Source organism: Burkholderia sp. BCC1985, from assembly GCF_905339915.1.
Taxonomy (GTDB): domain Bacteria; phylum Pseudomonadota; class Gammaproteobacteria; order Burkholderiales; family Burkholderiaceae; genus Burkholderia.
This window is the reverse complement of record NZ_CAJPGY010000013.1, coordinates 1-55720: the sequence shown is the minus strand read 5'-3', so window position 1 is coordinate 55720 and position 55720 is coordinate 1. Positions and strand designations below refer to the sequence as shown.

Sequence of the window (55720 nt, the reverse complement as noted above, 5' to 3'; positions counted from 1 at the left end):
CGCCGCGGATGGAAATGGAGGCGGCCCAGTGTGCCACCAATCCCCGGACGCTGCAGCGCGCGCAAGCGGCGCGCCGGCCGGGTATGCGCGGCTCGAACCCGCGTGCCGAACCCGCTTCTCGCGCAGCGATCGTTTCGATCTCGATTATTCATTTTTCGGCGGCGGGCGGCTTCGATAGAGTCGAAGTGTCGGCCTTTACAAAGCGCTTTCGCGCATCGCCCCCGAAGGATTCGCCATGCCAGCCCGTACATTTTCCACCCCGTTTTCCGAACGCTTCGGCCTGCGCCTGCCGCTCGTGCAGGCGCCGATGGTCGGCGCGACCACGGCCGCGATGGTCGCGGGCGCGTCCAACGCCGGCGCGCTCGGCAGTCTCGGCGCCGGCGCGTTCGAGCCGGACCGTCTCGCGACCGAAGTCGCCGCGATTCGCGCGGCGACGTCGCGTCCGTTCGCCGTGAACCTGTTCGTGTTGCCCGACGCCGCGCCCGACGCGGCGACCGTCGCTCGCGCGCTCGCCGCGATCGATCCGTTGAACGCGACGCTCGGGCTGCCGCCGGGCAGCACGCCCGCGCGTTACGCGCCCGACTTCCGCGCGCAGCTCGACGCGCTCGTCGCGCTGCGCGTGCCGGTCGCGAGTTTCACGTTCGGCGTGCTCGACGCGGCCGACGTCGCGCGCCTGAAGGCCGCCGGCACTTACGTGATCGGCACCGCGACGCACGTCGCCGAGGGGCTCGCGTGGCGGGCGGCCGGCGCCGACGCGCTGTCCGCGCAGGGCGCCGAAGCCGGCGGCCATCGCGGTACCTTCATCGGCCCGGCCGACGATGCGCTGATCGGCACGCTCGCGCTGGTGCCGCAGCTCGTCGATGCGACCGGGCTGCCCGTGCTCGCCGCGGGCGGCATCATGGACGGCCGCGGGATCGCCGCCGCGCTCGCGCTCGGCGCGCAGGGCGCGCAGCTCGGCACCGCGTTCCTGACGTGTGCGGAAAGCGCGATCGCGGCGGACTGGAAGGCGCGGCTGCTCGCGAGCGCCGATACGTCGACGCAGGTCACGCGAGCGATCACCGGCCGCCATGCGCGTGGCTTGAGCAATGCGCTGATGATGCGGCTCGGCGAACGCGTGGCCGATGCCGCGCCGTATCCGGTGCAGAACGCGCTGACCCAGCCGCTGCGCCAGGCCGCCGCGCGCGCGAATGACGGCGACTACCTGTCGCTGTGGGCCGGGCAGGGCGCGCCGCTCGCCAGGCGGCGCGACGCCGCGCTGACGACGTCGCAGCTCGTCGACGCGCTCGACGCCGAATGGCGCGCGGTGCCTGCGTAAACGATTCGACGGCCGCCGGAGCGGCTCGCGTCGGCACACGAAACGCGCGCGTTGTCACGCGCGTTTCATTCAATGATCCCGCGCACAAAATACCGAATCGAAATGACACGGGAATGCTTTAAATCAACCTTTCGCCAGGCCGCGTGGAACTAGCGGAAACCCTTATCCGGCGGGGCTTGCGGCGACATTCGAGCAGTCATTCCAAAGCGCCCGTATCGGTAGTGTTACCACTACCCCAAAAAAGTCCCACAAATTAATTTGATCACCTACACTTGCGCGCAAGTACGGGCGGGCGGCTGCTAAAAGCGGTTGCTTCCCACGTGCTTGAGGCCAAGTGCATGAACGATGCAACCGGCGAATCGTCCAGTGAATGCAAACACAGGGATGGCAGCGGGGCACCGGGCGATGGCGTTTATTGGGACCGAAACTGGAGACTTACATGAATATCAAGATGCAAAAGCTGTTGCCTATCACCGCAGCGGCGATGCTGTGCGTTGCAGCGGCAAGCAACGCGGCCGCCGATCAAGTCGTCAAGATCGGCCACGTCGCGCCCTTGACGGGCGGTATTGCACACCTGGGCAAGGACAACGAAAACGGTGCACGTCTCGCAGTCGAGGAGATCAACGCCAAGGGTCTCACGATCGGCGGCCAGAAAATCACGCTGCAACTCGACGCGCAGGATGACGCGGCCGACCCGCGCCAGGCCACGCAGGTTGCGCAGAAGCTCGTCGACGACAAGGTCGTCGCGGTGGTCGGCCACCTGAACTCGGGCACGTCGATCCCGGCCTCGAAGATCTACAGCGATTCGGGCATCGTGCAGATCTCGCCGTCGGCGACCAACCCGGCGTACACGCAGCAAGGCTTCAAGACCACGTATCGCGTGGTGGCGACCGATGCGCAGCAAGGCCCGGCACTCGCGAACTACGCGCACTCGAAGGGCATCAAGAGCGTCGCGGTGGTCGACGATTCGACCGCCTACGGCCAGGGTCTCGCGAACGAGTTCGAGAAGAAGGCGAAGGCGCTCGGCCTGAAGGTGATGTCGCACGACGCGACCAACGACAAGGCGGTCGACTTCCGCGCGATTCTGACCAAGATCAAGGGCGAGAACCCGGACGCGATCATGTACGGCGGCATGGACGCCACCGGCGGCCCGTTCGCGAAACAGGCGAAGCAGCTCGGCCTGCGCGCGAAGATCCTCGCGGGCGACGGCGTGTGCACGGAGAAGCTGGCCGACCTGGCCGGCGACGCGACCGACAACGTCGTGTGCTCGGAAGCCGGTGCTTCGCTCGAGAAGATGGCGGGCGGCGCGGCGTTCAAGGCGAAGTACGAGAAGCGCTTCGGCCAGCCGATCCAGATCTACGCACCGTTCACGTACGACGCCGTGTACATCATCGTCGATGCGATGAAGCGCTCGAACTCGACGGATCCGGCGAAGATTCTCGCTGCGATGCCGGCGACGAACTACTCGGGCGTGATCGGCACGACGACCTTCGACTCGAAGGGCGACCTGCAGCACGGCGTGATCTCGCTGTACAACTACAAGAGCGGCAAGAAGACGCTGCTCGACGAAGTGAAGATGTAAGCTGAACAGCGGTCGACAGAAGGGGTGAAAGCGCGCCTGCGGCAACGCAGGCGCGCTTTCTTTTTGGCGCGCCCGCCGCGCGGTCAGATCTTCAGGTGTGCGAGGACCTTCGGTGCGACGGCCGCGACGAGCGCCGCGCACAGCGCGACGACCGCCAGCCCGATGGTCAGGTTCGCCGTCTGCGCGACCGCGCCAATCACGACCGGACCGAACAGCAGTCCGAAATACGCGAGCCCGGCCACGTGCGCGAGGCCTTCGGCCGCGTGGATGCCTTTCACGCGCGCGGCGGCGGCGAACAGCACGGGCATCATGTTCGCGAGGCCGAGACCCATCAGCGTGAAGCCCGTCAGCACGGCGATCGGGTTCGGCAGCAGCAGTGCGCCGATCATCCCTGCGCACGCGAGCGACGCGCTCGCGAACACGAGCTGCGGCGCGCCGAAGCGCGCGCGCACCGCGTCGCCGGCGAAACGCGCGACCGCCATCCCGCCGGAGAACGCCGCATACGCGGCGCTCGCGAGCGCGGGGCTCGCCGCGACGACGTCGCGCATGTAGACGGTCGCCCAGTCGTACATCGCGCCTTCGGCGATCAGCGCGATCAACGCGATGCCGCCGAGCATCCACAGCGCGGGCGAGCGCCAGCGGTTGCCGCCGCCGTGCGCGTGTTCGTGATGCGGCACGTGCGGCAGCACGGCCGGGCTCGCGGCGAGCAGCACCGCGGCGCTGACGGCCGCCGCGAGCGCGAGATGCACGGCCGGCGCCATGCCGGCCGACAGCAGCGCGCCGCCGGCCGCCGCCCCCGACATCCCGCCGATGCTGAACATCCCGTGCAGCGACGACATGATCGGCTTGCCGAGCGCGATCTCGACCGCGCTCGCCTCGGCATTCATCGCGACGTCGAGCGTCGCCATCGAGAAGCCGAACAGCGCGAGCACGACGAGCAGCATCCAGTAATCGGGGACCACGAGGATCAGCGCCGCGCAGGCGGACATCACGAGCCCGCCCGCGAGGCACGCGGTGCGCGAGCCGACGCGCGCGATCCAGCGCGCGATCGTCAGCATCGCGGCGATGGAGCCGCCCGCGACCGCGAACAGCGCGATCGACAGCAGCCCCGGGCTCAACGCGAACTTGTCGCGCACGGTCGGCACGTGCACGCCCCACGACGCGTACATCATGCCGGCGACGAAGAACAGCGCCATCGTGGCCGTGCGTGCGCGCTGGCGGACCGGCAACGCCAGCACGCGATGCGCGTCGGGCGGCGCGGAAAAGTCGGACGAGGATCGGGAGGAGGATTCGGACACGGAGCGCTCTTGAATGGACGATGCGCGGGCGCGTCGCGCCCGTCGGATTCGTCCGATTCTATCGAACCGTTTACGGTCTTGCCGGCGCGCTGGCCGTGCGGCCGGTCGTGATAGGCGCGCACTTCGCCTTCACGCGGCGCGTCGGCCATCCGGCCGATGCCCGGCAAGCCGCCGCCGCGGGTAACATCGATGCGCAGGCGGCGTGCCCGACGCGTTCCGGCGCGGCCCGCCTTCGCCACCCTTGCCATCAGGCCTTCCGAACGCAGGAGTCACCGTGAACATCGATCCCGTCCTTGCCTTGCACCTGCTGCATCGCTGCGCGCTCGGCACGCTCGCGACCCACGCGCGCGACCCGCAAGGCTTTCCCTATCCGACGGTCGTGCCGTTCGCACCCGATGCGGATCATCGGCCCGTGATTCTCGTGAGCGGCCTCGCCGAGCACACACGCAACCTCGCCGCCGATCCGCGCGCGGGCTTCCTGGTCGTCGACGCGCCGGACGGCGACGTGCTGAACGCCGAGCGCGCGACGCTGCTCGGCCGCTTCGTGCCGCTCGGCGACGCGCCGCATGTCGCCGCGCGCTACCTGCGCTACGAACCCGACGCCGCGCGCTATCTCGCGCTCGGCGATTTCACGTTCTGGGCGCTCGAGATCGAGCGGCTGCGCTATATCGGTGGATTCGGCCGGATGGGCTGGGTGGACGGCACCGGCCTCGATGCGCTGCCGCCGCTCGGGTTCGACGACGAACGGGCGCTGTGGGACGCATACGACTCGAGCGCTGCGCGCCGCGCCGGGCTCGACCTGCTCGGCGTCGACCGCCACGGCGCCGACTGGCGCTGCGACGGCCGCCGTGTGCGCACGCCGTTCGACCCGGTGCCCGGCGATGCCGGCGCGCTGCGCGAGCGGTTGATGGCCTGCGCGCGGGATGTGACGTGAGGCCGCGGATTCAGCTTTGTCTGTTTAGCGTCACGCGCCGTACGATTTTCGCAAACATGTCGCCGGATGAAAGCTTTGATTTTTCCGAATGCGGGTAATTGCGTATGTTGATAGACCTATTTCCGGATCGGTAATGTCCTAATCTCTATGCAAGCGCGTAAAAATTTGAGAAAAGGCCGTGGCCGGTCAAAATGACATGCGTGAATTACAATTGGTCTCGGGATTTTCATGAATCCTGCTTCTATCAAATCTTTTTTGTGCTAATCTCTGCCTTCAAAATCCGAGGCACAAATATTTCATGAATGGTGAGCCGGCAGCAGATCGGCGCCATTGGTCATATCGAAAGGGAAACTATGTCTTCTTACAAGGACCTGCTGGCCCAGCGGGAGAAGCTGGAGAAGCAAATCGAAGAAGCGAAGTCGCGCGAATACGCCGAAGTGCTGAATGACGTGAAGCAGAAAATTGCCGACTACGGCTTTTCGCTCGCCGAACTCGGCCTCAGCCGCGCGAAGGCAGGCAAGGTCGGTCGTCCGCGCGCAGGCGTGGCAGCGAAGTACCGCGATCCGGAAACGGGCGCGACGTGGTCGGGCCGTGGCAAGCCGCCGCGCTGGATCGCCGGCAAGGACCGCGAACAGTTCTCGATTTAAACGACTGTTTAAATCATTGCCTCGAAAAGAGCCGCGTATCCGTGCAGGAGCGCGGCTTTTTTGTATCGTGGGATCGGAATGTATGCGTTCTGTCATGGAAATGTCAGAAACGGCGCGTGAATGAAAATGCGACCCGTTCGCATAAGCGATTGATTTAAATGGAAAATTTGGGGTTATCGGAATGCCCCGCGAGGGTCGTTTGGTAGAATTACGTATCCCAACCGATATCTCGTATTTCATGTCCACGTTTTCCGACGACGCACAAAGCGCAGATAAGCACGCGGTCGCGCGCAAGAGCACCCTCGTCAGTATCGTGCTGAATGTGGTGCTTGCGACGTTTCAGATCGTCGTCGGCGTGGTTGCGCATTCGCAGGCATTGATTGCCGATGGTATCCATTCGATTTCCGATTTGATCTCGGATTTTGTCGTACTGGTTGCGAATCGCCATAGTGGCGCATCGCCGGATGCCGATCACAATTACGGACACAGCCGCTACGAGACCGTCGCGTCGCTGTTTCTCGGCGCGATCCTGATCGCGGTCGGCATCGGCATGCTCTGGCGCGCCGGCAACCGTCTCGTGAATCTCGAAAACATCCCGGCCGTCCATTTTTCCGCGCTGATCGTCGCGCTCACGGTGCTCGTGTCGAAAGAGGCGCTGTTCCGCTACATGCTGCGCGAGGCGCGGCGCGTGCGTTCGGCGATGCTCGTCGCGAACGCATGGCATGCGCGCTCGGATGCCGCATCGTCGCTCGTCGTCGCGATCGGCATCGTCGGCAGTCTCGCCGGCGTGCGGCTGCTCGACCCGATCGCCGCCGCGATCGTTGGCTTCATGGTCGCGCGCATGGGCTGGACGTTCGGCTATGACGCGCTGCAGGACCTGTCGGATCGCGCACTCGACACCACCGACACGGCCGAGATCCGCGCGCTGCTCGCCGCGACGCCGGGCGTGCGCGACGTGCACGACCTGCGCACGCGCAAGATGGGCGATGCGGCGCTCGTCGACGCGCACATCCTCGTCGATCCGATGATCTCCGTCTCCGAAGGGCATTACATCGCGGAAACCGCACGAGCGCGCGTGCTGCGTGACCCGCGCGTGCTCGACGCACTGATCCACGTCGACCCCGAGAACGATGTGGCGCGCCGTCCGGCGCTCGCGCTGCCGCCGCGCGCCGAGATCGCGGCGCGGCTCGAGGCCGCGCTCGCGCAGCGCGGGCTGCATCCGGCCGCGATCAACCTGCACTACCTGAGTACGGGGCTCGAGATCGACGTGACGCTCGACGCCGGCGCGGGCGATACCGACGCGGCACTGGCCGGCCGGCTCGATGTCGACGCGCTGAAGCGCCAGTTCGGCGCGCGCCGGATCGGCTTCACGCGCGGGCTGCCGGCGCAGGCGTGAGCGGCGCCCGCGACCGCGGGCCGCGCGTTACAGCGGCAGTTGCGTGTCGAACTTGATTTCGCGCAGCACGACGCTCGTGCGCACCTGCGACACGGCCGGGATCTTGAAGATCCGTTCGTGCAGGAAGACGTCGTAGGCCTTGATGTCGGGGGCGACGATCTTGAGGATGTAATCGGCTTCGCCCGTCGTGCTGTAGCACTCGGTGACTTCCGGGCAGGTCGCGATCTCGCGCTCGAACTGTTCGACGCCGCCTTCGTTGTGGCGGGTCAGGTGCACGTGCGCGAGCGCGCAGACGTGCAGGCCGAGCTTCTCGCGATCGAGCAGCGCGGTGTAGCGCTGGATCACGCCGGACTGTTCCATGTCCTTGATGCGGCGCCAGCACGGCGTACTCGACAGGCCGACCTGGTCGGAGATTTCCTGCACGGAACGGCGCGCGTCGAGCTGCAACAGGCGAAGGATTTTTTGCGAAAAGGAATCGAGCGTCACCTGCGCCTCCATGCGGCAGCTACAACACGCTGAATGTTAGAGGCCCGGGAAAGGAAAGGCAATCTGGCGGCGCGCCGTTGAGCGAGATTCGCTAATTTGCCCGCGGATCCGTTGGGTTTTGTCCTGCTCCCGCCTGTTCCGACCGGTCGGTGTCGGCCACCGCGAGGCCCGCGAGCGCGGCTTGCTGGCGGCGCAGGTCGGCGAGCATGTTGCAGAACAGCGCGCCTTGCTCGATCGCGTCGTCGAGCGCGACGTGCGTGTGCGGATGATCGTCGAACCAGTGCTTCGGAAAGCGCGGCTTGATCGCCTTGCGGTACGGCAGGCCCGTCATCGCGAACGCGAGCGTCTTGATGTCGAGCGCCGACCACGAGAACGGGCAGCGTCCGGCGAAGTGCATCATGTACCAGAACATGAACGTGAAATCGAAGCCGGCCGGCATCGCGACGAACACCGGCTTGCCGGGCAGCGCCTCGACCCATTCGACGTACGCGACGAGCGCGGCCGCCGGCGCCTGCAGGTCGCGCCGGCACGCGGCCCACGCTTGCGGCTCCGTCTTCCACCACGCTTCCTGCACCGGATGGGCCTGCGCGCCGGGCAGCGTCTCGAGGTTCGCGGAGAACGTCGCGATCAGCTGCTTGTCCTCCGTATAGGCGGCCGACGCGAAGCTCAGCATCGAGTGCGGGCCAGGAATCGGCCCGTCGGCCTCGACGTCGGTGCTGACGTAGATTTCGGGGATGGCGGTCTGGTTCATCCGAACACCTTGTCGGACACGAACGGATTCGTGCGGCGCTCGTCGCCGAAGGTCGACACCGGGCCGTGGCCCGGCACGAACGTGACGTCGTCGCCGAGCGGCCACAGCTTCTCCTTGATCGAGCGCACGAGGTCCGCGTGGTTGCCGCGCGGGAAATCGGTGCGGCCGATCGAGCCGGCGAACAGCACGTCGCCGACGATCGCGACGCGATGCGCGCGGCTGAAGAACACGACGTGGCCGGGCGTGTGGCCGGGGCAGTGATAGACCTCGAGCGTCTCGTCGCCGAACTGCACGGTGTCGCCGTCGTTCAGCCAGTGGTCCGGCTCGAACGTTTCGGCGGCCGGGAAGCCGAAGCGCTGGCTCTGCATCGGCAGTTGCTCGATCCAGAAGCGCTCGTCTTCCTGCGGTCCCACGATCGGCACGCCGTAGTGCGTCGCGAGTGCCTTCGCGCCCGCGCAGTGATCGACGTGGCCGTGCGTGAGCAGCACCTTCTCGACCTGCACGTTCTGCCGCGCGATCTCCTGTTCGATCCGTTCGAGATCGCCGCCCGGATCGACGACGGCGGCGCGGCCGGTCTTTTCGCAGACGAGCAGCGAGCAGTTCTGCTGGAACGGCGTGACCGGAATGAGCGTGACTTTCATGGAGGCACCGCGGCGGCTAAAAGGAGCGATTGTACCGGTCGCGCGCGCGGCATGCCGGCCCTGCGGTGCGGTGTCGGACGCCGCTCGTGCGGGCAATCCCGGAGCATCCCGATTGTTACAGCCATAGCGAGAATCAATGGTCCGGACGGGGGCCTTTTCGAGACAGGCTTTTGGTTTATGTATAATGCGCCCCATTGCGCGTGAATTTCACGCAATTCGCTGGTGTTTCGACCCCGTTAAACGGGGTGTCGGATTCACCGTCAAGCATCGACCGCCGGGGAGTCCGGCGGTGTATCCAGCACCGAGCATTCGGTGCTCACGTCTTGTCCGGCCGGGTGCTGCGCGCCCGTCTGCGGCCCTGCTGCCGCGCCGCCGGATGAGGCCTGTGCCGCCGTTCCTGTGCGTTGGCTGTACGCGACGCGCGCGAACGTGAAAGCCATGTTCGATGGCGGCATGTGGGGTCTGGTCAGGCTGCCGGGGACAGGTTGCGCCAGACGTGAAAACTAATCAGGACGGTTGCGGCACAGACGAAAGCCGCGCCCATGCTAGCCGCCTGCTCGCATAGCCGAGCGGGGCGTGCACGCATTTGCCGTCCGGGCCGCATATCTGCGTTGTTGAGCAGCGTTGTACTGGTGCGGCCCGAACCAGAAGGCGACACGTCGATGAATTTTCGATTTCCGACTCGATTCGGGACCATTGCTTTATTTTTTGCGCTGACGGGCTGTGCGGTGCCACCCAGCCAGACCACCGGCAGCGACAACCAGAAGAACGCGGCCAACAAGACGGCCGCGGCCGCGAAAGCGGATGACGACAAGCAGCAACTGAATTTCGATTCCGCGCTGGCATCGATGCCGGCTGCCGACAGCAAGGACGCGAAGAAGTCGTCGCTGGCGGACGCCGAGCCGATCGACGGCAAGGATGTGTCCGACTTCCGCCAGACGGGCCGGGCATCGTGGTATGGCCGGGATTTCCACGGCCGCCGCACCGCGAACGGCGAGCGCTTCAACATGAACGCGCTGACCGCCGCGCACCGCACGCTGCCGCTGTCGTCGTACATCAGGGTGACGAACGCGTCGACCGGCAAGTGGGTCGTCGTGAAGGTCAACGATCGCGGGCCGTACAAGCGCGGCCGCGTGCTCGACCTGTCGTATGCCGCTGCCCGGATGATCGGCCTCGTGCACGCCGGCACGGGCCGCGTGAAGATCGAAGGGCTGTCGCCGCAGGAAGCGCGCGAGGCACGCGACGAAATGTTGGCGTCGGTCTCGGCGAGGTAACGCGGCGGTTCGTCCGCCTACGCAAAAGGGCTGCCTTCGGGCAGCCCTTTTGCATTTCCGCGTGCCGGGCGGCGGAGGCCGTCCGTGCTCGCGCGTCAGCCTTCCTTCAGCACCAGCGCGCGCGCATACAGCGCGTTGCGCGACGCGCCCGTCAGCGCGGCCGCGAGCTTCGCCGCGCTCTTCACCGGCACTTCTTCCAGCAGCAGCTTGAGCAGCGCGTCGTGCGCGGTGTCGTCGGCTTCGCCGCCGTCGGCCGGCGCGCCTTCCACGACCAGCACGAACTCGCCGCGCTGCCGGTTCGCATCGCCGTCGAGCCAGCTCTGTCCTTCGGCCAGGGTGCCCTGGAACAGCTGCTCGTGTAGCTTGGTGAGCTCGCGCGCAATCAGCAGCCGGCGCGCGGGGCCGAACACGTCGGCGAGGGCGGCGACGGTGTCCGCGATCCGGTGCGGCGCTTCGTAGAAGACTAGCGCGTACGGGTGCTGCACGAGCGCCTGCAGCGCGCTCGCACGCTGCTTCGCCTTCGGCGGCAGGAAGCCCGCGAACGTGAACGTGCCGGCCCAGTCGCCCGCCACGCTCAGCGCGGTCACGGCCGCGCTCGCGCCCGGCAGCGGAATCACCGCGAAGCCGGCCGCGCGCACGGCGTCGACGAGCCGCGCGCCGGGGTCCGAAATGCCGGGCGTGCCGGCGTCCGACACGTACGCGACGCGTTCGCCGGCGCGCAGCAGCTCGATCACGCGTAGCGCGGCTTCGCGTTCGTTGTGCTCGTGCACGGCGACGAGCGGCTTCGAGATCCCGTAGCGGGCCAGCAGCTGGCCCGTGTTGCGCGTGTCTTCGGCCGCGATGCGGTCGGCGAGGCCGAGCACGTGCAGCGCGCGCAGCGTGATGTCGGCGGTGTTGCCGATCGGCGTCGCGACCACGTAGAGCGCGGCGTCCGGGTAGTGCTGTGTTTGCGCGAGTTCGAGGAGGGCAGTCATGGCAGGCAATGCGCGCAATCGCGGCGCAAGCGGAACAAGGACGGCATTGTGCCACGCGGCGCCGGCCGCGCCGGGCGGCGAGCGCGGTTTGCCGCGCGGCGGCGGCAACTTTTCCGGCGCGGCGCGATCCAGGTCGGTTGGCGCGACGTTCGAGCAGCGCGCGCGGCAGTTCCTGGAGCGCCGCGGTCTCGCGTTCGTCGCGGCGAACGTGGCGATGCGCGGCGGCGAACTCGACCTCGTGATGCGCACGCCCGACGGCACGCTCGTGTTCGTCGAGGTGCGCGCGCGGCGCAGCACGCGGCACGGCGGCGCGGCCGCGAGCATCGGCTGGCGCAAGCGGCGGCGTCTGGTCGCGGCCGCGCTTCATTTCTGGGTACGGCATGGCGCGGGTGCCGCGTGCCGTTTCGACGTCGTCGCGTTCGAGGCCGGCCGGCTCGAGTGGCTGCGCGATGCATTTCGTGCCGACGATGCGTAGCCGCGAGCTGTGACGAGATGTAAAGAGTTCTCGTCATACCCCCGGAGAGGGTGCCGGAGTGCGGTAAACTCGCCGCACCCATGACGTTGCGCGCGGTGTGCCCACGCGCCCAGTTCACCAGGAATCGATGTCAGTCGAACGTATTCAGCAACATTTCCGTGACAGCGCCGCGCTACACGCCGAAGCGGCCGACGCGCTGTCGCTGCCGATCGCAGCCGCGGTCGATGCGATGTTCGCCGCGCTGGCGAACGGCAACAAGATCGTCGCGTGCGGCGACGGCCCGTCGGCCGCTGCCGCGCACTACCTCGCCGTGTCGCTCGTCGGCGGCTTCGAGCGCGAGCGTCCGGGCCTGCCCGCGATCGCGCTGGCCACCGATGCGTCGCAGGGCGGCCTCATGGGGGCATCCGCCGTCGACCAGCTGTTCGCGCAGCAGGTGCGCGTGCTCGGGCAGACCGGCGACATCCTGCTGGTGCTCGACGCGAGCGGTGCGTCGCCGCGCGTGCTGGCTGCGATCGACGAGGCGCACGAGCGCGAGATGACCGTCGTCGCGCTGACGGGTGGCGACGGCCAAGCCGTCGCGGCCGCGCTGTCCGATACCGATATTCCGATCAGCGTGCCCGCCTCGCGCGCGGCGCGCGTCCATGAAGTCCATCTGCTGACCATCCACTGCCTGTGCGACGGCATCGACGCGATGCTGCTGGGTGAGGATTGAACGAAGGAGAGCCGTCGATGAACCAAAGCCGCGTCAAACAGACGCTCGTCAGAACCACGTTGCTCGCCGCGCTCACGGCGGGCCTCGCGATGTCGCTGCAGGGTTGCGTGCTCGGCGTGCTGGGTGCGGCGGCCGGCGGCGGCGCGCTGATCGCGACCGATCGCCGCACGCTCGGCGCGCAGACCGAGGATCGCGAGATCCAGGTCAAGTCGCTCACGCAGATCAACAACGGGCTGCCGGACCAGTCGCACGTGAACGTGACGGTGTTCAACCGCCGCGTGCTGCTGACGGGCGAAGTGCCGAACGACGCATCGAAGCAGCGCGCCGAGGAAATCGTGCGCGGCATCAACAACGTGAACGGCATCGTCAACGAGCTGTCGGTCGAGCCGGCATCGTCGCTGTCGTCGCGCGCGAACGACTCGTATCTCGAAGGACGCGTGAAGTCCGAGTTCATCGCGACGAAGGGGCTGTCGGCGAACTACTACAAGGTCGTCAGCGAGCGCGGCAACATCTACCTGCTGGGTCTCGTGACGGTCGACGAAGGCAATCGCGGCGCGGATGCGGCGAGCCAGGTGCCGGGCGTCGAGAAGGTCGTGAAGGTGTTCCAGTACATCCAGCCGCAGGACGCGCAGGCACTGCAGGCCGCGTCGCCGAGCGGGGCGTCCGGCGCGCAGCCCGCCGCCGCGCCCGCGGATGCCGCGACGGTCGGTGCCGTGCCCGATGCGTCGGTCCAGTCCACGCCGCTGCAACCGCCGGCGCCGATCTCGAATTCGTCGAGCGTGCATCCGGGTAACCCGAAGGCCACGCCGCAATGAAGTCGACGCAGATGAAGTTGAAGCACTGGATGGTGCACGCCGCGGCGGCCGCGCTCGCGGCCGGCGCGCTCGGCACGGCGCATGCGGACGTCGGCGACGGCCTGAAGGTCGCGCGCGGCAATGCCTGCATGGGCTGCCACGCAGTGGACCGCAAGCTCGTCGGTCCGTCGTTCAAGGACATCGCCGCGCGCTACAAGTCCGATCCGCAGGCCGTCGCGAAGCTGTCGAAGAAGGTGAAGGACGGCGGCTCCGGCGTGTGGGGCGCGATTCCGATGCCGGCGCACCCGCGCATGAGCGACGCGGATCTGCGCTCCGTGGTCGAATGGGTGCTGGCCGGCGCGCCGTCGAAGTGACGCGCCGGGGTGACGGAACCCCTATTGCCAAGCGCGGAAATGCATGTGTATGATGGTTGTCTGTTGGGGCGGTAGCTCAGCTGGGAGAGCGTCGCGTTCGCAATGCGAAGGTCGGGAGTTCGATCCTCCTCCGCTCCACCAACGGATTCCGAAGGGCCCGGTCGCAAGACCGGGCCCTTTTGTTTTTCCGCGTGTCCCGCTCCGCCGCCGTCACCCCCGCCCGAAACTCGGCCGCTTCGGATCGTACGTCCAGCCCGGCACCAGATACCGCATCGCCATCGCATCGTCGCGCGCCGTGCCGCCGACCTCGCGATACAGCGCGTGCGCGGCCTCGACTTGCGCCATGTCGAGCTCGATCCCGAGCCCCGGCCGCTCCGGCACGGCCACCTGGCCGCCGACGATCTCGAGCGGCTCGCGCGTGAGCCGCGCGTCGCCTTCCTGCCAGATCCAGTGCGTGTCGATCGCGGTGATCGTGCCGGGCGCCGCCGCGGCCGCATGCGTGAACATCGCCAGCGACACGTCGAAGTGGTTGTTCGAGTGCGAACCCCACGTGAGCCCCCAGTCGCGGCACAGCTGCGCGAGCCGCACCGAGCCCTGCATCGTCCAGAAGTGCGGATCGGCGAGCGGGATGTCGACCGCCTGCAGCCGCACCGCATGATCCATCTGCCGCCAGTCGGTCGCGATCATGTTGGTCGCGGTCGGAATGCCGGTCGCGCGCCGGAACTCGGCCATCACCTCGCGGCCCGAATAACCGGCTTCCGGCCCGCACGGATCCTCCGCGTACGCGAGCAGATGACCTTGCCCGCGACACAGCGCGACCGCTTCGTCGAGCGACCACGCGCCGTTCGGGTCGAGCGTCGCGCGCGCGTCGGGAAAGCGCGCCTTGATTGCCGCGATCGCTTCCATCTCGTCCGCGCCGGCCATCACGCCGCCCTTCAGCTTGAAATCGGCGAAGCCGTAGCGCTCGACCGCGGCCTCGGCCTGCTGCGCGATCGCGGCTGGCGTGAGCGCGGCTTCGTTGCGCAGCCGGAACCACGGATCGGCGGCGTGCGTCTCGTCGCGATACGGCAGGTCGGTGCGGCGCCGCTCGCCGATGTAGAACAGGTACGCGAGCATCGGCACCGCGTCGCGCTGCTGGCCTTCGCCGAGCAGCGCCGCGACCGGCACGTCGAGATGCTGGCCGAGCAGGTCCAGCAGCGCGGCTTCGATCGCGGTGATCACGTTGTCGAGCCGCAGGTTGATCTCGTGCGGCTGGCGCAGCACGGCCGCCTCGCCGGCCGACGTCACCTCGTGCCGGATCGTCCGGCCAGCCGTCGCACCGGCGCCGGACAACGCCGCGCGCACCGCATTGAGCGTCGCCTGGTAACGCCCGATCGACTGGTCGACCACGAGGCCGGTCATCCGCTCGAGCGCCTGGCGGATGCCTTCGCCGCCGGGCACTTCGCCGACGCCCGTGTGGCCGCTGCTGTCGTCGAGGATCACGAGGTTGCGCGTGAAATACGGCGCGTGCGCGCCGCACAGGTTCAGCAGCATGCTGTCGCGGCCGGCGACGGGGATCACCTGCATGCGCGTGACGCGCGGCGTGCCGGCACGGCGGGATTCGGACATCGGTTCGCTCCTGGTTCCGTTGTTGCACGGGCCGCCGGACCCGCCGGCGCGGCCCGCGCCGTTCAGTTCAGCTCGACGCGGCGGATCTCGCCGACGACGAACAGGTAGCAGATCACGGCGACCAGCGCGTGCGCGACGACGTACACCAGCGCGCCGTTGAACGAGCCGCTGCGGTCGACGATATAGCCGATCGCGATCGGCGTGGTGATGCTGGAAAGATTGCCGCACGTGTTGAGCAGCGCGCCGCTCAGGCCGGCGATCTGGCGCGGCGCGGTGTCGGCATTGACGGCCCAGCCGAGCGCGCCGAGCCCCTTGCCGAAGAACGACAGCGCCATGAACAGCACGACCAGCACGTGCGAGTCGGTGTAGTTGCAGACGATCATCGACATCGACAGCAGCATGCCGATCACGATCGGCACCTTGCGCGCGACCGACAGCGACTGGCCCTGCTTGAGCAGCGCGTCGGACACGATGCCGCCGAGAATCCCGCCGAGGAAGCCGCACACGGCGGGGATCGACGCGACGAGCCCCGCGTTGAGGATCGACATCCCGCGCGCCTGCACGAGATAGACGGGGAACCACGTGATGAAGAAGTAGGTGAGCGCGTTGATGCAGTACTGCGCGACGTACACGCCGACGAGCATCCGGTTCCCCAGCAGCGCCTTCACGTGACGCATCGACGGCCCGCCGTCGCGCGCGCCGGTCGCCTGGTCGATGTTGACGAGCGCGCCGCCTTCGGCGAGGTAGTCGAGCTCCGCATCGTTGATACGCGGGTGCGCCTTCGGGTCGTACATCGTGCGGTTCCACACCAGCACGAACGCGAAGCCGAGCACGCCCATCACCGCGAACACCGACTGCCAGCCGTACGCGTGCACGAGCCAGCCCATCAGCGGCGCGAACACGACGGTCGCCGCGTACTGCGCGGCATTGAAGATCGCCGACGCGGTGCCGCGCTCCGCGGCCGGGAACCAGGTGGACACGATCCGGCTGTTGGCCGGGAACGACGGCGCCTCGGCCGCGCCGACCAGGAAGCGCAATCCGAACAGCAGCGCGAACGCGGCCGCGCCGCCGAAGAAGCCGATGCCGCCCTGCAGCAGCGTGAACAGCGACCAGAAGAAGATGCTGAACGCATAGACGATGCGCGACCCGAAGCGGTCGAGCAGCCAGCCGCCCGGCAGTTGCGCGATCACGTACGACCAGCCGAACGCCGAGAAGATGAAGCCCATCTGCACGTGGCTCAGGTGCAGCGCGCGGGCCAGCGCCGGGCCCGCGATCGCGATCGCCGCGCGGTCCGCGTAGTTGATCGTCGTGACCGCGAACAGCACGGTCAGCACGAGCCAGCGCACGCGGGTGCGCCGGGCCGTTGCCGACGCGGACGCCGGCAATGCGTGAAGCGGATTCATCAGTGTCTCCTCCGAAGGGCGGAAGGTGCCGTCATGCGGCTGCGCGTCGGGTGCGCGCGTTTTTCGTGGCGGTGTTGCCGGCCTGAAGCCGGACGTTGGACGCCGATGCCTGGGGCACGGCGTCCGGATCATTCTGTCACGGCGAAATATGCGCTTTCATGCCAATTACTGACTTGATCGATTCAGGAATTGAATCGATTGGAGGCGGGCGCGATTCGGCGGAAGGCCCGTTCACGCGTGCGCGTCGCCCGGGGCGGCGCCGTGGTGGGCCGCGACGTGTTCCGCGAGAAACTCGACCGCGGCGCGCACGCCAGGCAACTGGCCGCGCCGGTGCGGCATCAGCAGTGTGGTCGTGACGGTGCCGGCCCGCCAGCCGGGCAGCACGCGCACGAGCGCGCCCGACGCGAGCGCGGCGCCGGCGATCCAGTCGGGCAGGCATGCGATCCCGAGGCCGGCCGTCGCGGCCTGCAGCAGCAGCGTCGACTCGTCCGCCTGCATCCGGATGCGCGGGGCGACGTCGACGGTGTCGCCGGCGCGCTGCAGCCGCCATGGTTGAGGACCCGGATGAAGCCCGTCGTGCCGCGCGAGGTCGGCCGGCGCGTCCGGTGTGCCGGCACGCGCGAGATACGCCGGCGACGCGACGGCGACGATCGGCGACGTGGCCAGCGGCCGTTGCACGAGTGCGGAATCGGGAAGCGGCGCGAAATGACTGCGGACCGCGATGTCGAAGCCTTCCTGCGCGATGTCGACGAGCCGGTCGCTCGCGTGAATCTGCAGCAGCAGCTTCGGGTGCGCGATCGCCAGCGCCGGCAGGCATGGCGCGAGGATGTGCTGCGCCACCGGCACCGAACTCGTGATCCGCACGACTCCGGCCGGTTCGGCCGCCTGCCGCAGCACGGCGTCGCGCGCGCTTTCGGCCTCGATCACCGCCGCGCGCGCATGCTCGAAGAATTCGGTGCCGACCGGCGTCAGCCGGAAGCTGCGCGACGTGCGATGCACGAGCCGCGCGCCGAGCGTGCGCTCGAGTTCGGCCACGCGCTTGCTGACCGTCGATTTCGGCAGGTCGAGCCGACGTGCGGCCGCCGACATGCTGCCCGCGTCGACCGCCTGTACGAAGAGGTAGAGATCGTTCAGATTCACTGTCAGCGTCCACCAGGAGAAACGACGGGTTTCGATTCTAGCGGCTACTGCGCGATCGTTCGTCATGGGAGCATGATTGCTCGATCAACTTCTGCGAAATCCCCATGTCTCCGATCCTTCTCTACGGCATTCCCGCCGGCTGCTCGTTCGGCTCGATCGTCGCGCTCGAATGGGCAGGCCGGCCTTACCGGCTGTCGCGCATCACGATGCCGGGCCTCGTGACGAGCGACGCGTTCCTCGCGCTGAACCCCGCCGCTGAGACGCCGGCGTTCGTGACTGCGAACGGCGACGTGCTGACCGAAAGCGTCGCGATCCTTGGCCATGTCGGCGCACAGGCGCTCGACAGCGGCCTCGCGTTCCGCCAGGGCAGCGCGGATTTCGACCGTCTGAACCGCATGCTCGCGTGGTTGAACACGACGTTCTTCAGCGCGTTCGGCGCGCTCTGGTACGTGTACGAACACGGCGCCGAAGGCGCCGAGAAAACCGTGCTGCAGGCATACGGTCGCGGCAAGGTGCTGAAGGCGCACCGTCACCTCGAAGCGCTGCTCGAGCGCGGCGACGGTCCGTGGCTGCTCGGCGCGCAACGCACGCTGGCCGACGCGTATTTCGCGGGAATCGCCCGCTGGGCCGACTATCACGCGGTGTTCGAGCAGGATGCGTTTCCGCGCGTCGCCGCGCTGCGCGCACGGCTTGCCGACGACGCCGGCGTGCAGTTCGCTCACGCGATCGAGGAAAACCGGCCGCTACCGGCGTCGTCGGCATTCGAAGGGCATGTGTCGCTCGACGATGCGCTCGCCAGCGCGCGCGTGACCGCGATGCCGGCAGCGACGCCCTGAAGACCGGACAGCGCGCTCACCCGACGCGCGCACGGCGTCGGCAAATTTTTACCCGGGTGATATTGACATTCAATTTATACCCGGATAAAAATAGCGTCATTCCGATTTCTGCCCACGGGCGACCACGATGACGCTCTCCACACTTCTCCCTTCCTACACGGCGTTCGACGGCCACCGGCGCGTCGCGTCGGGCCCGCTCGCCACGGTGGCGGTCGCGGTCCGGCAGGAGGCCGGCGACGCCATGTCCGGCACGATCGTGATCTTCGACGACGCGACCGGCCGCTCGATCGACCTCGACCTGCGCGGCACGGCGGACGATATCCGCGCGCGTTACGCGGCAGCGCCGGGCGATGCATCCGCGCCCGCCGGCGAGGGAGGCGGGGCGGGCGAACAACGAGGCCGCGGCCGTCCGAAGCTCGGCGTCGTCTCGCGCGAGGTCACGTTGCTGCCGCGTCACTGGGAGTGGCTCGCCGCGCAGCCGGGCGGCGCGTCCGTCGCGCTGCGCAAGCTCGTCGAGGACGCGCGGCGCACGCATGCGGCGGCCGACCGGCGCCGCGACGCGCAGGCGCGCGCCTATCACTTCATGTCCGCGATCGCGGGCGACCTGCCCGGTTTCGAGGAGGCCGCGCGCGCGCTGTATGCGAACGACCTGGCGCGGCTGGCCGAGTGGGTCGCCGGCTGGCCGGACGACGTGCGCGACCATGCGCTCGCACTGGCGCGCGGCGATCTGCCGCCGTCGACCGAAGACTGCTGAAGGAGCACACGACGCGATGACGACGTTCGATCTGAACCACGGCGCGATCGCGCCGGTCGCCGACGAAGCCGACCTCGTCGACCTGCGCGTGACCGGCACGATCCCGCCCGAACTCGACGGCACGCTGCTGCGCAACGGCCCGAATCCGCCGGGCGGCCGTTTCGAAGGCAACGACGTGCTGTCGTGGTGGCCGGAAGCGGCGATGCTGCACGCGATCGCGTTCGAACGCGGCCGCGCCGCGGGTTACCGGAACCGCTGGGCCCGCACGCGCCGCTGGGCCGATGTTCACGCGCCGGAGCAGGCGCCGCATCTGCCCGACACGAATCCGAACGTGAACGTGCTGCAGCACGCGGGCGAATTGCTCGCGCTGGCCGAAGGCGGCGCGCCGCTCGCGATCACGGCCGCGCTCGACACGCTCGGTGCGCCCGCGCGGCACGCGGCGTTCGGCGGCGCGATGACCGCGCATCCGAAGGTCGATCCGGTGACCGGCGAACTGATCCTGTTTCGCGCGGACTGGCGCGCGCCGTGGCTGCGCTACGGTGTCGCGGACGCGCAGGGCGTGCAGCGCGTCGACCTCGCGGTCGACGTGCGCGCGCCGTCGATGATGCACGACCTCGCGATCACCGAGACCCGCAGCCTGCTGCTCGACCTGAACGTGGGTTACGACTTCGCGATGCTGAAGCACGGGCACCGGATGCCGCTGCGCTGGCACGACGACCGCGACGCGCGGATCGGCGTGATGCCGCGCCACGGCGGCGACGTGCGCTGGTTCGGGATCGAGCCGTGCTTCATCCAGCACGTGGTGAACGCGTACGACTGCGATGCGTCGTGCATCGTGCTCGATGCGGTGCGCTATCCGTGGTTCCTGCGGCTCGACGCGCGCACCGGCCGGTTCGCCGACAACCCCGTCGGCGAACTGTGGCGCTACGTGATCGATACCGCGAACGGGCTGGTCGACGAGGGGCCGCTCGCCGATGGCGGCATCGAGCTGCCGCGCATCAACGAAAGCCGGACCGGGCGCCGCTACCGTTACCTGTATGCGGCCGAGCAGCCGAACCACACCGAGATGCGCGGCGTGATGCGCTTCGATCACATGCGCGGCACGACGACGCGTTACGCGGTGCCGGCCGGCGACCAGAATGGCGAGCCGGTGTTCGTGCCGCGCCCGGGCGGCACCGACGAGGACGACGGCTGGCTGCTGGTGGTGGTCTACCGCGCGGCGACGGATACGAGCGACGTCGTGATCCTCGATGCGCGCGCGATCGACGCGGCGCCGGTCGCGACCGTGCACCTGCCGCGCCGCGTGCCGGCCGGGTTCCACGGCGCGTGGGTGCCGAGCGAGCGCCGCGCGTGAGCGGCCGCGCGCGTCACTGCGCGCGCAGCGCGTCGACGATGCTCAGCCGCGCGGCGCGCATCGCCGGCAGGAACCCGCCGACGAGCCCCATCACGAGCGAGAACAGCAGCGTCTTCACGACGATCGCGGGCGTCAGCACGAAACGGAACGACAGGTCGGAGAAAGTCTGGAAGTTGGTCGTCGAGAACGACGCGAACTCCATCAGCGACGCGCACGCGAGCCCCGCGACGCCGCCGACGAAGCCGAGCAGCAGCGCCTCCAGCAGGAACGCGGCGAGCACGTTCATGCGCTTGAAGCCGAGCGCGCGCAGCGTGCCGATCTCGGCGGTGCGGTTCGCGACCGATGCATACATCGTGATCATCGCGCCGATCATCGCGGCGATCGAGAAGATCGTCGACAGCGTGATGCCGAGGATGTTGATGAAGGTCGACAGCGCCTTCGACTGGTCGCCGTAAAACGTCTGCTCGCGCTTCGCTTCGTCGGTGAGGCGCGGGTCGACGTCGATGTCGGCCTTGAAGCGCGCGAAACCGTCGGCGCTCGGGATGCGCAGCACCATCGACGAATAGCTGGTGCGCCGGAACGACTGCATCAGCTGGTCGACGTCGCCCCAGATCTCCGAATCGAAGCCGCTGCCGCCCGCGTCGAAGATGCCGACGACGGTCCAGTCGCGCTGCGCGAAATGCAGGCGGTCGCCGAGCTGCGTGCCGCTGAAGCCTCTCGCGATCGCGCTGCCGACGACGATCTCCGACGAGCCCGGCGCGAACGTGCGGCCGGCCACGAGCTTCACGCGCGGGCGCAGCGCGAGGCCGGCCGGCGACACGCCGCGGATCACGACGTTGGACGGCTTGTCGGTCGACGTCTTCACGAGCGAGATCAGCACGACGGCTTCCTTCGACACCTGCGGCCGGCCGTCGGGGCCGAGCGCGACGGCCGGATGCATCTCGAGCGCGTTGGCCTGCTGGTGGTCGATCGCGCTCTGGATCTCGGTTTCCGCGCCCTTGCGGATCACCACGGCGTTGTCGGGTTCGCCGGTCGACACGAGCGTCTGCGTGAGCCCCGCGTCGAGCATCTGCACGGTCGCGAACACGAAGATCACCAGCGCCATCCCGCCCGCGGTGAGCGCGGTGGTGAGCCGGCGGGTCCACAGGTTGCGCGCGATGTAGGTGAGCGGAATGGCCATCGATGCGCGCCTCTAGCCGATCGCCCGCAGGCCTTCGACCACGCGCACGCGTGCCGCCTGCCACGCCGGCACCAGCGCGGCCGCGAAGCCGACCGCGATCGAGCACGCGGCCTGCAGCGCCATCGTCCCGTCCGACACCCTGAACACCGGAAAGATGCCGCCCGCGGCCTGCTTGAAGAGGCTCGCGGCCGGCGGCGTCGCGAGCATCCCGAGCCCGCCGCCCGCCACCGCGATCACGACCGATTCGCCGAACACGAGCAGCGCGAGAAAACCGGGGCCGAAGCCGAGCGCCTTCAGCGTCGCATATTCGGCGGTGCGTTCGCGCGCGCTCATCGCCATCGCGTTCGCCATCACGGCTATGATGATCAGGATCACCACGTACGACACGACGCGGATCGCCGCGATGATCTGGTTCGACATCGCGACGAAGCCGAGCTGGAACGCCTGTTCGGTCTCGGTCAGCGTTTCGGCGAGCGAGTTCCTGAACACCGCGTCGACGTTGCGCGCGATCGCGGCGCCGTCGTCCGGGTGCGCGACGCCGAGCACGAACACGCCGACCTGGTCGGCCTGCTTCGGCGTGCGCTTGCGCACCGTCTCGTTCAGGTAGTCCCAGTGGAACACCAGCTGGCGCGTGATCGTCGAGTCGTCGCGGCCGTCGAGAATGCCGCGCACGACGAAATCCCACGTGCCCGGATAGATCGTGCCCTTCAGCGGAATCACGTCGCCGACCTTGAAGCCGAACTGCGTCGCGAGCTGGCGCCCGACCAGGCAGCCGCGGCGGTCGCGGACGTAGTCGGCGCGCTGCTGCGCCGGGAGGATGAATTCCGGATACAGGTCGAGGTAGTTTTCCGACACCGCGAAGCTCGCGAAGAAGTTCTTCGGGTCGCGGTAGATGCCGCCGAACCAGTTCGAGCGGACCACGGCCGTCACGCCGTCGACGCCGCGGATCCGGTTCTCGTAGCTGACCGGCAGCGGGAACACGAGCGAGATCGCGTTGCGCGTGACGAGCCGGCCGCTCGACGCGGCGGCCGCGCCCGCGTACCACGCGTCGACGACGGTGTGCAGCAGCCCGAACGCCAGCACCGCGATGGTCAGCCCGAGCACGGTCAGCAGCGTGCGCAGCCGGTGCCGCAGCGCGTTGCGCGCGATCAGCTTGAACACCATCATCGTGCGCGCTCCCGTCCGTCAGACGGCGTGCCCATCGATCAATTCTCCTTTCTCCAGATGCACGAGCGACTGCGCGGCGGCAGCCGCGTGCGCATCGTGGGTCACCATGATGATCGTCTTGCCGAGCTCCGCGTTCATCCGCTGCAGCATCGCGAGCACGTCGGTGGCCGACGCGCGGTCGAGGTCGCCGGTCGGCTCGTCGGCGACGATCAGCACCGGGTCGGTGATCAACGCGCGCGCGATCGCGACGCGCTGCTGCTGGCCGCCCGACAGCTCGGACGGGTAATGGCTGGTCCGGTCGCCGAGATTCACCATGTCGAGCACCAGCTCGACGCGCTCGCGCCGTTCGCGGCGCGACAGGTGCGTGAGCATCAGCGGCAGCTCGACGTTCTCGAATGCGGTGAGCACCGGCATCAGGTTGTAGAACTGGAAGATGAAGCCGACGTTCGCCGCGCGCCATTCGGCCAGTTGCGCTTCCTCGAGCCGCGAGATGTCGAGGCCGCCCACGCGCAACTCGCCGCTGTCGGGCCGGTCGATGCCGGCGACGAGATTGAGCAGCGTGCTCTTGCCGGAACCCGACGGCCCCATCAGCGCGACGAAGTCGCCTGCGCCGATGTCGAGCGTGATGTCGGTCAGCACCGGCACGACCTGGTTGCCGCGCCGGTACGACTTCGCGACGTGGCTGATCTCGACGAGGGGCGGCGAGGCGTCGTTCACGCGCGCCACGCTACTTCTTCGCGACGGCGACTTTCGCGCCGTCCTTCAGCTTCGCGCCTGGCGCGAGCACGACCGTGTCGCCGGGCTTCACGCCGCGGATCGCGACGAGTTCGCCGATCCGCGCGCCTCGGGTCACCGCCGTCGCACGCACCGTGTCGTCCTTCACGACGAACACGACCGGGCGGCCGTCGCGCTCGACCACCGCGCTCGCCTGCACGGCCGTCACCGGCTGCCGGTCCTGCGGCGACGCCGGCTTCGACAGGAACGCGATCTTCGCGCTCATGTCGGGCAGCACGCGCTCGTCGCGGTCGACGAAACGCACCTTCACCAGCACGGTCGCCTTCGAGCGGTCGACGGTCGGCACGATGCGCGACACGCGGCCCGCGAAGCGCATGTCGGGCAGCGCGTCGAGCTGGATCTCGCACGGCTGCTCCGCGCGGATCTTCGCGATGTTCGATTCGGCGACGTCGGCCTCGACCTCGAGCGTGTCCATGTCGGCGATCGTCACGACCGCGCCCTTGCTGTCCGACGCGGACGAGAACGGCGTGATGTTGTCGCCGACGTTCGCGTGCTTCGCGAGCACGATGCCGTCGAACGGCGCGCGGATCACCGTCTGGTCGACCGCGACCTGCGCGGCCTGCGCATTGGCTTCGGCGGACGCGATCGCGGCTTCGTCGCTGTTGACCGACGCGCGTGCCTTGTTCACGCGGGCCGTGTCGATGTCGAGCTGCGCGGCCGGCACCGCGCCCTTCGGCGCGAGCGCGGCGGTGCGGCGCAGCGCGATCTCCGCATCCTTCAGCTCTGCCTGCGCGACGCCGAGGTTCGCACGGGAGACCTGCGCCTGCGCGCGTGCCTGTGCCAGCGACGCCTGCACGTCGCGGCTTTCGAGCCGCGCGATGATCTCGTCCTTCTTCACGCGCGTGCCCTCGAGCACGCCGAGCCACTCGACGCGACCCTGGCCCTTCGACGCGACCGCCGCCTTGCGCTGCGGCACGACGTAGCCGGTCGCGTTGAGCTGGGTGTCGTTCTGGTACGGGTAGGCGGACGTGACGGAGGTCGTGTCGACCGTCGGCCGGCCGGTGAGCGCCAGCGCGGCGACGATCGCGACGATGACGAGCCCGGCGGCGACCGCGTAGCGGACCCACCGGCGCCGGCGTGGCGCGGGTGCGATCGGACGCCGGTCGATTTTCAGTTTGTCCAGATTGTGATCGGGCAATTTGGGCGCCTTGCGACGGCGGCGGTCTCGTGACCGGCCGCGTCCGGTTGGGACGGAAGGTGGCCAGTATAGCGTCGGGGCGACGGGCGCGAGAGCCGGTTTGTCGGACGATTGACGCAGGTCCCGGCGGCGCGTCGCGCGGGCGCGAAACCCGTGCCCCCGGGGAAACCCGAACGATGCAAGCTGCATGTCAACTCGCCGCGCGGGCGATGCGTTATGGAGCCTGTGCGTCAGTATTTGCCGAGGCGGAAAGGCGAGAGCCGACCCGTCCGGCGGCGACCGGGAGCCCGGCGCGACTGATGTTCCGATGCGGATGCCTCGCATCTCTTACCGGTACGTTTGACTTTTTCTCCGCTAAAGGAAGAACAATGAAGAAGACGCTCGCTTCGATCATGACCGCAGCATTCGCTCTCGCATCGGTTTCGGCATTCGCACAGGCGTCGGCGCCGGCAGCCGACACGTCGGCTGCTGCACCGGCACCGGCCAAGAAGGATCACAGCAAGCCGAAGCACCAGCTGAAGCAACACGGTTCGGCCAAGGGCAAGGCGAAGGCTGCAGCCGCTTCGGCCGCCGGCACGAACGACGCAGGCACGCAGAACTAAGCACGCTTCACCGGGTCGGCGCTGCCGGCCCCCTGTCGCGAAACCCCGCACGCTCCGGCCTGCGGGGTTTTGTTTTTTCAGGCGTCAGCCACGTCCGGAACGACGCAGGCGCGCAGAACTAAGCACGCTCCGCCGGGGGCGCCGCTGCCGGCCGGCCGTCGCGAAACCCCGCATGCTTCGGCCTGCGGGGTTTTGTTTTTTCAGGCGTCCGCGACGTCGAGGGCATCGGGCGGCGGCGCGCGCATCGCATCGACCACCGCGCGCATGCGCCGCCAGTGCGACCCTTCCCAGAACACGCGCCGGCACACGTCGCACGCGGCAAAGCGCCGGTGCCGCTGGCGCACGCCCGGCGGCACGCGCGGCGCGGCGTCCGCCGCATCGAGCGCGTGCAGCGGCGCGTTGCAGCGCAGGCACAGCCGGAACGGCCGCATGTGCGGCGCGAGATCGAGCCGCGCGAACAGCTCGCGCAGCTGCGCGTCCGGCTGCTGCGCATGCAGGTAGCAGCCGCGCACGACCGCGCGGCGCTTCAGCAGCTCGCGGTCGCGGGTCAGCACGATCCGGCCTTCGCGCGCGGCAAGCGCCGCGAGTTCGTCGTCGCGGTAGTGGTTGTCGTAGCAGGTGTCGAAGCCGGCGAGGCGCAGCAGCTGCGCGAGGCCGCCGAGATGCGCGTCGGCGACGAAGCGCCAGCGGTCCGGTTGCGGTAGCGGCGAGGCGGCCGCCGGCTGCGCGCGTTCCGGATGGATGTCGACGCGGTCGCCGTCGCCGAGCGGCCGGCCGAGGGCGGCCGGTGCGCCGTTCACGCAGAGCAGGCCGATTTCCGTATGCGGGACGCCGAGTGCCTCGATCGCGTGCTTGACCGTCGCGTCGCGCGCAAACGCATGCGCGAACGCGCACTCGCGCTGCTCGCGCGCGAGAAACGCGTTCAATTCGCCGTGGAAGCGGAAGGTCGCGGTCGCCATTGGCGCAGTATCGCACCGCGCACGGCCGGTCGCCGGGGGCTGCAGGCCGCCGCCATCTGTGTTTAACTCCCCGCTTCACGGGTCGAAGGAGCGGGGAAATGGATCTCGGATTTATCGGGCTGGGCGAAATGGGGCAGGCGATTGCAACGAACCTGCTGAAGGCGGGGCACGCCGTGCGGGTCTGGAACCGGTCGCGCGAGCGCGCCGAGCCGCTCGCCGCGCTGGGCGCGCAGATCGTCGCGACGCCGGCCGATGCGTTTCGCGGCGATGCCGTGTTCTCGATGCTCGCCGACGACGCGGCCGCGCGCGAAGTATTCGACGACGCGCTGCTCGCGCAGGCGCCGCGCGGCCTGATCCACGTGAACATGGCGACGGTGTCGGTCGCGCTCGCCGAGTCGCTCGCGCACGCGCATGCGTCACGCGGCCTCGAGTACGTCGCCGCGCCCGTGATGGGACGCCCGGACGTCGCAGCCGCCGCGCGCCTGACGATCATGGCCGGCGGCCCGGCCGAGGCGATCGACCGCGTGCAGCCGCTGTTCGACGCGATCGGCCAGAAGACCTGGCGGTTCGGCTCGCTGCCGCAGCATGCGAACGTCGCGAAGATCGCGGCGAATTTCACGCTCGCGTCGGCGATCGAGACGCTCGGCGAGGCGTCCGCGCTGCTCGGCGCGCACGGCGTCGCGATGCGCGATTTCCTCGACGTGATCACGAACAGCGTGTTCCCGGGGCCGGTCTACGCAGGCTACGGCGGGATGATCGCCGAGCGCAGCTACGAACCCGCGCGCTTCAAGGCGCGCCTCGGGCTGAAGGACGTGCGGCTCGCGCTGGAGGCCGGCGACGCGGCGTCGGTGCCGCTGCCGGTGGCGAGCGTCGTGCGCGACAGCCTACTCGATGCGCTCGCGCACGGCGGCGGCGAACAGGACTTCGCGGTGCTCGGCGAAGTCGCGCTGCGCCGCGCGGGCCGCTGAGCCGACGCGGGACAAAAACGCCGCGCGCACGGCATAATCGACATTTCAATTCTCTTTCGGTCGGGGCGGTCATGAACCTGCATACGTGGTGGCTTTTCGTGGCGACGGTGTTCGTCGTGTCGGCGATTCCCGGTCCGAACATGCTGCTCGTGATGACGCACGGCGCGCAGCATGGGCTGCGCCGCTCGGCGTCGACGATGGCCGGCTGCCTGAGCGCGCTGGTGCTGATGCTCGCGGTGTCCGCGGCGGGGCTCGGGGCGGTGCTCGAGGCGTGGCCGGCGACGTTCGATGCGTTGCGCTTCGCGGGCGCCGCCTACCTGATCTATCTCGGCGTGAAGGCGTGGCGCGCACGCGTCGACGACGCGCCGGCCGCGAACGTCGATGCGGTTTCGCAAGGCACGTCGGCATCGCGCTGGGCGCTGTTCCGCAACGGTTTCCTGGTCGCGGGCAGCAACCCGAAGGCGATCCTGTTCGCGGCCGCGCTGCTGCCGCAGTTCATCAATGCAGCCGAGCCGACGCTGCCGCAGTTCTGCATCCTCGTCGTCACGTTCGCGGTGATCGAGGTCAGCTGGTATCTCGTCTACGCGTCGTTCGGCACGCGCATCGGCGCGACGCTGAAGAGCCAGAGCGTCGCGAAGGTGTTCAACCGGCTGACGGGCGGGATCTTTGTCGGCTTCGGCGCGATGATGGCGCTGGTCCGTCACTGATTTCGGCCAACGCGGCCACGCGGCCCGCCGGACGCCCCGCGCCTCGTCAGAGGGCGGGGCGTTTTCATGTCCGGGCCCGCGTTACGCGCGCGGCCACGCCGCGGTGCCGCTCCGGCGCCCGCCCGACAAGCCGAACGCCGCGGCCGCGCCCGCGAACGCGAAGCCGACGCCGCACACGGCGCTCCACCCGCCCCACGCCCATGCGTTGCCCGCCAGCGCCGCGCCGAGCGCGCCGCCGACGAAGAACAACCCGACGAACAGCCCGTTCAGCCGCCCGCGTGCGGCCGGGTTCAACAGGTTGATTTCCCTGCGGCCGATCGTCTGGTCGACGATCACGCCCGCGTCGAGCAGCGCCGCGCCGCCGGCGAGCAGCGCCAGCGCGACACTGCGATGCGCGTGCGCATCGAAGCCGAACCAGCCGGCGCCGGCGATGCCGAGCACGGTGAGCGCCGCGAGCATCGTCACGTGCGCGATGCGCTGCGCGGCCGGGCCGTGGCCACGATCGCCGGCGCGGCCGGCCAGCGGCGTGACGATCGCGCCGCTCGCGCCGGCGAACGCGAACAGCGCGATGCCGTGCAGGTCGAGGCCGAACGGCGGTTGCGCGAGCCGCAGCCCGACGGCGGTCCAGAACGCGCTGAACGCGGCCATCGCGAGCGCGGCCGACAGCGCATGCCGGCGCAGCACCGCTTCGTCGGCCAGCAGCCGGCCCATCGACGCGAGCAGCGCGCGATAACCGGCCGCAGCCGGCGGCACGCGCGGCGGCAAGCGCAGCGCGAGCACTACCGCGATCGCCGCGTTCGCGAGCGCGGCCAGCGCGTAGAACGCGCGCCAGCCGGCCGTGCCCGCGATCAGGCTGGCGAGCGGCCGTGACAGCAGGATGCCGAGCATCAGCCCGCTCATCACGTTGCCGACCGCGCGGCCGCGCTGCGCTTCGGGCGCCATCGACGCGGCCATCGGCACCAGCATCTGGATCACGCTCGACGCGGCGCCGGCGGCCAGCGTCGCGAGCAGGAAGACGGTGCCGGACCGCGTGAACGCCGGCAGCGCGAGCGCGGCCGCGCACGCGACGAGCGTCGCGACGATCAGCCGGCGGTTCTCGAGCAGGTCGACGAGCGGCACGAGCAGCACGAGGCCGGCTGCGTAGCCGAGTTGCGGCAGCATCGCGACGAGGCCCGCGAGACCGGGCGGCAGGTGCAGGTCGGCGCTGATCGGGCCCGTCAGCGGTTGCGCGGCGAACAGGTCCATCACGATCACGCCGACCGTCGCGGCGAAGAAAAGCGTCATGCCCGTGCTCAGCACGGGCGGTGCACCGCGCGCGGCGCGGCCGGGGGCGGGGCAGGAGTCGGCAGGGCAGTTCATCGGAAGCCTGGAGCGTCGAGCGAAGGAATCCCCATCGTAGGTGTCGGATGTTTATGCGACAATTGAAATATGTCTAACATGATTATGCGAGTTTGCTTTGAATACGCGTGATCTCCAGGCGTTCGTCGCGGTGGTCGACAGCGGGTCGATGGTCGCGGCCGCGGCGAAGCTCCATCTGACGCAGCCGGGCCTCACGCGACGCGTGCAGAACCTCGAGACGCTTTTGGGCATGCCGCTGCTCGAGCGGCAGAGCAAGCCGCTGAAGCCGACCGCCGCCGGGCGCGACGTCTATGCGCTCGCGCGCAACGTGCTGGGTGCGGTCGACGCGTTGATGGCGGCCGGCGCGCCCGACAGCGAGCCGTCGGGCGAACTGCGCATCGGCGTGCCGCCGTTCCTGTCCGAGCTGGCGCTCGAGCGGCCGATCGACCGGCTGCGCGACGCGTTTCCGCGGCTGACGCTGCGCGTGACGGCCGGCTGGTCGCCGGCGCTTGTGCAGGGCATCGAGCGCGGCACGCTCGATGTCGCGGCGGTCATGGTGCCGGCCAGCGCGGCGTTGCCCGACACGCTGACGGCCACGCCGCTCGGCACGCAGCCGACGGTGCTGGTCGCCGCGCGCGATTTCCCGCTGCCGGCCGGTCCGCTGTCGCTCGACGTGCTGTCGGGTTTTCCGTGGGTGCTGAGCCAGGACGGCTGCGGGATGCGTTCGGCCCTGAGCCGCGCGCTTGGCGCTGCGGGGCTGCCGTTCGACGTCGCGGTCGAGGCGTTCGGCTCCGAGCTGCAGCTGTCGCTCGTCGCGCGCGGTGCCGGCATCGGGATCGCGTCGCCGAACGCACTGGCGCGCAGCAAGCATCGCGATGCGCTGAGGGTGGTGGAAACGGCGGGGCTGGAAACGCGGATCAACGTGTGGATCGTGCACGGCGCGCTGCCGGGCCGCCTGACGCGGCCGGTCGCGCTGCTGCGCGACACGCTGGGCGAGGTGCTCGACCGGGAGAACGGGAAGGGGTCGGATTCGAACTAGCGATCTAGAGTGCGCAGTCGAGGGAAAATCCTTATTTTCTCTACGGAAATGTTGCAATGCGGAAACTGATTCGCTATAGTTACACCTGTCTCCTCCATGTCTCCTCTGATATGGATTCAGCCCGCCTCTTAGGCGGGCTTTTTTTTGCCCGCGTTTTTTGCGCGGGCCGTCCATTCATTCTCCGTCCTCCATCGCCGGCATCAGAACTTGTAGGTCATCCCGACGTAGCTGATGATCGGGTCGGCCTTCAGGTCCGATTTCGACTCGGAGAGCACCGTGCCGTCGGCCGCCTTGATCGTCACCGTCGACGTCGTCTTCAGCGGGATGTAGGTCACCGACGCGACCAGCCCGAAATGCTCGGTCATGTTGTACTGCAGGCCCGCGTTGAACACCGGCTGCCATGACGACGACGCCTTCGCTTCCACCGATGTCGTACCCGGCTTGCCCGCGCCCGCGGCGAGAATCGCGCCGAGGTTGTCCTGCGTCTGCTTGATGAAGTTCGTGTTGAGTTGCAGGTCGCTGAACCAGTTGTACGACACGCCGAGGCCGAGGAACGGCCGGAACTTCGCGGTCGCCGCCCCGAAGTAGTACTGCAGGATCGCCGCCGGGCTCCACTGCCGCACGCTCTTCACGATCGGGTTGACCGACGCGAGGCCGATGTTCTGCGTGCCGAGCGCGCCGGCCGGGCCGGGCGGCTTGATCGTGCCTTGACCCGACACCTTGAACACCGGCGGCACGCCCGCCACCGACGTGACCGCGATGTGGTCGGTCAGGAAGTGGCTGACCGTCAGGCCGACCGTGTCGGCGCCGCTCGTACGCAGCCCGGTGCCCGGCGACGTGAACGACGGCGGCAGCCGCAGCGGCGTGTTGATCGGCGTCGGCGCGACGTTGGTCGTCATCGGCGTGCTGCTCTGCTGAGGCATCACGTGGAACCAGCCCAGCGTGACGACGTTGCTGCCGGCGCTCTGCGCGTGCGCCGCGAGCGGCGCCAGGGCGGCGGCGCCGGCCGCCGCGCAGAGAAGGGTCTTCTTCATCACGGCTTCCTCCGCTTACTGGACGAACGCGCCGATCGTGAAATACGGCGTCGAACCCGCGTTGTCGAGGAAACCGAACACGCCACCCGTGAAGATGAACTTCCCGGTCGGCGACGTGCTGCCCGAACCCGTGTGGATCGTCGTGACCGTGCCCGGCACCTTCTGCGTGTAGTCCAGGTCGAGCGGGGTCGCGAGCGAGGCCTGCGACGGCTGGAACGGATCGAGCAGCGTGGCCTGGTTGTTGATCAGCGCGGTGGTCCGGTAGTCGAACTGGCTGTCGACGCCGATGTATTCGCCGTTTTGCGACCCGGCCGCGATCGCGGTCTGCGGCGCGAGGATCGAGATGCTCGATTCGTCGTCGGCGGTCAGGCCCGGCACACCGTTGCTGTCGGGCGTCGGGTTCGGGTTCGCGACACCCGTGCGCACGAGGATCGGCACCAGCTGGTTGCGCAGCTTGCCGACGATCATGAAGCCCTTGCCTTGCGGCGTCGCCGACAGCGTCGGGCTCAGCTGGCTCCGGTAATTGTTGCTCTGGAACGCGCCGCTGCCGTCGGCCGACTGCACGAAGTTCGTGCCCTGCTGCATGCACGCGCCGCCGGCGAACTGGCCGGTCGTGTCGCACTTGGTCCACGTGCCGTCCGCATTGATCGTCACCTTCGCATCGATCGATGCCGGCGCGAATTTCTGCGACGGCACTTCGCCGAAGCCGATGTGGCTGTACGTGCCCGCGACCTTCGTGATGTCGGTTTCGATCGACGAGAAGCCGATGAACGGGTAATACGGGAATTTCGTGTCGGGCACCGCGGCCTGGCCGAGCACGCCGTCGAACTGGATCTCCTTGCCGGGAATCGTGCCGCCCGCGACACCGAAGCCGACGAAGATGCGCGCCGGACGCGACGCATCGAGGCTCGCGCCGTTCAGCCGGAATGCGCACTGGTTCAGCTTGTTGGTCGGCAGCATCGTTTCCTGCGTGAGCGTGCCGCTGTCGACGGTGCCCGCGCGGGTCGGCGTGACGGTACCGGTCTTTTGCGGCACCGGCGATTCGACATAGGTGACCTGCCAGGTCATCTTGGTCGTGTCGAGCTGGACCTTGGCCAGTTCGCCGCTGCCCGCGCCGCCGGTGTACACGGTGTTGTAGTCGAGCGTGGCGGGGCAGAGCCGGTCTTCGACGAGCGGGGGCGGGTTATCGCCGCCGCCACCGCCGCATGCGGAAAGAAGGGGGGCGGCAAGGGCCGCCGCGAGAACGAGGTTGCGCTTCATGTTGCTCCTCCAGATTTGTCTTGTCGGGCGGCCGGCTCCCTGTCGGCCGCTTCTGTTGCTTGTGCTCGTGCTGCTGCGCCGTGCCGGGCGCCGTCGTTGCGTGCCTTCCCTGCATCCCGCGGCGGCGCACCGGCCGCCGCGTCCTCGATCGTTACTTGCTGATCTGCGCGCCCACGCCGAAGTACGGTGTCGACGACGTGCTCGAGTTCGCCGACGTCGACGTGACGCCGCCGTTCACCGTGCCCTGGATCAGCGCCGCGTACAGGCCGCCCGTCGCGATCACCACGCCCGATGCGGACGGATAGCTCGCACCGTTCGCCGGCGTCGTCGTCGTGTTCAGCAGGCCCGGCGTTCCCTGACCGTAGTCGAGCGTGAAGGCGTCTTCCTCGGCCTGCGTGGTCGGGTTGATGAACGACGCGTTGCTGCCGCGGATCAGTGCCGCCGTGTACTTGAAGTTCGAATCCGCGCCCGCGTAGCCGCCGTCGATCGCGCCCGACTGGATCGCCGTTGCCTTGCCGAGCACCGCGATGCCCGATTCGTCGTCGACCTTGGCGTCGGTGTGCAGCGCGAGGTCGGTGCCCAGATACACGTAGCCGGTGCGGACCACCACCGGCACGGTCGCGCCGTTGAGCTGGCCGATCACCATGTGCGCGGTCGCCGACTTGCCGGTCGTGCCGACGATCGGCAGCGCCGTCTGCGGCAGGATCTGCGGTGCCTTCGTGCTGTCGAGGTAGCCGCCGTTCGCGGTGTTGACGGTCCACGGATCGCCGGTCGTCTGGCAGCCCCCCGCACTCGTCGACGTGCACGCGCCGTTCGCATCGAACGTCTCGCTCGAATTCGTGCCCTTCGTCGCGTAGTTGCCCGACGGCACGAGGTGGTAGAGCAGCGCGTTGTAGGTGCCAGGCAGCTTCGTGAGGTCGGTCGTCGTGTTCGCGAAGCCGAGGAACGGGTAGAAGTCGAAGTGGCGGTTCGGCACCTGGCCGACGTTTTTGTAGATCGGGACGCCGGCGACGGTGATCGTCAGCCCGTCGTACTGCACCGTCGCGCCGGGGATGCCGCCGCCCGCGACGCCCATGCCGACCAGCAGCATCGGCGGGTTCGCCTGGTTGAAGTCGGCGGCCGTCGAATAGGTCGAGCCGTTCGGTGCCTTCCCCGAACCCGGCGTGAAGACGAACGCGCAGCGCGTCTGCTCCGCGGTCGGCAGCGCGCCGGTCGGCGGGTGGATGACCTTGCCGGTGATCGTGGTGCCGGCGCGGCTCGGCGTGACCGTGCCGGTCGCGAGCGGAATCGGCGATTCGAGCCACTTGAGCGTGTACGTCATCGCGACCGCGTCGATGTTGACGCTGACGATCTCGCCGCTGCCGGCGCCGCCGAGGTAGGTGCTCTTCACGATGTCGGCATCGGCCGGGCACAGCGCGCCGTTGACGGGCTGCGACGGCGGCGGCCCTTGCGTGCCGCAGCTCGATCCGGAACATTGAGGGGCCTCGATCGGCGCGGGCGAGCCGCCGTCTCCTCCCCCACAGGCAATCAGGAAAGGGGCGATGGCAAAGGCCGTTGCCACCCCCTTTGATAAGGCGTGCGACATGCCGCTGTCTCCAATCGTTTAATTGTGCGAGCTAATGTCGCTGCCAGGATTTTTGCTGTCAATTGATGAACTCGTCTAAAAAAGACGATTGAAACAACGCGCGCGCGATGAATCCTTGCGGGATAGCGCTTTCAGTAAGAATTAAAACGCGCGGAGGGCGCTAGAGTGCTGCCGGAGCGGGGCGGCTGCCACGCATGGACGGCGCTCGAGGCCTTCACGCGTATAACGGCAGCGTTTAAAGCGGCGATATCCGGTTTATCCCTATTCGGGATTGACTGGAGAAAGGGGTAAATTAATTTGCCGGCAATTACGCAACGGAAAGCTTGTAAATATTTGTAAATGCGTGATCCGGATTTTTGATTTATTGCTTGATGCGGGCAAATAAAAAGCCGGCCAGCGGCCGGCTTTGCATCGCATGCAAGTTGAATCAGCGCTTGAGGCCTGCATCCTCGGCGGCGCCGATGTTGAGGTTCATGCACTGGATCGCGGCGCCCGATGCGCCCTTGCCCAGGTTGTCGAGGCGCGCGACCGTGACGAAGCGCTCCTCGTTGCCGAACACGAACAGGTCGACGCGGTTCGTGTCGTTGTTCGCCTGCACGTCGAAGAAGCCGCTGTCGAGATTCGCCTCCGCGTTGAACGGCGCGACGCGCACGAACGGCTCGTCCGCGTAGTACTCGGCGAACACGCGCTGCACGTCCTGCGGCGTCGCGCGCTTCGCGAGCTGTTCGGGCGAGAAGTAGGTCGTCACGGCCAGGCCTTTCAGGAACGGCCCGACGATCGGCGTGAAGATCGGCGGGTGCGCGAGGCCCGTGTGCGCGGCCATTTCCGGCAGGTGCTTGTGCGCCAGCGCGAGCGCGTACGGACGCGGGCTCGCGAGCTTGCCGCCCGGCGCCGCGTTTTCGTATTCGGCGATCATCGACTTGCCGCCGCCGCTGTAGCCGGTGATCGAGTAGCTGTGCGCGGCGAAGGTCGGCGCGACGATGCCGGCATCCACGAGCGGACGCATCGCGAGCACGAAGGCCGACGCGTGGCAGCCCGGCACGGCGATGCGCTTCGACGTGCGAATCTTCTCGCGCTGCGCGCGGGTCAGTTCCGGCAGGCCGTATGCCCAGTCGGCGCTCGTGCGGAACGCGGTGCTCGCGTCGATCAGCGTCGTGTTCGGGTTCTCGACCAGCGATGCCGATTCGCGCGATGCGACGTCCGGCAGGCACAGGAACGTGACGTCCGACGCATTGATCAGGCGGCGGCGCTCGTCGACGTCCTTGCGCTTCGCTTCATCGATGCGCAGGATCTCGATGTCGCTGCGCGCCGACAGGTATTCGAAGATCTTGAGGCCGGTCGTACCTTCCTGGCCGTCGACAAAAACTTTGGTGCTCATTTCGCTCTCACTGAATGAAACGGGAGCCGCGGCGCCCTGAAACCGCCATTTTAAGACGTCATCCGGCGGGCCTGCACCGCACGGGGCGAAAAAAAGACGGCCCGCGGGCCGTCTTGTGTCCCTGTCACGCGCCTGCGCCGCGTTGCCGTGTCACCGGCGGCGCGAGCGCTCGCGCGTGCCGTCGCGTTCAGCGGCTGCCGGCCAGCCAGCGGGCGGTCGCTTCGGCGACGCGCCGCCCGAACGCCTTCGCGGTCTCGAGGTCGCCGGGCAGCGGGCCCTCGTCGGGCGTCGCGTCCGCCGGCGACTGCGCGAGCAGGCCCGTGAAGCCGCCGACGTAGTTGATGTCGTTGCGGGTGGCCGCCTTCGAGTTGGCCGGCATCATGCCCGTGCCGACCCACACCATCCCATGTTGCATCGCCAGCGTGACGAAATACTGAATCGTCGAGAACTTGTCGCCGTTCATCGTCGCGGAGTTCGTGAAGCCCGCGGCGATCTTGTCCTTCCATTTCTGCGTGAACCACGGTTTCGACGTGGCATCGGCGAACTGCTTGAACTGCGCGGACGGGCCGCCCATGTAGGTCGGCGCGCCGAAGACGATCGCGTCCGCCGCATCGAGCGCGGCCCAGCCCGCGTCGTCGAGCTCGCCGACGGCGATCAGGCGTGCGGTGGCGCCGGCGTCCTGCGCGCCTGCATGGACGGCGTCGGCCAGTTTCTGCGTGTGACCGTAGCCGCTGTGATAGACGATGACGATGTTCGACATGAAGCGTTCTCCGGAAGGGGACGAAACGGCGGGCACCGCGGCCAGCCGCGTCACGCGCCGCGGTCGGGCGGCGCGACGGATGCGCGGCGGGATGCCGCGACCGGTGCCGCCGAGTCTAGCAAGCCGAAATGACGGGAGAAAAGCGCGCGGGCGGCGCACAGAAATTCGCAGGCGCGGACAATCGCGACCGGCAACCGGCAACCGGCAACCGGCAACCGGCGACCGGCGACCGGCGACCGGCGACCGGCGACCGGCGACCGGCGACCGGCGACCGGCGACCGGCGACCGGCAACCGGCAACCGGCAACCGGCAACCGGCAACCGGCAACCGGCAACCGGCAACCGGCAACCGGCAACCGGAGATCGGCGACCGGAGATCGGCAATCGGCAATCGGCAATCGGCAATCGGCAATCGGCAATCGGCGACGGGCGACGGGCGACGGGCGGTCGGCGATACACGCCACACGCCTCACGGCGGACACGCGAGCGCTTACTGCCCGTACGTGACCGTGAGCTGCGCGGTGCCGATCGTCAGCGTGCCGATTTCGTGCTCGAACATCGGGGCGGGGCGTCCTTGCCCGATGCGCAGGTCCGTGCCCTTCAGCGCGTAGACGGTGATCACGTAGCGGTGCGGCTTGCCGGGCGGCGGGCACGGGCCGCCGTAGCCGTCGATCCCGAAGTCGTTGCGCGCCTCGCTCGCACCGATGCGACGCAGGAAGCCCGATGCGCTCGCGTCGGCCGGCAGGCTCGTGACGCTCGCCGGGATGCCGGCGACGGCCCAGTGCCACCAGCCGTGCCCCGGTGCATCGGGATCGAAGATCGTGATCGCGTAGCCGCGCGTGCCGGGCGGCGGATTGCGCCACCTGAGCTGCGGCGAACGGTTGTCGCCCTTGCAGTCGCCGCGGTCGAACACGTTCGCGGCGCCGACGCGCCCGCCGGGCGTCAGTTCGTCGCTCGACACGGTGAACGGGCCTTCCGCGCGCGCGGGCAGGGTGGTGAACGCAGCGCACGCGGCGGCGGCGCAGAGCAGGACGGCGATGAACGGAGACGAACGACCCGGGGACGCAGGCGAAGTGATCCGGCGATCCACACGCATATGGCGCTTCTCCCGTCACGTGGGCCGGGCCGATGCTCCCGGCATTGTGTTGGCGTTGTGCGTTGCCCGCGCAGCTGATGGCGACGATGGATCAAGTCTAGCATTAGGGTTCGATGAGCGATGCATGCCGCGGCCAGCGATTCGGGCCGGCCGCGATGCCGATCGACGGACGAAAAAAAACCGCTCGCGGCCAGGCGAGCGGTTTTTTCAGCCAGGGTGCCGGCTGCGTGCCGGCTCGGCGTTACTCCTTCGGGGCCGTCGCGCCGCCGTGCGCGGCCGACCACTCGGCCGGCGCGTGCAGGAACTTCTCGACTTCGTCGAGCGTCTTGGTCTCGAAGTAGCCCGACGCCTTCGCGACGCGCAGCACGTCCCACCAGGTCGCCAGCGCGTGCAGGTCGACGTCGATGTCCTTCAGGACCGACACGCTTTCCTTGAAGATGTTGTAGTGGAACAGCACGAAGCAGTGGTTCACCGTCGCGCCCGCGGTGCGCAGCGCGTTGACGAAGTTGATCTTGCTGCGGCTGTCGGTCGTCAGGTCTTCCACCAGCAGCACGCGCGAGCCTTCTTCCAGATGACCCTCGATCTGCGCGTTGCGGCCGAAGCCCTTCGGTTTCTTGCGCACGTATTGCATCGGCACCATCATGCGGTCCGCGAGCCATGCCGCGAACGGGATGCCGGCCGTCTCGCCGCCCGCCACCGAGTCGATCTGCTCGAAGCCGACGTCGCGCATGATCGTCGTTTCCGCCATTTCCATCAGCGCACGACGCACGCGCGGATACGAGATCAGCTTGCGGCAGTCGATGTAGACGGGGCTTGCCCAGCCGGACGTGAAGATGAACGGTTTTTCGGCGTTGAAGTGCACCGCCTGCACTTCGAGCAGGATTTTGGCGGTCGTATCCGAGATCGACTGACGATCGTAGCCTGTCATGGGCATTCCTTGGGTGATGAGCGAAGAGCGGGCGCGGGCCCGGTGGCGCAGCAAGGGGAACCTGCCCGAGGGGCCGGGGTGCGATCGACGGACCCATCGGGCCAACAATCGCATCGCTGCGCGCGTAGCCCGCTATTTTACCCGATTCAGGCCGGTTTTCGGCGGAATTCGCGCAGGTTCGACGTGCGGCTCGCCACCGGTGAAACAAACGGGGCACGACCAGCCCGATGCTGATGGCGAGGATGCCGCGCTGCACCAACAGGCGGCATTTAGGGGGTGTACACTAGGCGACCCTTAGAAATCGTTCAGTACTTTGTACTTTTCTCTTGCCACCCGCCAAGGTTCGATGGCGTGCCGACCCGGCGCGTCGCGTGCCGTCTCGCAGTCGACCACCCCCTCGATTCAAGCAGACGCGGCCCAAGGTGCTGTGTACTGAACCGTCAAAAATTTCGCATGTCTCTCGCAGGTCAATCATGGACGAACAACTGAAGCAGGCCGCTCTCGCTTATCACCTGAACCCGAAACCCGGCAAGATTTCGGTCACCCCGACCAAGCCGCTGTCGAACCAGCTCGATCTGTCGCTCGCGTATTCGCCGGGCGTCGCCGCGGCGTGCGAGGCGATCCACGCCGATCCGCTCGACGCGCAGAAGTACACGTCGCGCGGCAACCTCGTCGGCGTCATCACGAACGGCACGGCCGTGCTGGGCCTCGGCAACATCGGCCCGCTGGCCGCGAAGCCGGTGATGGAAGGCAAGGGCTGCCTGTTCAAGAAGTTCGCGGGCATCGACGTGTTCGACATCGAACTGTCCGAGTCCGACCCCGACAAGCTCGTCGAGGCGATCGCGATGCTCGAGCCGACCCTCGGCGGCATCAACCTCGAGGACATCAAGGCGCCGGAATGCTTCTACATCGAGCAGAAGCTGCGCGAGCGCATGAAGATCCCCGTCTTCCACGACGACCAGCACGGCACCGCGATCATCGCGTCGGCCGCGATCCTGAACGGCCTGAAGGTCGTCGGCAAGAAGCTGTCCGAAGTGAAGCTCGTGTGTTCCGGCGCGGGCGCGGCAGCGATCGCGTGTCTGGACCTGCTGGTGAACCTGGGTCTCACGAAGTCGAACATCCTCGTCGCCGATTCGAAGGGCGTGATCTACGAAGGGCGCGGCAACCTCGACCCGTCGAAGCAGCGCTATGCGGCGACCACCGACGCGCGCACGCTCGCCGACGCGATCGTCGGCGCGGACGTGTTCCTCGGCTGCTCGAGCGCGGGCGTGCTGAAGCAGGACATGGTCAAGACGATGGGCGAGCGCCCGCTGATCCTGGCGCTCGCGAACCCGGAACCGGAAATCCGCCCGGAAGACGCGAAGGCCGTGCGCCCGGACGCGATCGTCGCGACCGGCCGTTCGGACTACCCGAACCAGGTCAACAACGTGCTGTGCTTCCCGTTCATCTTCCGCGGCGCGCTCGACGTCGGCGCGACGACGATCACGGAAGAAATGAAGCTCGCGTGCGTGCGCGCGATCGCCGAGCTGGCGCAGGAAACCGACCAGAGCGAGGAAGTCGCGAAGGCGTATGAAGGCCACTCGCTCGAGTTCGGGCCGGACTATCTGATTCCGAAGCCGTTCGATCCGCGCCTGATCATCAAGATCGCGCCGGCCGTCGCGCAAGCCGCGATGGATTCGGGCGTCGCCACGCGTCCGATCCAGGACATGGACGCATACCGCGAGCAACTCGGCGCGACCGTCTACCGCACCGGCATGGTGATGCGCCCGGTGTTCGCGACCGCGAAGACGAAGCAGGCCCGCATCGTGTTCGCCGAGGGCGAGGACGAGCGCGTGCTGCGCGCCGCGCAGTTCGTTCTGCAGGAAAAGATCGCGAAGCCGATCATCGTCGGCCGTCCGTCGGTCGTCGAGATGCGCCTCGCGAAGATCGGCTCGAAGCTGAAGGCGGGCGTCGATTTCGAGATCGTGAATCCGGAAGACGATACGCGCTACCACCGCTACTGGCAGGCATACCACGAGATCGGCGCGCGTGACGGCGTCACGCCGGAAGTCGCGAAGGCCGCGCTGCGCAAGTTCAACACGCTGATCGGCGCGATGCTCGTGCACCTGGGCGACGCGGACGGCATGATCTGCGGGATGATCGACACGTACCACACGCACCTGAAGTTCATCGAGCAGGTGCTGGGCCGTGCGCAGGGCGCCGAGCACTACGCGGCGATGAACCTGCTGATGCTGCCGGGCCGCAACCTGTTCCTGTGCGACACGTACGTGAACGAAGTGCCGAGCGCGGAACAGCTCGCCGACATGACGATCCAGGCGGCCGCCGAGATCGAGCGTTTCGGCATCGCGCCGAAGGCCGCGCTGCTGTCGAACTCGAACTTCGGCAGCGCGCCGTCGGCATCGTCGCGCCGCATGGCCGAGGCTCGCAAGCTGATCAGCGAGCGTGCGCCGAACCTCGAAGTCGACGGCGAAATGCACGGTGACGCGGCGCTGTCGGAAGCGGTCCGCAAGGCCGCGTTCCCGGGCACGACGCTGTCGGGCGAAGCGAACCTGCTGATCATGCCGAACGTCGAAGCGGCGAACATCGCGTACAACCTGCTGAAGATGGTCGGCGGCGAAGGCGTGACGGTCGGCCCGTTCCTGCTCGGCGCGGCGAAGCCGGTCCACATCCTGACGCCGGCCGCGACCGTGCGCCGGATCATCAACATGACGGCAGTGGCCGCCGCGAACGCGAACACGAAGTAAGTTCGCGCCCGCGTGCGCCGCGCGTCATGCGCGGCGCAATGAAAAACGCCACGGAACCTGCGTTCCGTGGCGTTTTTTTTATGCACTGCCGTGGGCGGGGCTACGCGGCGGCGGGCGTCCCGACCGGGAACACCCGCCGCGCGCCGTCACGCGACCTGCTGATGCGACTGGCCGCCCGTCGGCGAACGCCACTTCGCGAGCAGCGTGTCCCACTTCTGGCGTATCGCGCGCAGGTTGTTCTCCTTCACGTGGCCGTAGCCGCGAATGCCGTCCGGCAGCGCCGCGAGCTCGAGCGCGAGCGGGCGGTTGGCCGCATTCAGCTTGCCCAGCACTTCGCCGATCAGCGCTTCGTACTCGCTGATCAGCGCGCGCTCGGTGCGGCGCTCCGCGGTGCGGCCGAACGGGTCGAGCCCCGTGCCGCGCAGGAACTTCGCCTTCGCGAGCAGCCGGAACGCCGACAGCATCCACGGGCCGTACGCCTTCTTCACGAGATGGCCGTGTGCGTCCGTTTTCGCGAACAGCGGCGGCGCGAGGTGGAACTTCAGTTTCCAGTCGCCTTCGAACTGCGACGACAGGCGCGCGAGGAACGCGGGATCGGACTGCAGCCGCGCGACCTCGTACTCGTCCTTGTACGCCATCAGCTTGAACAGGTTGCGCGCGACCGCTTCGGTCAACGGCTCCTGCACGGCGTCGCCGTCCGCCAGCGCGCGTTCGGCCGCCCGCACCGTGTCGACGAAGGCCGCATAGCGCGATGCGTACGCGGCGTTCTGGTACGCGGTGAGGAACTCCACGCGCTTCGCGATCAGCGCGTCGACCGCCTTCTTCGTGTGCAGCGCGATCACCGTGGCGCCCTGCGCGTGGCGTGCATCGCCGGCCGCGGCCTGCTTCACGCTCGCGAGGTCGTGCGCGGCGCGGCGGCCCCAGTCGAACGCCGCGCGGTTCTTCTCGACCGACACCGCGTTCAGCTCGATCGCGCGTTCGAGCGACGCGAGCGTGAGCGGCAGCCAGCCCTTCTGCCACGCGTAGCCGAGCACGAACGGGTTCGTGTAGATCGCGTCGCCGAGCAGCGCGACCGCGAAGCGGTTCGCGTCGATGAAGTCGACGGCTTCACCGGCTGCCGCGCGGATGTCGTTCTCCGCGGACAGGCCAGGGAACGCCCAGTTCGGGTTCTTGATGAACTCGGCGGTCGGCGTCTGCGCGCTGTTGACGACCACGCGCGTCGTGTCGTGCCGCATCCGCGACGTGCATTCGTCGCCGGCCGTGACGATCGCGTCGCAGCCGATCACGAGGTCGGCTTCGCCCATCGCGATCCGCGTCGCGTGGATGTCGGTCGGCGCGTGCGAGATCTGCACGTGGCTCATCACGGCGCCGCCCTTCTGCGCGAGGCCGGTCACGTCGAGCACGGTCACGCCCTTGTTCTCCAGGTGCGCGGCCATCCCGAGCAGCGCGCCGATCGTGACCACGCCCGTGCCGCCGACGCCCGTGACGAGCACGCCGTACGCACGGTCGATCGCCGGCAGCGTCGGCTCCGGAATCGGCGGCAGCGCGCCGCCGTCGACCGACACGGCCTTCGGCTTCTTCAGCTGGCCGCCTTCGACCGTGACGAAGCTCGGGCAGAAGCCTTTCACGCACGAGAAGTCCTTGTTGCAGCTCGACTGGTTGATCTGGCGCTTCGTGCCGAATTCCGTTTCGAGCGGCTCGACCGACAGGCAGTTCGACTTCACCGAGCAGTCGCCGCAGCCTTCGCACACCGCGTCGTTGATCACGACGCGCTTCGCCGGATCCGGATACGTGCCGCGCTTGCGGCGGCGGCGCTTCTCGGTCGCGCAGGTCTGGTCGTAGATCAGGATCGTCGTGCCTTCGATCTCGCGCAGCTCGCGCTGCACGTCGTCGAGCTGGTCGCGGTGATGAATCGTCACGCCCGGTGCGAGCAGGCCCTTCTGGCTGTCGTACTTCTCCGGCTCGTCGGTGACGATCACGATCTTCTTCGCGCCTTCGGACGCGAGCTGGTGCGTGATCTGCGGCACCGTCAGCACGCCGTCGACCGGCTGGCCGCCCGTCATCGCCACGGCATCGTTGTAGAGGATCTTGTAGGTGATGTTCGCCTTCGACGAGATCGCCGCGCGCACCGCCAGCAGGCCCGAGTGGAAATAGGTGCCGTCGCCGAGGTTCGCGAACACGTGCTTCTCGTCGGTGAACGGTGCCTGGCCGATCCACGGCACGCCTTCGCCGCCCATCTGGCTGAAGGTGCTCGTGCTGCGGTCCATCCACACCGTCATGTAGTGGCAGCCGATCCCGGCGATCGCGCGCGAGCCCTCCGGCACGTTGGTCGACGTGTTGTGCGGGCAGCCCGAGCAGAACCACGGCTTGCGCTCGGTCTGCACGTGCGGCTTCGCGAGCGCCATTTCCTTCGCGTTGATCACCGCGAGCCGCGCGGCGATGCGCGCGCGCACGTCGGACGGCAGCTCGAACTTCTCGAGGCGCGTCGCGATCGCCTTCGCGATGATCGCGGGCGACAGTTCGTAGTGCGCGGGCAGCAGCCAGTTGCCCATCGGCACCGACCATTCGCCGCCGGCGCCGTCCTTCTCGTCGAACTTGCCGAACACGCGCGGGCGCTGCGCATCGGGCCAGTTGTACAGCTCTTCCTTGATCGCGTATTCGAGGATCTGGCGCTTTTCCTCGACGACGAGGATTTCGTCGAGGCCGCGCGCGAACGCCTGCGCGCCCTGCGCTTCGAGCGGCCACACGCAGCCGACCTTGTACAGGCGGATGCCGATCCGCGCACAGGTTTCGTCGTCGAGGCCGAGGTCGGTCAGCGCCTGGCGCACGTCGAGGTACGCCTTGCCGCCCGTCATGATCCCGAAGCGCGCATTCGGCGAGTCGATCTCGATCCGGTCGAGCTTGTTCGCGCGCACATAGGCGAGCGCCGCGTACCACTTGTAGTCGAGCAGCCGTGCTTCCTGCACGAGCGGCGGGTCCGGCCAGCGGATGTTCAGGCCGCCTTCCGGCAGGATGAAGTCGGTCGGCAGCACGATCTCGGTGCGATGCGGGTCGATGTCGACCGACGCCGACGATTCGACCACGTCCGTCACGCACTTCAGCGCGACCCACAGGCCCGAGTAGCGGCTCATCGCCCAGCCGTGCAGGCCGAAGTCGAGATATTCCTGCACGTTGGACGGGAACAGCACCGGCAGCCCGCAGGCCTTGAAGATGTGTTCGGACTGGTGCGCGAGCGTCGACGATTTCGCCGCGTGGTCGTCGCCGGCGAGCACGAGCACGCCGCCGTGCTTCGACGAGCCGGCCGAGTTCGCGTGCTTGAAGACGTCGCCGGTGCGGTCGACACCCGGGCCCTTGCCGTACCACATGCCGAACACGCCGTCGTGCTTCGCGCCGGGGTACAGGTTGACCTGCTGCGAGCCCCACACGGCGGTGGCGGCGAGATCTTCGTTGAGGCCGGGCTGAAAGACGATCTGGTGGGCCGCCAGGTGCTGCTTGGCTTTCCAGAGCGACAGATCGAGGCCGCCGAGCGGCGAGCCGCGGTAGCCGGAAATGAAGCCGGCCGTATTGAGGCCGGCGGCGCGGTCGCGTTCCTGCTGCAGCATCGGCAGGCGCACGAGCGCCTGGATGCCGCTCATGTACGCGCGGCCGCGTTCGAGCGTGTATTTGTCGTCAAGCGTGACGGACTTCAGCGCGGCTTCGAGCGATGCGCGTTGGCCTGCGTCTAGCGGGGCATTCATTAACAGTCTCCTCCACCCAGTTTGGGATCACCAAAGCTTCGATTGCGTCGACGTCTTGTGAACGTGTCGGCAGTGGCCGGCATATTGGCCGGTTTTAAGTGATGGTAGCACTGGGATAAACCCGCCGACCACCGGCCGGCGTGCCGCGGCACGCCGACGAAATGGCGCGACGATGCGTTACATCATGTAAAGGCATGTAAAGCCGCGCCCATCATCGGACAAATGCCGTTAATCTTATCGGCCTGCCGGAGGTGCCCGGTCGCGTCGGCTCGTTTCGACGCAACCGGGGAGGCGCCGGCAGTTTTACAGGAGGTGCAATGAACACACGTCATATCCAGAGTTTCCTGATCGTGTCCGCCGCGTTCTTCGCGATGACCGGCCCGGTGCACGCGCGCGGCGCGAGCGCACTGGCGGCTGCCGGCGCGCAGATGCGTCAGATCGCGCCGGCGCAGGATGCCGACGCACAGCCGGCGGCCGCACGTGCCGTCGTGTCGAAGGCGAACGTGCGTTGATCCGTTCGCGCGGCCGCCGGGCCGCGCCGGAACGACGAAAGGGCGGGAATCGCAGGATTCCCGCCCTTTTTCTTTGTGCCGCCGATGTTCGCGCGGACGCCCGGGCCAGCCGGGGTCCGCGCGGCCTTCTGCGTCAGGCCTTGTCCTGGACCACGCCGCGGCGGATCTGGTCGAGCTCGATCGATTCGAACAGCGCCTTGAAGTTGCCTTCGCCGAAGCCCTGGTTGCCCTTGCGCTGGATGATCTCGAAGAAGATCGGGCCGATCTGGTTCTCGGTGAAGATCTGCAGCAGCAGGTCGTCGCGGGCGCCGTCGATCAGGATCTTGCGCTTCTTCAGCTCGTCCAGCGATTCGCCGTGGTTCGGCACGCGGCGGTCGACCAGCTCGTAATACGTGTCGATCGTGTCGAGCAGCTTCACTTCCTTGCCGCGCAGGCCGTCCACCGCGCCGTAGATGTCGTTCGTGCCGAGCGCGATGTGCTGGATGCCTTCGCCGTGATAGGCGTCGAGGTATTCCTGGATCTGGCCGGCCGTGTCCGAGCCTTCCTCGTTGATCGGAATCCGGATCTTGCCGCACGGCGACGTCATCGCCTTCGACTTCACGCCCGTCACCTTGCCTTCGATGTCGAAATAGCGCACTTCGCGGAAGTTGAACAGCCGCTTGTAGAACTCGGCCCATTCCTGCATGCGGCCGCGATGCACGTTGTGCGTCAGGTGGTCGATGTAGGTGAGGCCGTGGCCGACCGGGTTCGGGTTCGCGCCGGCGATCGGTTCGAAGTCGACGTCATAGATGCTGATGTCGCCGATCGCGCCCGGTTGCGCGCCGTTCTTGCCGCGCCAGCGGTCGACGAAATAGATCAGCGAATCGCCGATGCCCTTGATCGCCGGGATGTTCAGCTCCATCGGGCCTGTCTTGTTGTCGAAGCCCCATGCGCCGAGTTCGAGCGCGTGCTGGTAAGCCTTCGCGGCGTCCTGCACGCGAAACGCGATCGCGCAGATCGACGGGCCGTGCAGGCGCGCGAAGCGCTGCGCGAACGAATCGGGCTCGGCGTTGATGATGAAGTTGATGTCGCCCTGGCGGTAGACCGTCACGTCCTTGTGACGATGGCGGGCGATCGCGGTGAAACCCATCCGCTCGAACAGTTGTCCGAGCGCTTTCGGATCCGGCGCGGTGTATTCGATGAATTCGAAGCCGTCGGTGCCGACGGGGTTGTCCCAGTTGGGGATCTGCATGTCGTGTCTCCTGTGCGGGGCGATCGGCCGGCGCGACGTGCGCGTGTGCGGCCCGGTTCGATGTCGAACGCGGCGCACGCGTCGGCGTGCGCAACGAATCGGTACGTGCGACAAAGTGTAGCGGGCGGGCGCGAGCGAAAACTTGCGAACTTAATCGTCCGTGCCTACGATGGCGCAATTTCCAGTCTGGAAATAATCAACGGAGGGCAGAAAATGGCGCAAGCCGAATTGGATGCCATCGACCGGCGGATTCTGGCGATTCTTCAGGAGAACGGCCGCCTGTCGAACCAGGAGATCGCCGAGCGCGTGAACCTGTCGCCGAGCCCGTGCCTGCGGCGGATCCGGCGGCTCGAGGAGATCGGCGTGATCACCGGCTACGTCGCGCTGCTCGATCCGCAGAAGCTCGGGCTCGACCTGCTGGCATACGTGAGCGTGCGGCTCGAGAAGCGTGGTGGCCTGGCGCCGGTCCGTGCCGACGAGACGTCGGCGCGCGCGGGCGCGACCCACGCGGAACTGTTTCGCGCGGCCGTGCAGACCTGGCCGGAAGTGGTCGCGTGTCATGCGATGACGGGCGACATGGATTACCTGCTTCGCGTGCAGGTCGAGGACATGGCGCACTTCTCCCGCTTCGTGCAGGAGCACTTGCTGCACCATCCGTCGGTGATCGACGTGAAGACGAGCTTCTCGCTCGAGTGCTTCAAGGAGACGACGGCGTTGCCGATCCGCTCGGTGCGCTAGTGCGCGGCGGGGGAAGGCGAGAAGGAAGGGAAGGCCGGGCGCCCCGAAGGGCAGCCCGGTCGGCCGATGTTATGCCGTCAGCGCGGCGGGCATCAGCGATTCGATGAACTTCGACGTGCGGTGCGCCTGGCGCTTGAGCGCGTAGTCGAACACCGCGGCCTGTTCCTGCAGCATCTCGGCGAGGATCGTCGCGTGGTCGGCCGGCGGCAGCGACAGGTACGCATCGGCTTCGCCGTACGCGTATTCGATTCGCATCCCGGATTTCTTCGCGATGTGCATCATCGTCGCATTGCGCGACAGGCAATGCATGTACAGCATCGTCACGCGGGTGTTGCGGCTGCGGATCGCCGCGCGCTCGAACAGCTTCGAGCCGACGCCGCGGCCGCGGGCGCTTTCGAGCACCGACACGCCGAATTCGGCCGTGCGCTTGTCGCCTTCCGCGGGCAGATACGCCAGGTGGCCGACGCCGATCAGTTCAAGCCCATGGTCGAACACGCCGAACACCGTGTCGCGACCGAAGTCGATCGTACGGACATAGTTCTCGATCACGTGGTCGGGCACCATCTGGCCGAAGCGCAGCAGGCGGTCCTCTTCGTTGAGCGAGAGAAAGTGGGTGAGCATTCGCTCACGGTCTTTGGAAGCCAGTTCCCTGACGAGAACCGGCGCAGTCCCGGCGTGGCCGACAGCATCGGCACGGCGGTCGAGTTGCGTGTTCATCGTGGGTTCCTCAGTCTGTAGCCGCACAAGCAGCTTGTGCAATGCAACAGCATTTTACCCGAGCGGGTTGGGGAAAACCCGTATTTGACGTTATTTGTGCTGAGGGCGAATTCTAAATCCGCTTAGTTCATTCGCTATCTATTTGATTTATAAGCGATTTGAAATTAATCACATGAAATGCGCGGCGGCCTGTCGCAGTGTACCCGCCGCGCAACGCATGCTGCTGCGCGGCAATCACGCGCCGGACGACAGCCCGTGCTCCATCAGGTCGATCACCTGCTCGGCGAAGTCGCGGTAGCCGAGGCGGCCCCCCGGCTTGAGCCATGTGAACGTCCAGTTGATCATCCCGAACACCATCATCGTGACCGACGTCTGGTTTTCCTTCGAGATCCGGTCCGGATAGGCGCGCGCGAGCTGGCGCGCGAATGCCGCGACGATGTCGCGCTGGCGGTCGAGCACGATTTCGCGCTGGGCGTCCTCGAGATACTTCACGTCGTTGAGCAGCGCGACATGGCGGCTGTGCGACGTCTCGTACTCGGCGAGGAACGCGCGCACCAGCTCGGCGAACGCGTCGCGTTCGCTGAGGCCGCGCCGCTGGCTCGCACCTTCGACCTCGGCGATGATCAGCATCAACCGCTTCGTGTAGCGGTCGAGCAGGTCGAACAGGATCGCTTCCTTGCTCTCGTAATAGTGATAGAGACGTGCCTTCGACGTGCCGCTCGCGGTCGCGAGATCGGACATCGACGTGCTCGGGTAGCTCGTCTGCGCGAATTTCTCGGCGGCGAGATCGAGGATCTGCTCGCGCTGGGATTCGTGGTCGGGCGCTCGGGTACGGGCCATGGTCGAATGCGAAAGAGTAGCGTTAGCGAGGCGCGGCGGGCGCGCGCACCTGCGTGGAAGAAAGGGCGGCCGGCGCGTCGTCCTGCAGTTCGAGCCGGCCGGCTGCCGCGAGTTCGCGGCAGCGCCACCAGGCGATCGAGTCGCTGACGAACAGCCCGCCGCGGTCGGCGCCGGCCATGATGCCGCCGACGACGCGTCGAGCGGGCAGCCAGCCGGTTTCCGCGTGCGCGACGATCAGCGCGTCGAGGTCCGCGTATTGGCCGCTCTTGATGGTGTTGCTGACCCAGTAGCGCAACTCGGCATTCAGGTGCTTCGCCTCCTGCCATTCGAGTGCGAGGCGGCCGATGCGCAGCACCGAGATCGGTGCGGCCAGCGGCCGTTTGCGCGCGAGCGCCGCCGGCGAGAACATCCCGGTCGAACAGGCCTGGTCGGTGCGGGTCAGCGCCGCGCGCTGCGGCGCGTCGAGGTCCGCGGCCGACAGCCGCACCTCGTTCAGGCGCTGCGGCACGTTGCGCAGGTGATAGGCGACGCGGCGCAGCAGCAGTTTGTCGCCGACGCTCGGCGCGTGCCAGACGACCACCTGGCCCGTCTCGGTCGCGAGCTGGTCGAGGCGGTCGAATTCGCCTTCGATTTCCGCGTTCCAGTCGGGAATCGCGTCGCCGAGCACGCGCTGCCAGAAGGCGGCGCGCGTGTCGGGCGTCTCGTCGGCGCCCTTCAGCGGACCGACCGCGAGATCGTCGAGCAATCCGACGACGCGCTCGTCGCGTCCGGCTTGCGCGAGGGCCTCGCGCAGCGACGCGGCGGCGGTGCCGCCCTGAATCACGTGAATGGTACTCATCGGTCTGCCGTCAACAAAAGAAAACCGCCGGCCGGGCGGACGTGAAGACGTCCAGCCGGCCGGCGGCCCCTAGTGTAAGCGAGATGTGTGACGACGAGAAACCGGCGCGGCGCGCCGGCGCGACGCCGCTCAACGCTCGTCGAAGCTCACGACGACCTTGTCGCTGATCGGGTGGCATTGGCACGTGAGCACGAAGCCGTCCTTCACTTCGTGTTCCTCGAGCGTGTAGTTCTTCTCCATCCGGACCTCGCCTTCGACCACCTTCGCCCGGCACGTGCAGCACACGCCGCCCTTGCACGCGTACGGCAGCGCGAGGCCCGCGCGCAGGCCGACGTCGAGCAGGCTCACGCCTTCGTACGGCAGGCGCAGCTTGCGTTTCTTGCCGTCGAGCACGATTTCGAGGTCGGCAGCCGGCGTCTGGTCAGTGATCTCGACGACGGGCGCGCCTGCCTGCGGCAGCGGCGTGCCGAAGCGTTCGACGTGCACTTTCGCCTGCGGCACGCCGGCTGCCTTCAGCGCGGCTTCGGCCGCGTCCATCATCGGCGCCGGGCCGCAGATGAACGCTTCGTCGATTGCGTCGGCCGGCGTCAGCGTCGCGAGGAATTCCGCGCATTTCGCCTGGTCGAGCACACCGTTGAACAGCTCGACGTCCTGCTGGTCGTCCGACAGCACGTGGTACAGGACGAAGCGGCTCATGTAGCGGTTCTTCAGGTCCTCGAGTTCCTCCGCGAACATGATCGCGTCGACGCTGCGGTTGCCGTAGATCAGCGTGAACGTGCTGCGCGGTTCGAGTTCGAGCGTCGTCTTCACGATCGCGAGCACCGGCGTGATGCCCGACCCGCCGGAGAACGCGACGTACTGCTTGCCGTGGTCCGCGTTCAGATGCGTGAAGAAGCGGCCGTCCGGTGTCATCACGTCGATCGTGTGACCCGGCTGCAGCGTGTCGAACGCGAAATTCGAGAAACGGCCGCCGCGCACGCGCTTGATGCCGATGCGCAGTTCGCCGTCGCGGTCGTAGTCGGTCGTGCCGACGCAGATCGAGTACGACCGGCGCGTTTCCTCGCCGTCGATGTGGGTCTTCAGCGTGACGAACTGGCCCTGCGTGAAGCGGTACGCGTCGCGCAGCTCGGGCGGCACGTCGAAGGAGACGGTAACGGCGTCGGCGGTCTCGGGCCGTACGTCGCGGATACGCAGCGGGTGAAATTGCGGGGTTGACGACCCCCGCCGGGCCGCCCCAACGGGGGCGTCGGCCCCCTCGGGGGGCAGCGAATGAAGAGAGCGTGGGGGCTGTTTCATTTCAGTAAGGTTTGAAGTAGTCGAAGGGTTCGCGGCAGTCGACGCAGCGATACAGCGCCTTGCAGGCCGTGGACGCGAATTGCGCGAGGCGCTCGGTGTTGGCTGACCCGCAGCGCGGGCACACGGGCGCCGCGACCGGGCGCGGCACGAAACGCACGACGTTTTCCCGCGGCGGGGCGCTGCCGCACTGGCCGACGGGCGGCGCAATGCCGTACGCGCGCAGCTTGTCGCGCGCTTCCTGCGTGATCCAGTCGGTCGTCCACGCGGGGGCGAGCACCGTCTCGATCCGGTGCGGCGGCAGGTCGGCGGCCTGCATTGCCGCGGCGATGTCCTCGGCGATCTGCGACATCGCCGGGCAGCCGGAGTAGGTCGGCGTGATCACGACTTCGAGCTGGCCGTCGTCCGCGCGACGGACGTCGCGCAGGATGCCGAGCTCGCGGATCGACACGACCGGAATCTCGGGATCGGGCACGGCTTCGAGCACGTCCCACGCGCGCGCGAGCAACGGATCGTTGCGGTGCGCGGCGGGCGTCGGGTCGGCGGGGGCGGCGGTCTGGACGGACATCGTCGGGCTCCGTTGGGGCGGCGGGTTACCAGGTCGCGCCAGGGTGCTGGCGCGCGAGGCTCTGCATTTCCGCGAGCAGGTAGCCCATGTGCTCCGAGTGCTCGCCCTGCTTGCCGGTGCTCACGTGCTGCACGGGCGCCGGCAGGGTGAGCGTCGCTTCCGCGAGCGCTTCGTCCACGTCCGCGCGCCATGCGGCTTCGAGCGCGGCCGGTGCCGGGCCGACGCCCGATGCGCAGACCGCCTCGTCGATCGCGTCGGCCGCGAAGCATTCGCGCGTGTACGGAATCAGGTAGTTCAGCGCGGCCTGAGCGCGGCGATGCGATTCGTCGGTGCCGTCGCCGAGGCGCACCAGCCATTCGCGTGCGTGCTGCACGTGATAGCGGGTCTCCTTCACCGATTTTGCGGCGATCGCGGCCAGTTGCGCGTCCGTCGACGTTTCGAGCGCGGTCCACACGTGCAGCATCAGCGTCGCGTAGAGGAAGTTGCGCACGATCGTCACCGCGTAATCCTTGTCGGCGTGCGCGGTGCCGGCGATCGGGCCGTAGTGCGGCAGCTCGGCGAGCGTGAAGTTCGCGAACTCGCGCTCGGTGCGGAAGTACGCGTAATCGTCTTCCGTCTTCGTCGCGCCGTTCAGCTGGCGCTCGAGTTCGGCTGCGTGCGTATACAGCATGCGGGCCTGGCCGATGAGGTCGAGGCTCATGTTGGTGAGCGCGATGTCTTCCTCGAGGATCGGGCCGTGGCCGCACCATTCGGCGTTGCGCTGACCGAGGATCAGCGCGTTGTCCGCGAGGCGCAGCACGTAGGAGAGGTGTTCGGGCGTGATCGTCATGGCGCGGGCGTTACATGTGGTTGACTTCGTCGGGCAGCGTGTAGAACGTCGGGTGACGGTAGATCTTGTCGCCCGCCGGTTCGAACAGCTCGGCCTTCTCGGCCGGATCCGACGCGGTGATCGCCGACGACGGCACCACCCAGATGCTCACGCCTTCCTGGCGGCGCGTGTAGACGTCGCGCGCCATGCGCAGCGCCATCGACGCGTCGGCCGCGTGCAGGCTGCCGCAATGCTTGTGGTCGAGGCCTTGCTTGCTGCGCACGAACACTTCCCAGATCGGCCATTCCTTGTTCATCACTCTCTCCTGAATCCTGTATTCGATGGTTGCCGCTCAGGCGGCGTGCTGTTCGGCGCGGGCGCGGCGCTTCGCCTCGTGCGCGAGCGCGGCTTCGCGCACCCATGCGCCGTCGTCGTGCGCTTTCACGCGGGTCGCGAGGCGTTCCTTGTTGCACGGGCCGTCGCCGTTGACGACGCGCCAGAATTCGTCCCAGTCGATCGCGCCGTAGTCGTGGTGGCCGCGTGCCTCGTTCCATTTCAGGTCGGGGTCGGGCAGCGTCACGCCGAGCACCTTCGCCTGGTCGACCGTCGCGTCGACGAACTTCTGCCGCAGCTCGTCGTTCGTGATCCGCTTGATGCCCCATTTCGCGGACTGGTTGCTGTGGACCGAATCGGCGTCGCTCGGGCCGAACATCATCAGCACGGGCCACCACCAGCGGTTCACCGCCTGCTGGACCATCGCACGCTGCGCGTCGGTGCCCTTCATCATCGACAGCAGCGCATCGAAGCCCTGACGCTGGTGGAACGACTCTTCCTTGCAGACGCGGATCATCGCGCGCGCGTACGGGCCATACGTGCAGCGGCACAGCGGGATCTGGTTCATGATCGCGGCGCCGTCGACGAGCCAGCCGATCACGCCGACGTCGGCCCAGGTCGGCGTCGGGTAGTTGAAGATGCTCGAGTATTTCGCCTTGCCGGCGTGCAGCGCGTCGATCAGCGAATCGCGCGAGACGCCGAGCGTTTCCGCCGCGCTATATAGATAGAGGCCGTGACCGGCTTCGTCCTGGACCTTCGCGAGCAGGATCGCCTTGCGCTTCAGGCTCGGCGCGCGCGAGATCCAGTTGCCTTCCGGCAGCATGCCGACGACTTCCGAGTGCGCGTGCTGCGAAATCTGGCGCACCAGCGTCTTGCGATAGGCGTCGGGCATCCAGTCCTGCGGTTCGATCTTGCCGTCCGCGGCCATGACCGCGTCGAACCGCGCCTGCTCGGGCGACTCGGCTGCGGCGTCGAGCGATGCGACGTTGCCGGGGATGTCGAGGGATTGCGTGTACATGGCGGAGGATCTCGTCCGGTTGAATGTGTGCGAAGTATAAACCAACCGACCGGTCGGTTAATAAATTTCTCGCGGATTTGCGGGGAGATTCGGGTAAACGTGGGGCGTCGGGGCGCGATCGCCAGGGCAAGAAGACGGTCCGGCGCGTGAGACTGGCGGCTTCTGCGGCACAATGCCCGCTTTCCGATAAGGATTTCGCCGATGTCATTTCGAAGCAGTTTCGTCGCGACCGTGCTGGGCGCGTCCGTGTTCCTGTCGCCGCTTGCCGCCTCGGCCGCACCGGCCGGGTGGGTCGCCGCGTGGGCGACCGCATTGCAGCCGATTCCCGACCTGGCTGCGCCGCCGCCGCTCTATCGCGCGCCCGACGTGGGCGGACGTACGGTCCGTCAGATCGTCTACCCGACGGTATCGGGGCATGCCGCGCGGATTCGCGTGAGCAATGCGTACGGTCGCGCGCCGCTGGTGATCGAGGGCGCCGGTCTTGCGCGCGCGGGTGACGGCGCGGCGCTTGCCGACGGGGCGAGTGCTGCCGTGCGCTTCGGTGGCAAGGCGTCGGTGACGCTCGCGCCGGGCCAGGAACTCGAAAGCGACGCGGTGGCGATCGACGTGATGGCCGGGCAGCCGTATGCGATCAGTCTGCGGATGGGCGCGAACCAGCGGATGACCGTGTGGCACCGCGTGTCGAACCAGTTCAATTACGTATCGGCGCCGGGTGACCACGTGAACGATCCGGGCGGCGGTGCATTCCGGGCGCGCTTTACCCAGTATGCGTGGGTGACCGAACTTGCTGTCGAGGCCGGGGCCGCGCGGGCGAGCGTCGCCGCGATCGGGGACTCGATCACCGACGGGCTGCGCTCGAGCCTGAACCGCAACCGCCGCTGGCCCGACGCGCTGGCGCGCCGACTGTCCGCGGCAGGTTCGGATTCGCTTGGCGTCGTGAATCTCGGGATCAGCGGCAATCGTCTGCTGAGCGATTCGGCGTGCTACGGCACGTCGCTGGCGTCGCGGTTCGAGCGCGATGCGCTGTCGCGCGCGGGGGTGAAGGCGGCGATCGTGCTGATCGGTATCAACGACATCAACTTTGCGGCGATGCCGCCGCGCGCGGGGCTCGATTGCGACAACCCGCATACGCAGGTCACGGCGTCGTCGTTGATCGACGGCTATCGCCGGTTGATCGAGGCTGCACACCGCCAGGGGGTGAAGATCTTCGGTGCGACGCTCACGCCCGCGGCGTTGCCGGCCGGGCGCGAGGCGATCCGGCTCGAGGTGAACCGGTGGATCCGAAGCGGCGGCGGGTTCGATGGTGTGGTCGACTTCGACGCGGTACTGCGCGATCCGGCGCGCCCGAGTGTGCTGCAGCGCCGCTACGACAGCGGCGACGGCATTCACCCGAGCGACGCCGGTTACGCGGCGATGGCCGACGCGGTGCCGGTGGAGCGGCTGCAGGCCGTGGCTGGCGGCAAGTAAACTCGCCATATATATAGAACGACGGATTGCTGGCCGCTTCAAGGTCGCCGGAGGCACGTAGTTCATCGAACCCCAAGCCCCCGTGCGCGGCAGCGCACGGGGGCTTTTCAAAATATTTTCACAAAGGGGTTGCGCAGACGAGGGCGGGTGCTTAGAATCACGCCTCTTTCGCGCTAACGGAAACGCAGCGCGGGA

52 protein-coding genes and 1 tRNA gene are annotated in these 55720 nt (G+C 68.0%); 22 read left to right on the top strand and 31 right to left on the bottom strand.

Annotated elements, in window-relative coordinates:
* The first annotated feature begins 235 nt into the window (after nt 1–235).
* Nucleotides 236–1315, top strand: coding sequence for a nitronate monooxygenase (locus U4Z31_RS15510; protein WP_321810738.1), 1080 nt, complete (start codon nt 236–238; stop codon nt 1313–1315).
* Nucleotides 1316–1754: 439 nt separating this feature from the next.
* A complete protein-coding gene (locus U4Z31_RS15505) occupies nt 1755–2897 on the top strand; it encodes a branched-chain amino acid ABC transporter substrate-binding protein (RefSeq protein ID WP_044846361.1) in 1143 nt (380 codons plus the stop codon).
* Nucleotides 2898–2980: 83 nt separating this feature from the next.
* Here the strand turns inward: U4Z31_RS15505 and U4Z31_RS15500 are convergent, their stop codons facing one another.
* A complete protein-coding gene (locus tag U4Z31_RS15500; RefSeq protein ID WP_044846360.1) occupies nt 2981–4195 on the bottom strand; it encodes an MFS transporter in 1215 nt (404 codons plus the stop codon).
* A gap of 274 nt (nt 4196–4469) precedes the next feature.
* On the opposite strand from U4Z31_RS15500, the gene U4Z31_RS15495 reads away from it, so the two are divergent.
* From U4Z31_RS15495 to U4Z31_RS15485, 3 genes are all read left to right on the top strand, one after another.
* Entirely contained in the window at nt 4470–5129 is a 660-nt protein-coding gene (locus U4Z31_RS15495; protein WP_044846358.1) for a HugZ family protein, read from the top strand.
* 353 nt (nt 5130–5482) lie between these two features.
* Entirely contained in the window at nt 5483–5776 is a 294-nt protein-coding gene (locus U4Z31_RS15490) for an H-NS family nucleoid-associated regulatory protein (RefSeq protein WP_096508184.1), read from the top strand.
* A gap of 238 nt (nt 5777–6014) precedes the next feature.
* Nucleotides 6015–7172: a cation diffusion facilitator family transporter gene (locus U4Z31_RS15485; protein ID WP_044846356.1), complete on the top strand. Its 1158-nt coding sequence runs from the start codon at nt 6015–6017 to the stop codon at nt 7170–7172.
* Between the two features lie 27 nt (nt 7173–7199).
* Here the strand turns inward: U4Z31_RS15485 and U4Z31_RS15480 are convergent, their stop codons facing one another.
* The 3 genes from U4Z31_RS15480 to U4Z31_RS15470 all read right to left on the bottom strand — a co-directional run bounded on the left by U4Z31_RS15480 (nt 7200) and on the right by U4Z31_RS15470 (nt 9050).
* Entirely contained in the window at nt 7200–7670 is a 471-nt protein-coding gene (locus tag U4Z31_RS15480; protein WP_006477376.1) for an Lrp/AsnC family transcriptional regulator, read from the bottom strand.
* 79 nt (nt 7671–7749) lie between these two features.
* Entirely contained in the window at nt 7750–8409 is a 660-nt protein-coding gene (locus U4Z31_RS15475) for an exonuclease (protein ID WP_044846355.1), read from the bottom strand.
* Nucleotides 8406–9050, bottom strand: coding sequence for an MBL fold metallo-hydrolase (locus U4Z31_RS15470; protein ID WP_044846354.1), 645 nt, complete (start codon nt 9048–9050; stop codon nt 8406–8408). The genes U4Z31_RS15475 and U4Z31_RS15470 overlap by 4 nt, the downstream gene beginning before the upstream one ends.
* Nucleotides 9051–9712: 662 nt before the next feature.
* Between U4Z31_RS15470 and U4Z31_RS15465 the strand changes: the two genes are divergently transcribed.
* The gene (locus U4Z31_RS15465; RefSeq protein ID WP_044846353.1) at nt 9713–10324 is read left to right on the top strand and encodes a septal ring lytic transglycosylase RlpA family protein; all 612 of its coding nucleotides are present in this window, start codon (nt 9713–9715) and stop codon (nt 10322–10324) included.
* A 95-nt stretch (nt 10325–10419) separates the two neighbouring features.
* On the opposite strand, the gene rsmI is transcribed toward U4Z31_RS15465, so the two are convergent.
* Nucleotides 10420–11298: a 16S rRNA (cytidine(1402)-2'-O)-methyltransferase gene (gene rsmI, locus U4Z31_RS15460; RefSeq protein WP_044846352.1), complete on the bottom strand. Its 879-nt coding sequence runs from the start codon at nt 11296–11298 to the stop codon at nt 10420–10422.
* A gap of 46 nt (nt 11299–11344) precedes the next feature.
* On the opposite strand from rsmI, the gene U4Z31_RS15455 reads away from it, so the two are divergent.
* The 5 genes from U4Z31_RS15455 (at nt 11345) to U4Z31_RS15435 (ending at nt 13794) form a co-directional block, all read left to right on the top strand.
* On the top strand, nt 11345–11773 hold the full coding sequence (locus U4Z31_RS15455) for a YraN family protein (protein WP_321810797.1): 429 nt from the start codon (nt 11345–11347) through the stop codon (nt 11771–11773).
* Nucleotides 11774–11900: 127 nt separating this feature from the next.
* The gene (locus U4Z31_RS15450; protein WP_124520491.1) at nt 11901–12485 is read left to right on the top strand and encodes an SIS domain-containing protein; all 585 of its coding nucleotides are present in this window, start codon (nt 11901–11903) and stop codon (nt 12483–12485) included.
* Between the two features lie 17 nt (nt 12486–12502).
* On the top strand, nt 12503–13300 hold the full coding sequence (locus U4Z31_RS15445) for a BON domain-containing protein (RefSeq protein WP_044846349.1): 798 nt from the start codon (nt 12503–12505) through the stop codon (nt 13298–13300).
* The gene (locus tag U4Z31_RS15440) at nt 13297–13653 is read left to right on the top strand and encodes a c-type cytochrome (RefSeq protein WP_321810737.1); all 357 of its coding nucleotides are present in this window, start codon (nt 13297–13299) and stop codon (nt 13651–13653) included. The genes U4Z31_RS15445 and U4Z31_RS15440 overlap by 4 nt, the downstream gene beginning before the upstream one ends.
* Nucleotides 13654–13718: 65 nt before the next feature.
* Nucleotides 13719–13794: transfer RNA gene (locus U4Z31_RS15435), tRNA-Ala, on the top strand.
* A 69-nt stretch (nt 13795–13863) separates the two neighbouring features.
* Here the strand turns inward: U4Z31_RS15435 and U4Z31_RS15430 are convergent.
* The 3 genes from U4Z31_RS15430 to U4Z31_RS15420 form a co-directional block, all read right to left on the bottom strand.
* On the bottom strand, nt 13864–15261 hold the full coding sequence (locus U4Z31_RS15430; RefSeq protein ID WP_321810736.1) for an enolase C-terminal domain-like protein: 1398 nt from the start codon (nt 15259–15261) through the stop codon (nt 13864–13866).
* A gap of 62 nt (nt 15262–15323) precedes the next feature.
* The gene (locus tag U4Z31_RS15425) at nt 15324–16664 is read right to left on the bottom strand and encodes an MFS transporter (protein ID WP_321810735.1); all 1341 of its coding nucleotides are present in this window, start codon (nt 16662–16664) and stop codon (nt 15324–15326) included.
* Nucleotides 16665–16895: 231 nt separating this feature from the next.
* Nucleotides 16896–17870 carry a LysR family transcriptional regulator gene (locus tag U4Z31_RS15420; protein WP_321810734.1) on the bottom strand — a complete coding sequence of 325 codons (975 nt, stop codon included), beginning with the start codon at nt 17868–17870 and terminating at the stop codon, nt 16896–16898.
* Between the two features lie 38 nt (nt 17871–17908).
* Here U4Z31_RS15420 and U4Z31_RS15415 point away from each other — a divergent pair, with 38 nt between their 5' ends.
* From U4Z31_RS15415 to U4Z31_RS15405, 3 genes are all read left to right on the top strand, one after another.
* Nucleotides 17909–18640, top strand: a complete 732-nt coding sequence (locus U4Z31_RS15415; RefSeq protein ID WP_321804053.1) for a glutathione S-transferase — start codon at nt 17909–17911, stop codon at nt 18638–18640.
* Between the two features lie 127 nt (nt 18641–18767).
* Entirely contained in the window at nt 18768–19394 is a 627-nt protein-coding gene (locus U4Z31_RS15410; protein WP_321810733.1) for a DUF2239 family protein, read from the top strand.
* Between the two features lie 16 nt (nt 19395–19410).
* The gene (locus tag U4Z31_RS15405) at nt 19411–20748 is read left to right on the top strand and encodes a carotenoid oxygenase family protein (RefSeq protein WP_321810732.1); all 1338 of its coding nucleotides are present in this window, start codon (nt 19411–19413) and stop codon (nt 20746–20748) included.
* A gap of 13 nt (nt 20749–20761) precedes the next feature.
* On the opposite strand, the gene U4Z31_RS15400 is transcribed toward U4Z31_RS15405, so the two are convergent.
* The 4 genes from U4Z31_RS15400 to U4Z31_RS15385 are packed head-to-tail and all read right to left on the bottom strand — an operon-like array spanning nt 20762 to nt 25028.
* Complete coding sequence (locus U4Z31_RS15400; protein WP_321810731.1) at nt 20762–21928, bottom strand: ABC transporter permease; 1167 nt, start codon at nt 21926–21928, stop codon at nt 20762–20764.
* A gap of 12 nt (nt 21929–21940) precedes the next feature.
* Complete coding sequence (locus U4Z31_RS15395) at nt 21941–23095, bottom strand: ABC transporter permease (RefSeq protein ID WP_321810730.1); 1155 nt, start codon at nt 23093–23095, stop codon at nt 21941–21943.
* A gap of 18 nt (nt 23096–23113) precedes the next feature.
* A complete protein-coding gene (locus tag U4Z31_RS15390; RefSeq protein WP_124520499.1) occupies nt 23114–23812 on the bottom strand; it encodes an ABC transporter ATP-binding protein in 699 nt (232 codons plus the stop codon).
* Between the two features lie 10 nt (nt 23813–23822).
* Nucleotides 23823–25028, bottom strand: coding sequence for an efflux RND transporter periplasmic adaptor subunit (locus U4Z31_RS15385; RefSeq protein WP_321810729.1), 1206 nt, complete (start codon nt 25026–25028; stop codon nt 23823–23825).
* A 368-nt stretch (nt 25029–25396) separates the two neighbouring features.
* Between U4Z31_RS15385 and U4Z31_RS15380 the strand changes: the two genes are divergently transcribed.
* On the top strand, nt 25397–25630 hold the full coding sequence (locus tag U4Z31_RS15380) for a hypothetical protein (protein WP_044846339.1): 234 nt from the start codon (nt 25397–25399) through the stop codon (nt 25628–25630).
* 200 nt (nt 25631–25830) lie between these two features.
* Here the strand turns inward: U4Z31_RS15380 and U4Z31_RS15375 are convergent, their stop codons facing one another.
* The gene (locus U4Z31_RS15375; protein WP_321810728.1) at nt 25831–26589 is read right to left on the bottom strand and encodes a Mut7-C RNAse domain-containing protein; all 759 of its coding nucleotides are present in this window, start codon (nt 26587–26589) and stop codon (nt 25831–25833) included.
* Between the two features lie 56 nt (nt 26590–26645).
* Here U4Z31_RS15375 and U4Z31_RS15370 point away from each other — a divergent pair, with 56 nt between their 5' ends.
* Nucleotides 26646–27557 (top strand): NAD(P)-dependent oxidoreductase, encoded by a 912-nt coding sequence (locus U4Z31_RS15370; RefSeq protein ID WP_260427334.1) that lies wholly within the window; start codon nt 26646–26648, stop codon nt 27555–27557.
* Nucleotides 27558–27628: 71 nt separating this feature from the next.
* The gene (locus tag U4Z31_RS15365; RefSeq protein ID WP_321810727.1) at nt 27629–28264 is read left to right on the top strand and encodes a LysE family translocator; all 636 of its coding nucleotides are present in this window, start codon (nt 27629–27631) and stop codon (nt 28262–28264) included.
* Between the two features lie 81 nt (nt 28265–28345).
* Here U4Z31_RS15365 and U4Z31_RS15360 read toward each other — a convergent pair whose 3' ends face one another.
* Nucleotides 28346–29623: an MFS transporter gene (locus U4Z31_RS15360; RefSeq protein WP_321810726.1), complete on the bottom strand. Its 1278-nt coding sequence runs from the start codon at nt 29621–29623 to the stop codon at nt 28346–28348.
* Between the two features lie 97 nt (nt 29624–29720).
* On the opposite strand from U4Z31_RS15360, the gene U4Z31_RS15355 reads away from it, so the two are divergent.
* Nucleotides 29721–30641 carry a LysR family transcriptional regulator gene (locus tag U4Z31_RS15355; RefSeq protein ID WP_044846334.1) on the top strand — a complete coding sequence of 307 codons (921 nt, stop codon included), beginning with the start codon at nt 29721–29723 and terminating at the stop codon, nt 30639–30641.
* 200 nt (nt 30642–30841) lie between these two features.
* On the opposite strand, the gene U4Z31_RS15350 is transcribed toward U4Z31_RS15355, so the two are convergent.
* The 7 genes from U4Z31_RS15350 to U4Z31_RS15320 form a co-directional block, all read right to left on the bottom strand.
* Entirely contained in the window at nt 30842–31675 is an 834-nt protein-coding gene (locus U4Z31_RS15350; protein ID WP_044846333.1) for an OmpW/AlkL family protein, read from the bottom strand.
* 15 nt (nt 31676–31690) lie between these two features.
* Complete coding sequence (locus U4Z31_RS15345; RefSeq protein ID WP_044846332.1) at nt 31691–32935, bottom strand: DUF2957 domain-containing protein; 1245 nt, start codon at nt 32933–32935, stop codon at nt 31691–31693.
* 151 nt (nt 32936–33086) lie between these two features.
* On the bottom strand, nt 33087–34520 hold the full coding sequence (locus U4Z31_RS15340) for a DUF2957 domain-containing protein (protein WP_321810725.1): 1434 nt from the start codon (nt 34518–34520) through the stop codon (nt 33087–33089).
* Nucleotides 34521–34947: 427 nt separating this feature from the next.
* Entirely contained in the window at nt 34948–35898 is a 951-nt protein-coding gene (argC, locus tag U4Z31_RS15335) for an N-acetyl-gamma-glutamyl-phosphate reductase (protein ID WP_321810724.1), read from the bottom strand.
* 187 nt (nt 35899–36085) lie between these two features.
* Nucleotides 36086–36658: a flavodoxin family protein gene (locus U4Z31_RS15330; RefSeq protein ID WP_321810723.1), complete on the bottom strand. Its 573-nt coding sequence runs from the start codon at nt 36656–36658 to the stop codon at nt 36086–36088.
* A 489-nt stretch (nt 36659–37147) separates the two neighbouring features.
* Nucleotides 37148–37753 carry a YbhB/YbcL family Raf kinase inhibitor-like protein gene (locus U4Z31_RS15325; protein WP_044846328.1) on the bottom strand — a complete coding sequence of 202 codons (606 nt, stop codon included), beginning with the start codon at nt 37751–37753 and terminating at the stop codon, nt 37148–37150.
* A gap of 241 nt (nt 37754–37994) precedes the next feature.
* Nucleotides 37995–38681 (bottom strand): orotate phosphoribosyltransferase, encoded by a 687-nt coding sequence (locus U4Z31_RS15320; RefSeq protein WP_006752465.1) that lies wholly within the window; start codon nt 38679–38681, stop codon nt 37995–37997.
* A gap of 473 nt (nt 38682–39154) precedes the next feature.
* On the opposite strand from U4Z31_RS15320, the gene U4Z31_RS15315 reads away from it, so the two are divergent.
* Entirely contained in the window at nt 39155–41425 is a 2271-nt protein-coding gene (locus tag U4Z31_RS15315; protein WP_044846327.1) for an NADP-dependent malic enzyme, read from the top strand.
* Nucleotides 41426–41571: 146 nt separating this feature from the next.
* Here U4Z31_RS15315 and U4Z31_RS15310 read toward each other — a convergent pair whose 3' ends face one another.
* The gene (locus tag U4Z31_RS15310; RefSeq protein WP_321810722.1) at nt 41572–45162 is read right to left on the bottom strand and encodes an indolepyruvate ferredoxin oxidoreductase family protein; all 3591 of its coding nucleotides are present in this window, start codon (nt 45160–45162) and stop codon (nt 41572–41574) included.
* A 317-nt stretch (nt 45163–45479) separates the two neighbouring features.
* Between U4Z31_RS15310 and U4Z31_RS15305 the strand changes: the two genes are divergently transcribed.
* The gene (locus tag U4Z31_RS15305) at nt 45480–45674 is read left to right on the top strand and encodes a hypothetical protein (RefSeq protein WP_044846325.1); all 195 of its coding nucleotides are present in this window, start codon (nt 45480–45482) and stop codon (nt 45672–45674) included.
* 133 nt (nt 45675–45807) lie between these two features.
* Here the strand turns inward: U4Z31_RS15305 and hppD are convergent, their stop codons facing one another.
* Nucleotides 45808–46905 (bottom strand): 4-hydroxyphenylpyruvate dioxygenase, encoded by a 1098-nt coding sequence (gene hppD / locus U4Z31_RS15300; RefSeq protein WP_321810721.1) that lies wholly within the window; start codon nt 46903–46905, stop codon nt 45808–45810.
* A gap of 213 nt (nt 46906–47118) precedes the next feature.
* Between hppD and U4Z31_RS15295 the strand changes: the two genes are divergently transcribed.
* Nucleotides 47119–47643, top strand: a complete 525-nt coding sequence (locus tag U4Z31_RS15295) for an Lrp/AsnC family transcriptional regulator (RefSeq protein WP_011655746.1) — start codon at nt 47119–47121, stop codon at nt 47641–47643.
* A 69-nt stretch (nt 47644–47712) separates the two neighbouring features.
* On the opposite strand, the gene U4Z31_RS15290 is transcribed toward U4Z31_RS15295, so the two are convergent.
* The 8 genes from U4Z31_RS15290 to paaA form a co-directional block, all read right to left on the bottom strand.
* Nucleotides 47713–48360 carry a GNAT family N-acetyltransferase gene (locus tag U4Z31_RS15290; protein WP_044846322.1) on the bottom strand — a complete coding sequence of 216 codons (648 nt, stop codon included), beginning with the start codon at nt 48358–48360 and terminating at the stop codon, nt 47713–47715.
* A 234-nt stretch (nt 48361–48594) separates the two neighbouring features.
* Nucleotides 48595–49200, bottom strand: a complete 606-nt coding sequence (locus U4Z31_RS15285) for a TetR/AcrR family transcriptional regulator (RefSeq protein ID WP_059682891.1) — start codon at nt 49198–49200, stop codon at nt 48595–48597.
* A 22-nt stretch (nt 49201–49222) separates the two neighbouring features.
* Nucleotides 49223–50038, bottom strand: coding sequence for a DUF1835 domain-containing protein (locus U4Z31_RS15280; RefSeq protein ID WP_044846320.1), 816 nt, complete (start codon nt 50036–50038; stop codon nt 49223–49225).
* Between the two features lie 129 nt (nt 50039–50167).
* Nucleotides 50168–51304, bottom strand: coding sequence for a 1,2-phenylacetyl-CoA epoxidase subunit PaaE (paaE, locus tag U4Z31_RS15275; RefSeq protein ID WP_044846378.1), 1137 nt, complete (start codon nt 51302–51304; stop codon nt 50168–50170).
* A 31-nt stretch (nt 51305–51335) separates the two neighbouring features.
* Nucleotides 51336–51899, bottom strand: a complete 564-nt coding sequence (gene paaD, locus U4Z31_RS15270) for a 1,2-phenylacetyl-CoA epoxidase subunit PaaD (protein WP_321810720.1) — start codon at nt 51897–51899, stop codon at nt 51336–51338.
* Nucleotides 51900–51924: 25 nt separating this feature from the next.
* Nucleotides 51925–52728 (bottom strand): 1,2-phenylacetyl-CoA epoxidase subunit PaaC, encoded by an 804-nt coding sequence (gene paaC, locus U4Z31_RS15265; RefSeq protein ID WP_321810719.1) that lies wholly within the window; start codon nt 52726–52728, stop codon nt 51925–51927.
* A 10-nt stretch (nt 52729–52738) separates the two neighbouring features.
* Entirely contained in the window at nt 52739–53023 is a 285-nt protein-coding gene (paaB, locus tag U4Z31_RS15260; protein WP_006752453.1) for a 1,2-phenylacetyl-CoA epoxidase subunit PaaB, read from the bottom strand.
* A gap of 36 nt (nt 53024–53059) precedes the next feature.
* Complete coding sequence (paaA, locus tag U4Z31_RS15255) at nt 53060–54058, bottom strand: 1,2-phenylacetyl-CoA epoxidase subunit PaaA (RefSeq protein WP_321810718.1); 999 nt, start codon at nt 54056–54058, stop codon at nt 53060–53062.
* A gap of 201 nt (nt 54059–54259) precedes the next feature.
* On the opposite strand from paaA, the gene U4Z31_RS15250 reads away from it, so the two are divergent.
* A complete protein-coding gene (locus U4Z31_RS15250; RefSeq protein WP_321810717.1) occupies nt 54260–55525 on the top strand; it encodes an SGNH/GDSL hydrolase family protein in 1266 nt (421 codons plus the stop codon).
* The last annotated feature ends 195 nt before the right edge of the window (nt 55526–55720 follow it).

Excerpts from the sequence above, each read along its gene's own strand:
- U4Z31_RS15510 (WP_321810738.1), top strand. The coding sequence starts at position 236 with ATGCCAGCCCGTACATTTTCCACCCCGTTTTCCGAACGCTTCGGCCTG.
- U4Z31_RS15505 (WP_044846361.1), top strand. The coding sequence starts at position 1,755 with ATGAATATCAAGATGCAAAAGCTGTTGCCTATCACCGCAGCGGCGATG.
- U4Z31_RS15490 (WP_096508184.1), top strand. The coding sequence starts at position 5,483 with ATGTCTTCTTACAAGGACCTGCTGGCCCAGCGGGAGAAGCTGGAGAAG.
- U4Z31_RS15485 (WP_044846356.1), top strand. The coding sequence starts at position 6,015 with ATGTCCACGTTTTCCGACGACGCACAAAGCGCAGATAAGCACGCGGTC.
- U4Z31_RS15480 (WP_006477376.1), bottom strand. The coding sequence starts at position 7,670 with ATGGAGGCGCAGGTGACGCTCGATTCCTTTTCGCAAAAAATCCTTCGC.
- U4Z31_RS15475 (WP_044846355.1), bottom strand. The coding sequence starts at position 8,409 with ATGAACCAGACCGCCATCCCCGAAATCTACGTCAGCACCGACGTCGAG.
- U4Z31_RS15470 (WP_044846354.1), bottom strand. The coding sequence starts at position 9,050 with ATGAAAGTCACGCTCATTCCGGTCACGCCGTTCCAGCAGAACTGCTCG.
- U4Z31_RS15465 (WP_044846353.1), top strand. The coding sequence starts at position 9,713 with ATGAATTTTCGATTTCCGACTCGATTCGGGACCATTGCTTTATTTTTT.
- rsmI (WP_044846352.1), bottom strand. The coding sequence starts at position 11,298 with ATGACTGCCCTCCTCGAACTCGCGCAAACACAGCACTACCCGGACGCC.
- U4Z31_RS15450 (WP_124520491.1), top strand. The coding sequence starts at position 11,901 with ATGTCAGTCGAACGTATTCAGCAACATTTCCGTGACAGCGCCGCGCTA.
- U4Z31_RS15445 (WP_044846349.1), top strand. The coding sequence starts at position 12,503 with ATGAACCAAAGCCGCGTCAAACAGACGCTCGTCAGAACCACGTTGCTC.
- U4Z31_RS15440 (WP_321810737.1), top strand. The coding sequence starts at position 13,297 with ATGAAGTCGACGCAGATGAAGTTGAAGCACTGGATGGTGCACGCCGCG.
- U4Z31_RS15430 (WP_321810736.1), bottom strand. The coding sequence starts at position 15,261 with ATGTCCGAATCCCGCCGTGCCGGCACGCCGCGCGTCACGCGCATGCAG.
- U4Z31_RS15425 (WP_321810735.1), bottom strand. The coding sequence starts at position 16,664 with ATGAATCCGCTTCACGCATTGCCGGCGTCCGCGTCGGCAACGGCCCGG.
- U4Z31_RS15420 (WP_321810734.1), bottom strand. The coding sequence starts at position 17,870 with ATGACGAACGATCGCGCAGTAGCCGCTAGAATCGAAACCCGTCGTTTC.
- U4Z31_RS15415 (WP_321804053.1), top strand. The coding sequence starts at position 17,909 with ATGTCTCCGATCCTTCTCTACGGCATTCCCGCCGGCTGCTCGTTCGGC.
- U4Z31_RS15410 (WP_321810733.1), top strand. The coding sequence starts at position 18,768 with ATGACGCTCTCCACACTTCTCCCTTCCTACACGGCGTTCGACGGCCAC.
- U4Z31_RS15405 (WP_321810732.1), top strand. The coding sequence starts at position 19,411 with ATGACGACGTTCGATCTGAACCACGGCGCGATCGCGCCGGTCGCCGAC.
- U4Z31_RS15400 (WP_321810731.1), bottom strand. The coding sequence starts at position 21,928 with ATGGCCATTCCGCTCACCTACATCGCGCGCAACCTGTGGACCCGCCGG.
- U4Z31_RS15395 (WP_321810730.1), bottom strand. The coding sequence starts at position 23,095 with ATGATGGTGTTCAAGCTGATCGCGCGCAACGCGCTGCGGCACCGGCTG.
- U4Z31_RS15380 (WP_044846339.1), top strand. The coding sequence starts at position 25,397 with ATGAAGAAGACGCTCGCTTCGATCATGACCGCAGCATTCGCTCTCGCA.
- U4Z31_RS15375 (WP_321810728.1), bottom strand. The coding sequence starts at position 26,589 with ATGGCGACCGCGACCTTCCGCTTCCACGGCGAATTGAACGCGTTTCTC.
- U4Z31_RS15365 (WP_321810727.1), top strand. The coding sequence starts at position 27,629 with ATGAACCTGCATACGTGGTGGCTTTTCGTGGCGACGGTGTTCGTCGTG.
- U4Z31_RS15360 (WP_321810726.1), bottom strand. The coding sequence starts at position 29,623 with ATGAACTGCCCTGCCGACTCCTGCCCCGCCCCCGGCCGCGCCGCGCGC.
- U4Z31_RS15350 (WP_044846333.1), bottom strand. The coding sequence starts at position 31,675 with ATGAAGAAGACCCTTCTCTGCGCGGCGGCCGGCGCCGCCGCCCTGGCG.
- U4Z31_RS15345 (WP_044846332.1), bottom strand. The coding sequence starts at position 32,935 with ATGAAGCGCAACCTCGTTCTCGCGGCGGCCCTTGCCGCCCCCCTTCTT.
- U4Z31_RS15340 (WP_321810725.1), bottom strand. The coding sequence starts at position 34,520 with ATGTCGCACGCCTTATCAAAGGGGGTGGCAACGGCCTTTGCCATCGCC.
- argC (WP_321810724.1), bottom strand. The coding sequence starts at position 35,898 with ATGAGCACCAAAGTTTTTGTCGACGGCCAGGAAGGTACGACCGGCCTC.
- U4Z31_RS15330 (WP_321810723.1), bottom strand. The coding sequence starts at position 36,658 with ATGTCGAACATCGTCATCGTCTATCACAGCGGCTACGGTCACACGCAG.
- U4Z31_RS15325 (WP_044846328.1), bottom strand. The coding sequence starts at position 37,753 with ATGCGTGTGGATCGCCGGATCACTTCGCCTGCGTCCCCGGGTCGTTCG.
- U4Z31_RS15320 (WP_006752465.1), bottom strand. The coding sequence starts at position 38,681 with ATGACAGGCTACGATCGTCAGTCGATCTCGGATACGACCGCCAAAATC.
- U4Z31_RS15315 (WP_044846327.1), top strand. The coding sequence starts at position 39,155 with ATGGACGAACAACTGAAGCAGGCCGCTCTCGCTTATCACCTGAACCCG.
- U4Z31_RS15310 (WP_321810722.1), bottom strand. The coding sequence starts at position 45,162 with ATGAATGCCCCGCTAGACGCAGGCCAACGCGCATCGCTCGAAGCCGCG.
- U4Z31_RS15305 (WP_044846325.1), top strand. The coding sequence starts at position 45,480 with ATGAACACACGTCATATCCAGAGTTTCCTGATCGTGTCCGCCGCGTTC.
- hppD (WP_321810721.1), bottom strand. The coding sequence starts at position 46,905 with ATGCAGATCCCCAACTGGGACAACCCCGTCGGCACCGACGGCTTCGAA.
- U4Z31_RS15295 (WP_011655746.1), top strand. The coding sequence starts at position 47,119 with ATGGCGCAAGCCGAATTGGATGCCATCGACCGGCGGATTCTGGCGATT.
- U4Z31_RS15290 (WP_044846322.1), bottom strand. The coding sequence starts at position 48,360 with ATGAACACGCAACTCGACCGCCGTGCCGATGCTGTCGGCCACGCCGGG.
- U4Z31_RS15285 (WP_059682891.1), bottom strand. The coding sequence starts at position 49,200 with ATGGCCCGTACCCGAGCGCCCGACCACGAATCCCAGCGCGAGCAGATC.
- U4Z31_RS15280 (WP_044846320.1), bottom strand. The coding sequence starts at position 50,038 with ATGAGTACCATTCACGTGATTCAGGGCGGCACCGCCGCCGCGTCGCTG.
- paaD (WP_321810720.1), bottom strand. The coding sequence starts at position 51,899 with ATGTCCGTCCAGACCGCCGCCCCCGCCGACCCGACGCCCGCCGCGCAC.
- paaC (WP_321810719.1), bottom strand. The coding sequence starts at position 52,728 with ATGACGATCACGCCCGAACACCTCTCCTACGTGCTGCGCCTCGCGGAC.
- paaB (WP_006752453.1), bottom strand. The coding sequence starts at position 53,023 with ATGAACAAGGAATGGCCGATCTGGGAAGTGTTCGTGCGCAGCAAGCAA.
- paaA (WP_321810718.1), bottom strand. The coding sequence starts at position 54,058 with ATGTACACGCAATCCCTCGACATCCCCGGCAACGTCGCATCGCTCGAC.
- U4Z31_RS15250 (WP_321810717.1), top strand. The coding sequence starts at position 54,260 with ATGTCATTTCGAAGCAGTTTCGTCGCGACCGTGCTGGGCGCGTCCGTG.